Genomic DNA, 57,671 nt, shown 5'->3' with positions numbered 1-57,671 from the left:
GGGTGCGTCTTCGGCAGAGGAGCCTTCGCAGCCATAGCCCGCAGTGAACGAATCACCGATGAACTCGATGCGGCGATTGGACGGCTTGGGTGCTTCGCCAAATTCACCATCGACAGAAATGCCGTAGAACTTGATTTCGGGAACGCCGCTTTCGCTAATCTTGATGAAGCGATACTTGTGGAAGGAGCCGTCGTCCTCAACCTTGATGGAGCGTTCTTCCTTGGAATCAACTTCGAACTGTTCAATCTGCTTGCCGTCGCGGTCAAGGCGCCAGCGGGAATGGCCTTCGACCGTAAACGTAATCTTTGAAGCCTTGGCGTTGAACGTGATGGATGCGGCAGGCGCACTCGCGCGGCTTACACCGTTATCATGGGCCCAGCGGCCATTGAACAGAAGGTTTTCCATAGAAGAGGATGCTCCGAAAGAGTACGCGGCAAGCGCACCCAGGAAAAGGAATATGCGGACGAAATTCATTGGAGGAATGATAGAAAAAAGTCATCCCAGCACGGCGGCGGGGATGACAAAATATAACGCAAAATGTTGTAAAAACCGCTACGCTTGCGGGGCGGCGGCCTTCTTGCTCAAGACCTTGATTTCTTGAATAAACGAAAGGTCGAGCGAGAACTTTTCTTCCTTGCCGCTTTCCTGAATTTCGACCATCGACGGGGATTTTGCGAGGTGGAGCGCATGCACGTAGAACATTTTTTCTTCGAGCTTTGCGTTTCGCTTGGTCTTGTCCATGATCTTTGCAGCAAGCGGAGTGCCCACAGTCTTTGCGTAACGGAGTACCTTCACGAGGTCGAACGTGCTCAACTTCTGGTAAACACTACCGTACTTGGTAGAATCCATCGTCGCCTGGGCAGAGGCTTCGTCAGCCTCGTCGCGCAATTCGTAGTCAATCTTCTTTGCTTCGGGCCATGCAATCGAGAATTCGGCCTTCCATTCTTCTTGAGCGGCAGGCGTGCGGTTTTCGGTTGATTCGCCAGCATACGGGAAGAAGCCATAGTTCTCGAGAATTTCGAAAGCACGGGATTCCAGTTCCGGATTCAAAATGAAGCCGTAACCCGGGATGTATTCCTCGGTGCATTCCATGAACTGCGGGAAGCGGGAAAGTTCGCTAAGCACTTCCTTGCTTTCGACCTTGAGGAGTCGGGCGGTGCGAACCTTAGCGCCGTAGAACGAAGCGTTCCATTCAGCAAGTGTCGAAGAGACGTTCTCAGGCGGCTTAAGCCAGCTGCGGAGATTTTCAACTTCGGATTCCGGGAAACCGCTCTTGAGGCCCGCGACGTACGTTTCTTTTTCGAGCGTGAAGCAGAGGAACGTTTCGTCGTTCTTGACTTTCGCCAAGCATGCGAGGGAATAGAGCACACGCGGAGCCATGCCGGTCGAGACGACCAAGTCAAAGTTCGGGAGTGCAGTGAGGTTTGCTTCAGGAATCGAAGCGATAGAGGTTTCGAGCCAGTCCTTGCCGGACTTGCTCACGACAACGGCAGTCACCTTGCCTTGAGCCATGCGGAAATCGACAAGGCCCAAAATCCAAAGTTCGCAAAGCGGGCGCGGCAGGAATTCCCACGGCAACACCTTGTTTTTTTCTTGCAAGCGGTAGGACGGATCCATTACCCAGAAAAGCTGTGCGGCGTCAGCAGCGGAGAGGCCTTCGCCAATGCTAGTAAGCAAGCGGGCGCAAAGGTCGCGGTCGCCATGGAAACGCTCCTTGATCCACCAGGAAATCACGTCTTGATGAAGACGGAAACCGTTCTTGTGGATAAAGTCAATAGCGGATGCGGACGGGAGCAAGAAGGTGTTTTCGCGTTCAAGCCAGCCGTTCTGCACGAGGAAACTGAAAATGAGCGAGATTTCCTGTTCGCAGGCCTTTTCAGAAGCGTGGCGGGAAGCGGTAAACACTTCGGCGCAAATTTGGCGGCCACGGCGATGGAGCGTTCCGTTCGTGTTGATGCGAAGCTGCTTCTTCTTTGCGTTCGCGAGCACGACGCAAATATGCCAGTCCAAAAGGTTCTGGTATGAAATCAGCGGAGACGTTGTGTCGATTTCGCCTTCGGGCTTGATGTCAAAGCAACCGATAAAATCGCTAAAGCCCATGTAAATCGGGGTGCCACCCACAAAAGAGCGGTAAAGCACGTATTCACGGCACATCGTGAGGAGGAACGTCTGAAGTTCGCGGTTCTTGCTCACAGGAACCGTCAGTCGAAGTTCATTAAACGCAAGGCCTCTAGAGCCGCTATTATAAATCAAGTTCAGGCAGCGACGCTGCCACAATTCCATCTTGGAAACGAGTCCCGCAACGCGTTCCTTGTCGGAATAGTAAGAGAGCGTTTCGGACTGGATGAGAGCATTGTTTAAAAGGCCCTTTTTGCCGAACGCCTTCGCGTGGGCGTTACGAAGCAAGGGCTTGGACATTCCATCAAAAAAAGCACTTAAATCAAACATTATGCACCTTAAAATAGGAAGCCAAATATAATAAAAAATGGTCCGTTAGTTAAGGGGCTACACACGTGAACAGGTATGAGAAATGCCCGCCGGTGGCGGGCATAACTAAGTCCGGGGTGACAATGTCGCGGGTTACTTCACGAAGCGTTCGATGTCGGAGACGGAGCCTGCGATGCGGTTCTTGAAATTCCAGATGCGTGCGAAGGTCTTGCCGTAGCGTTCGAGGACAACGCGGTTGTCCAAGATGAGGACCTTGCCAGAGTCGGAATCGTTGCGCAAGAGGCGACCCATGCCCTGACGGAGTTCGATGTAAGCTTCCGGGATAAAGTAATCCTTGAAGAAGTTCTTGTTAGCAGCCTTCATCTCGTTCGTGAGTCCGGCGACAAGCGGATCGCTCGGGTTCGGGAACGGGAGCTTGGTGATAACGAGCAGCTTGAGTGCATCACCCGGGAAGTCCACGCCTTCCCAGAGACTCTGGCAGCCGAGCAGGCAAGCGCCGCGTTCCTTGCGGAACATCGCGACAAGGCCATCGAGCGAGCCATCGACATGCTGGCAGAGCAAGAGCTTGTTGCGTTCAGCAAATGCTGGGGCAAGCACAGCCTGAGCCTTCATCATCGTTGCAACACTCGTGAAGAGCACCATCGTGTTTTCTTCGACATTCGGGAGCACCTTCAAAAGCGTATCGTTCAAAGCATCGCCAAATTCCGGAGCCGAAGGCTTCGGGAGGAACTTCGCAACCATCACGGAACGGCGTTCGTTCACGTCGGACTGTTCGGTGTAAACACGCACGAACGGCTGTTTGCCCAAGCGCAAATTGTCCATGCCCATCTTCTGCAAGAAGTACGTGAGGTCCGCCTGCACAGAAAGCGTTGCCGACGTAAACGTTGCAGACTTGATCCACGGATAGAATTTTTCTCTCCAGACATTACCGGAGTGGAGCGGGAGCGCATGCAGCTTGATGGTATGCGGGTTGAACGGTTCTTCCATGTAGAAGACCCAGTCATTGCGGCCCGCTTTTGTAACAAATTCAAAGTCCGAAATGAAGTGGCCGATTTCAGTCATGCGGCTATCGAGATCGCTCACGATACCCTTGAGACCGTCCATGTTCGCTGTGGCAGCAACGAGCTTTTCAGCAAAGCCACGTGCATTATTGTACTGTTCGAGGAACGTTGCCGGGTCCGCTTCGTATTCGGCGAGGATGCTATTCGTGTACGTAAAGCCGCTGCGGCCATTCTTCTGCTTGGCAAGCTTCTTGCCGATTTTCATGAAGAAGCGGTGCAGAGCCTTTTCGGCCTCGCCCAGAGCTTCGGAAAGCTTGTCGCAGAGTTCGTGAAGTTCCGGCTGTTCTGCCGGAATACGGCTTGCAATTTCTGCAATGAGGCCATCGCCACCCGCCTTGGAAGGCTCAAGCGTCTTCGCGATATTTCTGAATCCGAAGAACGAAATAGAACGGCCAAACACCTGATTGCTGATTTCGGGCAAGCGGTGCGCTTCGTCAAAGACGATGTGTTCGTAAGATGGGAGCAATGCAAAATCGAGTTGCAAGTCCGAAAGGAAGAGCGAATGGTTCACAAGCACCATATTTGCATTCATGGCCTTGCGCTTGGCAATGAGCGCCGGGCAGTTTTCGTGATGCGAGTGATTTTCGCCGCTACAGCAAGAAGCGCTGCAAGAGAGCTTAGACCAAAGCACACGATTGCGGCTCTGGCTAAAGGAATTGCATTCGTTGATGTCGCCCGTTTCGGTCGTGAGGACCCACGGGATAAGCGCCATGAAGGAATCACGTTCTTCGGCGGAGAGGAGCGTTTGCGGGTGCATCAGCAGTTCTTCGAACTTGCGGAGGCAAAGGTAATTGTCGCGGCCCTTCAAAATAGCCGGGCGGAGTTCGCCATTGTAAATCTTTGCAATCTGCGGAATTGCTTCTGTCCAAAGCTGTTCCTGCAAGGTGCGCGTTGCCGTACTGATGAGCACGCGTTCACCCGTGATAGCCTTGTTTGCTGCGGTAATGAGGTAAGACAGAGTCTTTCCAGAACCGGTCGGAGCTTCGAGCACGCAGAGGCCACCCTTGTACATGTTACGTTCCATGACCGAGGCGAAATCCTGCTGGTTGTGGCGCGGCTTGTAATCATCGACGACAAACGAGATAAAACCACCTTCCTTGAAGAACTCGCTTACGCGCGGAGCCCTGGATTTGGGCAAAGCTTCCAAAGCAGGAGCAACGGGCAAATTGTACTTCGGAGGAGAAAGCTTTTCAACTTTCGAGGTGAAAAGCGTTTCGTAGCCAGAACCCTTAGCCACTTTAGAAAGGGCATCGTAAATCCACGGGTCCATCGTAGAAATCTTTTCGAGAGCCTTCACAAACAAGCGTCCGCAAGCATCGGCATCGGGCAAGGCGCGGTGGGCGCGGCTACGTTCAATGTTCAGTTCCTGCACGAGCGTATCGAGGCGATGGTTCGGCACATCCTGAAACGCAATGCGCGAAAGCGTGAGCGAATCCCAGAACACGTGAGAATCGTAAGAAATCCCGACCTTCGTAAAAGTCTGCTTCAAGAACTTGGAATCGAAAACGGCATTGTGCGCGACAATCGGGAGGTCACCAACGAAAGAGCAAATCTGACCTGCAATCGTTGCAAAGTCCGAAGCACTTTCCAAGTCGGCCTTGTTGATTCCAGTGAGCGTTTCGATAAAGGGGCGAAGCTCTGCAGAAGACGGCTTCACCAGAAAATCGAGATTTTCCTTCGGTTCGCCATTTTCAAAGCGAACAAGCGCGACCTCGATTATTTCGTCTTTTTCGAAATCGAGACCTGTCGTTTCCAAGTCAAGCGCTACAAATGCTGGAATCTTTACCATCTTAATCCATCCTTTAAGGCAATGCCGGAAGGTTCGGCATCAGTTGATCTAAATCGTTTGGTCCACTCTTGATCTTTAACGTATCAAGCGGAGCGCGCCATGCAGATCCGTATTTGAAAGGCTGCAAGGAACCGCCACTTGGCAAATCCGAGCCTTCCTCTGCATAATAATAGTCAATAATGTAATCGCCCTCAACGAGATCGTTAAAGGCAAACGCCCCATGAGCGGAGCACTTTGCATATTCAAACTTCCCTGTCTCTGCAGACTTGAGGCGAACTATGGCACCACTTTTTGCGCCAGGGATTCTCCCCACCATCGAACCAAATTTTAACTTGGAAATAGTTTCAAACACAAGCTTGCTCTGGTACTTTGTCTGGATCACTGTATCACGGACGCCATTGCTATCGGCTTTAGCAAGAGTCGTATCGGCATAGCCGCGCAATAAGCTGAACTTGGAATCGGTCGGCCAACGTTCACTACGCTGAACGACATAGCGGATCGGGTCCAGCTTTTTCACTTCCACTTGAGTCGTATCCTTGTTCTCGACAATAAAGAACAAGTCCTTCAAGGAATCGAGCACAGGCTTGTTGTAAATCACGATAAGCGAATCATCCGGGAAAGCCTTTTTCGCCTTGCCTGTAATCTTAACCGTCTGGATAGACGGAGCAAGCGTATCGCCTTCCATTTCTTTCCATTCAATTTCGGCGTAGTTACGGGCAGTATCCAAAGCGCGGTTCAAGGAATCCTTACCGCTACGGCAAAGGAACTTGTACAAAACCTCATCTTTCGGCTTCGGGTCAAAATAGAATCGCGGTGCACTTGAAGTTCCGAGATACACAAATCGCGGGTAAAGCGTGTCGCCATTTGCCGAAGTCATGTAACAGTTAGATGTGTCTGCAAAAGCGGAATCAAAATACACATGGCGCGTAAAGTTCGCTTCAAGAATATTGGCATTCGGCTGCGAGAGCGTACCCATTTCCAAAAGCGAAGTATCCTGGTCGGCAAGAGCTATCCACAGCGTGTCCGAAGTCGATTCCGTAAGAACCAAGTCCGAGACCCAGACGCCTGCAAGTTCCGACGACGGTTCAATTTTATGATTGCCGTTGCCATCGACAAAAGCGACAACGCGGTAGCGCCCCGCCTTGAGACCTGTAAACGTGAAGCTACCAATGCTATCCGCAGCCGTGAGGTAAAGCGGTTCTTCCTTCGTGAGCATCGGGAGGGAATCAAGCACCTTCGTAGTCGTATCGCGGTACTTTTCAAGATAGCGCTTAGATTCGCGTTCGGAGCCCATCAAATAAAGCCCGACGCTTGGGTAAGCTTTTTTGCGGACAAGGGAATCGCTCACCATCACGCGACCACTCAACGTGAGCGAGTCGATTATAGCCCCCGTCGAGAACACGACCTGGAAAGGCTTTGCAAGAGCGTTTCCGCGCAAGTCCTTGATGCCACTAGCAAATGTCACAGTATAAGTCGTACCGGTATCGAGTTCAGCACGCGAATAGACTTCGAGCGTCTTGCCATGAACTTCGTAGCGCAACTTCTTTTCGATCGGAGGCGATATGGTAATGGCACCGCGAGGAATCGATGCATTAATCCATTCATCAAATTCCAGTTTCACATAAAGTTCGTTCGGGTGGTTCGCCGTCTTTGGCGCAGGCAAAACCCCAGCCACACGCGGCGGGAGCTTATCTTCGGGGCCGCCTGTCGGAGCCACTTGCGTTGCACAAGCTGCGATCATCAGGCACGACGCCAAGAAATATGCCACACTCGAAAACTTCATTTGCTTCTTTACTTGATCAAGTCAATAATCTTGCCTATGCGAGTGAAACGGATGCGGAACGGGATGCGCCACCAAGTGAGCGGGTTACCGAGAGCAAACTTGGCGTCATCATTTTCGAACGAGAAGTAGATGACAAAAGCCTTTGCGCGGATGTTGCGGAGCGAGACTACACCCCAGTAGCGGCTATCGGCGGAATTGTCGCGGTTGTCGCCCATCATGAAGAACTGCGGGTACTTCACGACATAGCGGTCAATCTTTTCGGAACCGATATAGAGATTGCGCTGGATTTCGAAATGGTTGCTTTCGACAACTTCAGTAGAGTCCGTAGAATCCTGGGCAGGCGCCACCACATTCAAGCGTTTCACGTTGCCTTCGAGATCCTGGAGAATAGAGCCTTCAAACGACACATAGCTGACCGGGCGCGTAAAGCCGCTGTTCAAATTCGGATCGTGCGGGTCGATCATCGGCAAGAATCCAATCTTTGCGAGTTCCCTGAAATAGCTGAACGGCATCGCACCGGACAACGTATCGCCCAGCGTAAGGCGCTGCTGGATCATCGTCTGGTTTCTCGAAAGCATCGCATTCAGCAAGAGGCCGCGGTCATTTTCGACCGGGAATTTAAAGTCGTTGAAAACGTAATTGTTGTTTTCACGACCATTGCGCAAAAGCGAAAGTTCCAGACGCACGGAAGAATCCGGATTTTCCTGAGCCACGAGCGAACGCAGCCACCAGAGTTTCACCATCGAGAGGGAATCGACGTACAGCGTATCGCCCACGGACGGCACGACAAATTCTTCGACTTCATCACGCGGCGAAAGCGTGCGCATGCTGGCTGTCCACTTTCCGAATGCCGGGAGCGAATCCTGACGCTTGCCGTTCAAGAAGAGCTTACCGCCATGAACAGCAACCGTATCACCGCTTACAGCGACACAGCGCTTGATGTAATCCTTCGGACCATCGCCATAATGCACAATGTGCGGCTGATCCTTTTCAGGAGAATGGTCCCAATAGTAGTTGCCCAGCATGAGGGCATTGAACAAGTGCGTGTAGCGCTTGGGATTGTTATCGGGATATTCCGGTTCGCCCGGATAGCGGAAGATGACGACATCGCCATGTTTCGGTTCGGCGTATCCCGGGAACTTCTGGTTCGAGAATGGAATCGGGGAACCGTAAGTGAACTTGAGACCCAGCAAGAAGTCTCCCGTCTTGAGAGAATCTTCCATGGAGCCACTCGGAATCTGGAACGCCTGAATGACGTACTGGATAACGATCAACGCAAGGACAACAGGGACAATAACTTCACGTGTAAAAGATTTCAAAAAAACTTTTGCTGATTTTTTTTGAGGTGTCTGTTCCATCAAAACTCCAAATTACAAACTCTTAACGGTTTTTACGAAATTACGGCTTACGGTAATCTGCGTACGGTTCTTGTCGCGCAGCACAACGCACAGGCGGCCAGCATCGGTCTTGCGAATTTCAGCGATATAGTCGATTGCCACCAAGTGAGCACGATGAACGCGGACAAACTGACGCGGATCGAGTCGCTTTTCGAGTTCCACAAGCGTTTGGTCAATCACGTACTGCGCTGTCGTAGTGTAAGCGGTCGTGTATTTTTCTTCGCTCTGGAAACGGATGACTTCGTCCATGTTCACGAGCAAAATGCGGTCGGACTGCTTGACCTGCAAACGCTGCATGTAGAGCCCGCTCGAACTCATCAGTTCCTTGAATTTGTCCCACGAGAAATCCGCCGGGACACCTTGCCCATTTTCGTGCGGCATGCGCTTGCGGAGTTTGCCCATCGTCGCCTGCAGACGTTCAGGGTCAATCGGCTTCAAGAGGTAATCGACAACGTTCTCTTCGTAAGCGCGGAGTGCAAAATTGTCGTAAGCAGTCGTAAAGACAATAAGCGGGATATCATCTTCGTTAAGCGACTTCAGGACTTCGAACGCATCCATGTCGGGCATCTGGATATCCAAGAAAACGACATCCGGATCAAGTTCATGAATTTTCTGGATAGTCTGCGTGCCAGAAGAGGCTTCGCCTAAAATTTCGATTTCGCCCGAATACGCTTCGAGCAGGGAACGCATGCGTACACGAGCTAACGGTTCATCATCGGCAATTAATGCTGTAAACATATTCTCCCGCTCTCACTTAATCTTTTTATAGAATCGAACTAGCACCGCTTTCATGCCATCGGCATCGCGATAAACATCGCCCAATTTCATGAAGGCAAGGTTTCCGACCCTATCGCGCTTGAACGCCCATTGGATAGAATTATCCGAAAGACACACCTTTACAATGCTATCGGCAAAGACGAACGTTCCACGGAGCGTATCGACCTGTACAGAATCTTTCAAAGTCATTTGAACGGCCTGGACAGTGCCATCCTTGAACAAGTCCATATCGACACCGCGCTGGTTACAGTCATCGCACGGCATACGGCCTGAATAAAAGCCAAAAACATCCGCAGGGATTTCTACGGGAGGCAAATCAGGAAGCGGTTCCTTTTTTTCTTCGGAACATCCCACAAAAAGACCGCAAAGCATTGCGGCTAGCACATAGGCATACTTCATGCCAATAATCTAAAAAATTTCAGACAAGGCTAAAGGAACGTTACTTTAAAAACCGGTAGAATAGACCAGTCTAAAGCCAAGGGTAGCCTTGGAAAGAGCAGGGTCATGTTTTTCACGTTCCTTCGGAGCAAGTACGGTTACCTTGTCCGACCAGCCGCCACCACGCACAATGCGGTAATCGCCCGATTCCGGACCCGTATAATTGTCGCTTTGTTTTTTAGGATAAGCGTCATACCAGTCATTTACCCATTCGGCAACGTTACCTGCCATATCGTAGAGACCAAATTCATTCGGCAATTTTTTCGCCACTTCGTCAGGACCGGAAGTTTGTCCATAATAGGCGTACTTGGAGGCAACATCGACATCCCAATAATAAGTCGTAGTCGTGCCACCACGGGCTGCAATTTCCCATTCGTTTTCGGTCGGGAGCCTAACAGCAATTGCAGAGTAATCAATAGTCAAATCAACTAAGACTGAATCCCCGATAACGGACTTGTAAACGTAAGCCGTATCAAGCCCGGCAAGTTTCGAGAACGCATTGCAGAAAAGTGCTGCATGGAACCAGTTCACATTGGAAACCGCGCGCTTATCGCCTTCCTTGGACTGTTTGGGCAGTTCATCCATGACAAATTTATAGACCTTTTGGGTCACTTCGGTTGTCGCCATGCTAAAAGCATTGACGCCAAAGGAATTCACGCCACGGGTAATAGAAGATTTAGGGATTTTCACCCAATCAAACAATCCAAAGATATCGGAGTTAACGTCAGGTTCCACCGCACTTGACGAGGACTTGGAATCGGAACTAGACGCTTTACCGCCATCGTTTGGGAACTCGGCATTCCCTTCAACGGGGTCGCCGCTTGCTGTACACGCATGAAGCGTTAATAAAGCAAACGGCAGCAACAGATAAAGTTTACGATTCATAGTCACGCCCCCTTTCATCCACGACGTTTCCGCTAGCGGACAACACCTACGCGGTAAATTTTCTGCTTAGTCTTGCCACTTTCGAACTTGACTTTCAGGCGCGCCGTATAGACATCACTGCCGAGATTACGCAAGTCGAGATAGGCTTGATTCTTGCCCGCCACACCGTCCGGGATGTTCGTCTTGAACACGCACAAGCCCGTGATATCGTACAGTTCCAGCTTGATGGACTGCGGTTTTGCACCGAGTTCCAAACGCACCTTTGCATCACCGCCGCGAACTGGGTTCGGGAAAATGAAGAAATCTGTGATTTCGTCTTTTGCCTTTGAAGCACTGACATCGCCAAGCTTGGAAGCATCGAAGAATCCAGTACGTTCGTTGCCACCTGCCGGGAGCGCCCATGCAGCGGCAGCCTTTTCAGCACCGTTAGCAGCCTTATCCAGGCGGAACGCCGTCACGTTGTTTCTGTGGAATGCATAAAGCTCAGGTCCCTTGGAATCCTTCACGGCATCGGTCACATAAATGCTCATCGGAACAAGCTGCGAGAGCGAATCAATCGCTTCGTAACTGCCCGCTGCAATTGGGAAGCGTTCAGAAACGCGCTTGCCCTTGCCCGTGTAAGCGTACACAAGGCCATCGCTTGAAGGCACGAGAATTTCAGGAATCTTGTCACCCGTAACATCGACAAGAATCGGGTCGCTATGGAATCCGACGATAGGCGTACCGCGATTAATCGTTACCGGGAATCCGTCAATAGGGATGCCAAAGCGGTCAAGTGCGTAAACAAGGTTATCGCCGAGGAACACGATTTCCGGATAGCCGTCGCCATTGATGTCGCCAAGAGCGATACCAGACGTTTCGTCCTTGAGACCGCTTGTACCACGGGAACCACGCTTGTATTCACGAGCCCAGATTTCGTCCCCACCATCCAGAAGATTTGCTCGGACATGTCCACGGCTGCCGACAAAAATCGGTTCCAGTTTTCCGTCCCTATCCAAGTCTGTGCAAGCGACCTTGAAATGTTCACCTTCGCGCAATGACTTACCAACAACAGCTATGGACTTCGGTGATTTACCAGTCTGTTCCTTTATATTCGTCGAGAGCCAACGTCCATCTTCGCCAACAACAACAAGGTTGTCTTCCGACTCGTCCTTGTTCTTGCACACAGCCATATCCTGCGGCTTAAACCCGTTGTACAAATCAAAACTTCCGCCACTGCCAAACACGCCATCCTTGTTTTCGCGAGCATAAGCAAGCTTGGAATCCGTTACAAACCAGACATTACCATTATAAACCAACGGACCTGCCATCGCCTTGTCTGAAATCTTCAACACGTCTCTCTGCGGGATCATTCCCGTAAGGAACTTCGTGCGGACCAAAGCGTGTTCATGCAAGCTATACACATAATTACCATCGCTTGCAATCCCGACCAGCGGACCATCGCCAGAAGCTACGCGGTACAACGGAATTTCGCTCTTAGCCTCATTGCGGGTGAGCGACGTTTGCGTCATCACCGTATCAGCCATGAAGAGCGTATCGCCAAGGGCGTTCATCGCCTGGAGCGTTCCGTCTTCGGAAGCAAACACAATCGCCTTGCCCGTCTCATCATCTTCGTAATTGACGAACACCGCACCGCGCACAGCGTTTGCAAGACCAACATTCTTCGGGAACTTCGAATTTTCGATGCTGCCGTCATCGACGCTAATTGTCACACGAATCACCGGAGATGCAAAACTCTTGACGCTATCGCCCATAAACGCATTCGAAGTCTTTTCGATGCGGGCATTCTTCGGCACATCTACCGTAATCTTGATGCCCGTATGACCGCCCTGCGTCGTAGCCGTATTGGCATAGCCTGTCGGGAGAATCGTCTTGACAGTATCAAACTTCTTATCCTTTGCAAAACGCAAATGCGGGAGCAGGTCCGTGCCGCTACCGTAATCGTAAGAATCTTCGCCAATCGCATTCTTGAACGTCTTGCCGATGCTCAGAACGCCATCCGATTCTACAAGAGAAAGACCGTATTGGTGGTCGCGATATTGTTCACCACCCCAAAGATTAGCGGTCCCATATTGGAGAGACTGCCTCAAATACCAGTCATTGACTTTCCAAACGGCAATACCACTTGCCGGGAGCGCCGCATCAAAGCTGCTCACGCCAAGAATCAAGCCCTTCGCCTTCTTTGTATTGCGCTTGCATTTGCCTTTGGTGCAAACACTGTCCTCAAACACGAGATGCAAGCTATCGACAGAAACCAAAATTGAATCGACATCGTCGTTCTGCACAGCTTCGCCACGATAAACAGTGACCATACCGTCCTTATTCCAGGAACGCTGACGATTTTCAATCAGGATGTATTCGTTTGCGCTCAGAGCGACCTTCACGATTTCTGTACCGAGACCGCTACCCGCCGCCGCAATATCAACCGACACCGGATGACCCGCCGTCGGACGCACTTCCTTGACCTTAGACCAGCCCATGTAAACGCGTTCCCAAGCCGCAGGCAGCACCGGGAAGAATCCGTTACCCGCATTGTAGCCTGCAAAGTCCATCATATCGAAATAGCCCAAGCGGGAGATGCCCTTGATCACGTCGTACGTGTTCGGCATCCCGAGTTCGCGACCAATCTGGTTCACGACAATACCGTTAATGCCCCAGTTGAGTCCATCCTGCGAAGCCGTTTCACTGACCACCATCATCGACTTGAGCGTGTCAATCGCAGCGCCCTTCAACACAATGCCGTTGTTCAAGGAATCAACCTTGTCAATCACGACACCCGAAAGCGTATCGGGCAAATAAATCCAGTCCGATTGCGAGATATAAATGTCCAAGAAGTCGCCCGGCGTATTGGCGCCCTTTGTGCCCATGCTACCACCATCCACAAGGCGGCTAGCCCCTGCGTGTGCAATCATGAACGCGCGTTTTGTATTCGAGTTTTTCGAAAGCGGAATATTGAACGGGGAATCATCAGACTTGTGAGCTGCCATCACGGCATCGTAAACGAACTGCAAGTAGTCGCGACTGCGGGCTTCATCGTACTCCGCCGTCTTTTCGCCCTTCATCTTCTGAGTGCGATTGTAGTCAATCATCGGCTTGTCAAGCTTGTATGCCTTGCCGTCTTCGGGGAACACCCTCGACTTGATGACAAGCTCACCACCGCTTACCGCTTTGTAATAAGCGTTCGCAAAATCCAGATGCTTTTTCCAGTACGGGATTTTTCCGCGGCTCCCCGACGGATCCAAATCGAACGTCGCCGTATCGGAATCAAAAAGCCCCGTACCCGTCGTGAGCGAGTTGTTCGGAGACTCTTCCTTAAGCTGCACACGCAGCACAAAGACTTCGAGAGTGTCCGCCGCCTGCACGAGAGATGCAAACGAGAGGACCCCTAAAAACAATGCAAAAAACTTGGCATTTAACTTCATGATTATAATTTACAAAAAAAGCCAATCCTGGACGGGAGCGGTTTTCAAGAATTAGATAAACAAAAGCAACTGTTTTAAAATATATTAAACCAAGTTTATCAACACAAGCGCGCTCGCCTACATGACAAAAAGGCAATTATTTGGGCTACCCGCCGATGCGCTGGTAGCTTCGCGGGATATTCAGGCGCCATGTACCGGAGCCAAACGATTTGCCACGGGATACGCGCTTTACGCGGAGTTCGAGGAATTGTTCCGATTCACGGACAAAGGAAATTTTCGAAGGCGTTTTCACACCGGAGAATTCTTTATATTCTTCAATGTTTAACCGTTCTGTTTTGCCGTCACGGCCAAGCGTTTCGAGCCAGAGAATTTCGCCATCTTTTTCGGCGTAGATATAATGGCGAGTCATGGCATCTCGGGCTTCGTGAATTTTTATAACAGCGGAATCAGAGCTCGCGGAATCGCGCACGGAAATTTCTTCGAGACCTTCGGGAATCACGCGACCTTCAAAGAGTCCGGCCACCTGATGGATATGCACAAGCGGGAGCGACGGATCCGTCATGAGCCCGACCATGTAACCGGCGCCATTCATGTACATTTTTTCAGTCGGGAAAACCATCTGCCAGCCCGATTCGAGCCACAAAAGCGAGGCTACGCCAATGCCGAGGGAACCCGTGAGTTCCATGCGATAGCGCTTGTTCGGAACAGAAAAGAGCACAGCATCCAAATCCTGAGTCTTTCCGTCTGGTGCATAAATGGTGAGCGAAAAAATAGCCTTCAAGCTATCAACGGGAGCCTCGGCGCTCTCTGTAACTTTCGCCGCAGCCTGACGGCCGCCAGTACACCCCGTCAAAGACAAAGCAATCAACAAAAGGAAAAAGAGTCCCCGCAAAAAGGCGCCGAATCTAGCCAAGGTCATAAAAACCTACTTCTTTTTGCCAAAGAACTTCAGCACGGCAGGGTGTTTGGGATTGAGCTTCTGCAATCTCTTGTAAGACTTACGAGCTTCCTTTTTCAAGCCAAGAGCTTCCTGAATTCCAGCCATGTGTTCCCAGAAAACATCATCTCGGCTCATCTTCTTGCTATCGATCAGCTGCATCGTCTGATATGCTTCATCATAACGGCCCAGGCGGTACAGCCCCCAAGCCTTGGAATCCAAGTAAGCGTCCTTAGAATCACCGTCTTTTTCAAGAGCGAGCGCTTCGAGCACAAGCTTGTAGCCCTTTTCGACTTCAGCAGGCGTGCGGTTTATTTCAATAAGCGAATAACCGTAGTAGTTGAGCGTCGAAGCTCTTTCACGCGGGCTAAATTCATTAAGCTTGAGCAAGAATTCAAACTGGCGGAAAGATTCATCATAACGCTTGAGGCGTTCCAAGTTCATCGCCATCGAAAGACGAACACGGCTGTACGAAGAATCTTTTGCAAAGAACGTTTCGAGCATGGCTTCGGCACGTGTGCGATTATCCAAGGCATGAGCCTTTTTAGCGGAATCGGCTTTCAAGTCCTTTTCGAGGTCCAGAGCTTCACCGATAAGCGCTCTCGAATAGATGTCGAGCACCTGCAAATACTTGAGCTGAGCTTCGTTCTTCAGCTGCACGAGATTCGTGGAATCCACAACGCCGGGGAGCGGTTTCCAGTTTTCCCAGAATTTCTTGAGGGAATCGAGCAAAGGGAATGCCTTGTCAAACTTGTCCGCAAGCGCATACACAGAAGCAAGCAACATTCGCGTATCGCCGTTCGATACAGAATCGGACTTTTCGGCGTACTTGATAGCCTCGGCGTAATTCAGTTCGCTTGCAAAGATGTTCACAAGACCAAGGAACGCACGGTTTGCATATTTCGGCTGTCCTTGCAACTTATCGACGGAAGCAAGCAAGTGAACTTTTGCGCTATCCATCATGCCAACATCGTATTCATACTGACCGATAAAGCAAAGCACCGCAGGCGTCTTGACGCCATCGTCATAATATTTCTTCCGTGCAAAAGCATACGCGCTATCACCTGTCATGGAAGGGAGCACCATGATGGTCATTTCTTCGTCTTCGGGCTTTGCGCTCGTGAGCGTATCGACAACGGCGACAGCTTCCTTGAAGCGCTTCATCGCCATGAGACCGCGCACTTTCTGCAAAAGCATCTGCTTATCGCCAGTTGCCTCGTGAGCTTTACCGAAAAGTTCAACAACAGCAGAATCGCGACCCAAATCCAAAAGGAGCGAAAGCTGACGCTGGAACAATGTCGAAATGTAATTGACCTTCGGCAAGAGCAAATCATAAACGCGGACAAGTTCTTTCTCGTCACGGACCGCTTCGAGGAACAGGCTGTAGTCATAAAGGAGAGCCATGTCCTGATAGTGCGAGGAATCCAAGCCCATCACAAAATACTTGCGGCAAGAATCGGCTTCACCCGTTTTGACATAGAGTCGAGCGAGCAACGCATACTGTGCAGCAGTGCGCTTGCCCTTGAGCTGAGACGCTTTTTTAGCTTCGACAAGAGCTAAAGAATCTTCACCCGCAGCCACCAGGCGTTCTGCCACACCAAAGCCCAAATAACGGCTTGTCGGATCAGCCTTGTAAGCCTGCTTCCAGAAGAAATCCGCTTGGCGCTGGTCGCCACGCATTTCCATATTTTTGGCAAGGAAGAAAAATTCATGAGCCGCTTCAAGGTCCACTTCGACCTTGGGCTTTTCGGCTTTAGCCTCGACAGCCTTTTTAATAAGGGCAGAATCAGCAGGCGTAAGCGTAGTAGGGGCAGCAACATCGTTCTGTTTTTTTGCAGGTGCAGAGCTACAGGCGCACAAAGCCGCCATTCCCAAAGAAAGCACCCAAGACAAAAAAACATGACGCATCAAAGACTCCCAAAACTGCTCTAGTCAGCAATAATAAAGTTCACGCGCGAACCCGGCTTGAGATAGTCCCCATACTTCGGAGACGTTTCAAGAACAGAACCAGGACGTGCACCATCTTCACTCTTCTGACGCTTTACGGAACCCACCTTGAAACCAAGCCTATCCATTTGCGGATAAACCTCGTCCATCAAGATGCCTTCAAAATTGGGGAGCAAAACTCTACCGGTCGTAGCGCCAGCCGAAATCACGACCTTTACCGTATCGCCCACGCGAACCGTATCGCCAGCAAGCGGAATCGTGCGGATTACAGCACCACGCGGAATGCTCTGGTGAGCGCCCTGGATGGTACCGCCGTTGACAAGCCCTGCACGGGCAAGAGAAATGTCCGCCTGATTTTGGCTCTTGCCGCGTAAATCCGGGATAATCACCTTACGGAGCCCGAGGCTCTTTGTGAGTCTCACTGTACGGCCGATTTTTGCCGTGCGGCCAGCTTTGGGCATCTGCACAAGCACCATGCCCGCAGGCACCTGGGAACTGTAACGGCCTTCCTTGATCCATTCGACCTTAAAGCCCGCCTGAGTCAATGCGGATTCAGCCGCTTTTTCCGAGAGACCTTCAAGGTTCGGCACCGTGCCCGTACTGGCGAAAGCACCTGCAAATGCAGGCATCAAAAGCTTATCGACCATAAAGACAAGCGCGATGACAACAACAATCCAAATGACGAAAGCCTTGAAAATGGCGGTTTGTCTAACCTTGTTCCAAAGCGACTTTATTTTATTCATAACAAATTCTTGGGCTTAGCCCTTAGTAGCTTTTTCTTGAAGAGCATCTTCGTCAAAGATGACGATATCCTTGCCGGTCATGGCAATGGCGTTTGCCCTTACCAGCAAAGAACAAATACGGCTCACTGTTTCACGCGTCGTTCCGGACATGTCTGCAAGCTGCTGCTGCGTCGGACGATTGTGAATAACAGTCACCATGTTTCCGTTGTCTGTATGGATACGGACGCCGCGTTCTTGCATCAAGTTGAGGAGCGTTCCTGCCACACGGCCAGAAACAGACATGGTCGACAAGGAGCCAATCTGCTTATTCGCCTTACGAAGTCTCTTGCAAAGTTCGCTCATGAGCGCCATGGCGATTTCGGGAGTCTTGCGGATAAGGCTTAAGAAAGATTCACGGTGGATGACGAGCAGTTTAGCATCAGTCACCGTACGGACGGAGGCGGATCGGGGTTCGCCGTCAATCAGCGACATTTCCCCGAAAAAGTCCCCGCGTTCAAGGAAAGACAAAATGGTTTCACGTCCATCGATGCCAGTCATGTAGACTTGCACGGAGCCCATGGCGATAAGGTACAGAGCTTGTACCGAATCGTCACCCTCCAGGACCACAGTCTCATCACGATTGTAGTTCTTGACGATTACCAGATTGGCAATCATCCCTAACTGTTCTTCGTTCAATTCCGAGAAGAGCTCGACGCCCTTCAACAAATCAACTGTGGATGTATCCATTCTATTTTCCCCTTTTTATTTTAGTCGAGATCAACGACGATGCTCTGGTCGCGCTTAGCACCGATAGAGATCATACCGATCTTCACGCCAACGAGTTCAGCCATGCGGTCGAGATACTTGCGAGCGTTAGCCGGCAATTCTTCGAGCTTGCGGCACTTGGTCGTATCGCACTTCCAACCCGGCATTTCTTCGTAAACCGGCACGCAACGTCCGACCTTGGAAAGCTGGTTCGGGAAGTTTTCGATCTTTTCACCATCACATTCGTAGTGAGTGCAAATCTTGATAGTGTCGAACGTGTCGAGCACGTCGAGCTTGGTGATAGCGAGGTGCGTGAGGCCATTCACCATGGCAGCCTTACGGACCACCGGAGCGTCGAACCAACCGCAGCGGCGGTTACGACCGGTCGTTGCACCGTATTCGTTACCGATCTTGCGGAGCGTGTCGCCCGTTTCGTCCAAAAGTTCCGTCGGGAACGGACCGTTACCCACGCGGGTCGTGTAAGCCTTGACGACACCGACAACCTGATTGATAGCCGTGGGGCCAATGCCTGCGCCGCAGCTAGCGTAACCGGCAACCGTGTTGCTGGAGGTCACGAACGGGTAGGTACCCTGGTCAACGTCGAGGATAGTGCCCTGAGCACCTTCGAACACGAGGCGCTTGTTTTCCTTCAAAGCCTTGTAGAGCATTTCGCTCACGTCGGCAACGAACGGCTTGATCTTCTGACCGAGTTCGAGGTAGTCCTTGATGACCACTTCCGGATCGATTTCCGGAACATCGTACATCACCTTGAATTCTTCGTTGTGGACCTTGGCCATGGCTTCGACGCGCGGACGGAGTTCGCGTTCGTCCATGAGGTCGCCCACGCGGACACCAATGCGGTTCACCTTGTCGCTATAGCACGGACCGATACCGCGACCCGTAGTACCGATAGCGGCCTTGCCTGCCTTCTTTTCCTTAGCCTTGTCCAAGGTGGAGTGGTACGGGAGCACGACGTGTGCGTTGTTAGCGATGAATAGACGACCTTCCGGGTTGATGCCCTTCGTGTGGAGGTCTGCAATTTCGTTCAGAGTCTGGATCGGATCGAGCACGACGCCGTTACCGATGACGCAAATCTTGTCCGGGTGCATAATGCCCGAGGGAATAAGGTGGAAGACGAACTTCTTGTCGCCAACTTCCACAGTGTGACCGGCGTTAGCGCCGCCCTGGAAACGCACGATGATATCTGCATCGAGCGTTAAGAAATCTACAACCTTGGCTTTTCCTTCGTCGCCCCACTGGGAGCCGATAACAACACGATTTGCCATAAATCCTTCGTTTTATTTCTTTGACAACCGAAACGGTTTCCCCAAGGTACTTCCCTGGAGCCCTTTTTCGCCATAAAGATAGTAAGAGCAACCATAAAAAGCGAACTTTACGCCCAAAATTAGCCCACAATTTACCCCTAAAAACGAGGTCAAATCAAGGCGTTTTACTTTTGCGTGCTTCCGTAAAATACAAATTTCTTATCTTTAGGCCATGCCTGAAGATATCACATCGCAAATTAAGAGACTTGCGCCACTCCTCGAAGAAGATTCTGACGTTTTCCGCGAACTCACAACATTCTTTGGCAAGAATGCCAAAATCGAGATGCACCACGGCGACCTTTCCAAGTTCCTTCAGGACAACAGAACGTTCGAAGTCGTGCGCGTGAGCGGCAAGAGCTACAAGGACTGCGTTTACGAGCTTGTGGACAACTATCCCGAGATGATGGACAGCATTGGCATGTTGCGCTACTACAAGGCGCCAACCGGGAATATCAAGTGGGAAGAGGTCGAAGCCGCCGAAATTGCGATGGGCAACGAACTCACGATGAACGCCTACGGATGGGCACCCGACGCATGGACAATTTTTGAAAACAACGCATTCGACGAAGCTACCGCGCCAGAAGACAAAAAAGGCGACTACAGCCTTGTGGCCATCGTCGCGCTAGATTCGTTGCTTTAGTGCTGTATAAACTTGAAGAACGTGACGCCAGGAACTTTACGGGTCTGCAAGTATTCGGCGAGCGGGACTTCGACAACCAGCTTCCTTTGCGATGACGCATGGCGCAGTATCGGCTTTTGCCCCGGATTGAAAATTACAAATCCCGTGTGCGTAAGGTCAATCTTGTCCGACGTTCCGACAATTCCCACGCCAAGAACCTTCATTGCACCCTTGTACGTTTTCTTCGCCATTTCAATCGCCTTGTCCAAAGGCATGTAGCGCACAGTGACAGGCGTTTCCTTGCCCGTGTATTTCAGGTTATGGTTGCTGAAGAATTCCCTCTTGGGCATCGTGCGTTCGACAGAAACTTCATTTTCCATCGGGATGACCTTGGCATACTTGCCTTCGCCAATCCAGTCGTCGAGCAGGTAGTGTTTGCGATTGAGGTAACTCACCTTGCCACCTTTGTAGCGGAGGCGTTGCAACTGGCGATACAGAGACTTTTCGCTCTTGGCCATCGCAAGGGCAACAACATGTTCCAAGTACGTCACGCAATCGACAGAGTCCAGATAAACTAGCGGCTTATCTTCCACCGTGTCCAAATGGCCTTCGCCCATCGGGCCTAACTTATAAGGCGTCCCAATCAGTATTCTGGAGAAGTGGTCCAAACGCTTGTTGAGCCCGCTTATGCCTTGGGCATCGAGCCAAAGCGTTTTCATTTTCAAAAGCGAATTGTTATTATTATTCGTGTAATTGATAAGGCGCATCCAAAGTGTATCAAGAACATCCTTGCTCTTGTAATCAGGATTGGTATTCGTGCCGTTCAAGTACATCGTTGCGGCAAGCGTATCGCCATCCATCGTGTAGATGTAGCCGACCAACGCATGAACTTCTGCGATATAGCCCGTCTTGAATCGCGTGAGCCACGGGGCTTCAAAATCGATCATGCGCTTTGCACCGGAACCTACACCTGGACTTGCAAAACTATTGATGTAGTATTCGTGTTTCGGATGACGCGCCATCTTCGCCAGCAATCTCGCGACCGTCGAGGGCTTCACCTTATTTTCGGGGGAAAGTCCACTGCCATCCCAAACATCAAAATCAGACGGCTTAATGCCCATATCCTGGAGGAACCTGCGTTCCGCCTTGCGACCGCCTTCAACACTGCCCTCGCCTGCAATTTGCGCCCCGAGATTTCTCAATAGAGTTTCGGCATGGAAGTTCTGGCTGCGCTGATTGATTTCGTCAAGGATACTCAAGAGAGGCGCCGCCGAATACGAGAACTTTTTCAGTTCAGTATTGGAAGCAATCGTTGTATCTTCTTTAAAGACAACGCCACGGTTCTTAAGCGCGTACATGAACGCTGCTCTGAAATATCCAATCGGGTTGCGGATCGGGAGCACCATACTTGCAGAATCAATATCTTCGCCGATCGTCCCGCCGAGCGTAATGATAGACTTGTCCGGATCAATCGCATACACCCACTTTTTCTTGAGGCCTTTAACCGTCTTTAAGTTGTTTACAACCTTGACGTAGCCCACATCGGGCTGTATCGAAACTACCGCCGTATCGCCACGGAAGTATCCCGGCCAAAAACGAATCGTCACGCAGTTGTCGTTAAAACCTAGCGGACCAATTTCAGCCCCATACCAGGAATCATAAAAGTTTCTACGCCAATTTTCGGCTTTCCACGGACCAGTGTAATAACTCGTATCCAAGTCAATCCGCCCGACAATCGTGTCAATGCCCATCGCACGGATGGAATCCGCCATGTTATTCAAGACATAAAAAGGATCGTCGTAATATCTCGCCGAAATGTTCGGGTCGCCCTCGCCACGGATTTTTAGCGAGCCCGTCAGCGTGTGCCTTTTGGCATTGACATCGCCAAGCACAGTCATTTCAGTTTTCGGTTCGTAATCGAGAGGCAAAAAATGAATCGCGGCTGCCGTTGTCAAAGTCTTGAGCGTACTTGCCGGCGTGAAGAACTCATTGCCATTCACGTTGCCGATTTCCTTGCCCATTTTCACAGAGCGCAACGACATTCCAAAACGCGATCCCGGCAAAAGCGAATCAACGTAACTTTTATAGGAAGCCACGTTCACGTGAGCAAACAACGACGACGCCAAAAAAGGCAACAGCAAAGAAGTAACTTTAAACAACTTTTTCATTGGCTAGAATCACTTTTTTCTTCTTCTAAAGCAAGCGACAATTACGCAAACCACCAAAAAACCGGCACCAAGAGAGGCGAGCAAGTATTTGGAAGAAACAAGCCAGCTCTTAAATTCATCTGCCGACGGGAGCTCACTCCGACCAATGATATTGGCAGAGCTTTTCGGATAAATTTCCCTATAATCCTGCAAAAAGATGTGCTGAGCCCAGTGCATCCGTTCAGAGCCATTCAAGCTATCGGGATAATTCAAAATCTCATTGATTTTGGCATTAGCTTCATAGACCATCTGCGCAAGGGCGGCGCTGCGTTTTTTACGATGCTTCGTATTTTTAAACAATGCCCCCATGCCGTTCGAAAGATCGATCAGGATTTTCTCGACTTCGCCCCACTCCGGGATATTCGGGAAGCTACGGCTGTGCTCGAGTTCTGCGACAAGCTTGGAATAACGCGAATCGCGATTCCAGATGTGGAGAATGCTACGGTCTGCAGGCAAGAACCCGACCTGACGCGAGAACGCATCAATGTTGTCGGCGCGGAGCATGTAAGCAAGCAACTGTTCGGCAAGCGCATACTTGGATGTATCCTTCTTGTTGCCAAGCGCCAAGTGGCTACCGCCCATGAACGAGAATTTTCCATGCGGACCCGCCGGGAGTTCCAAGACCTTGATGCCATCCTTTGCAATCGCTGAATTGGCAAGACCGCCGACTTCTTCCGGATATTCCAGTTGCTTGATCAGTTCCGATGTTCCATAGTGGATTACGCGTTCCGAACGCACAAAGCCTTCGGCATTGTCCGATGAATTCTCGTACAAGCTATGAGGCGCCATTTGCGCATCGCCCATGATATTGGCATAAAGCGCAAGCCCGACAAGCGTGTTTGAATCCAGGAGTGCGCTGCGATAACCCTTGCCTGCGGGCACTACGAAATCTCCACCATGGCTCCAGACAAACGGCGCCATGCACTGCTGACCCGCCCAGTCATCTTTTCCGGGAAGCGTAAACGGAGTTACCTTGACGCCTACTTCTGTCGTCAAATCCGAACTTGCAATCGTCTTCAAGACACCAAGCACATGCGCATACGATTCAAAATCGGAATCCTCCAAACCGAGCTCGCGCCAAATGCGTTCGTTGACGAAAAAGCCGCGAACATCGATAAACCAAGGCACCGCATAAGTTTCAGGGCGGCCTGCAATATGCGAACTGCGGAGGCCTTCGCCCAAGAATCGCGCCGTATCAATGATCGAAATCATGTTGTCGATAGGGCGAATAGTGCCTGCCGCTGCAAAATGCGGAACCCACGTGGAACCGAGCTGAATCACATCAGGAGCGACATCGTTCGAATCAGCAAACGTGAACGTGATTTTTCTGAACGCTTCACCCCAGCTAAGCGATGTCAGCTTGACCGGGATTCCCGTCTCGCGATAGAACTTTTTCACAAGGCGCTTCATCGCATTCTTCGAGCCAAGGCCATTGTCCATGACCCAAATCGAAAGCGTGTCTGCCGAAGTCGCCGCCGTAGCGGGGGCAGCAAGAGCGCCAAACACGAGGCCAGCGCAGATCGCGAGCCGAGCATAACTTGTGGCAAGTATCTTCGAGACGAGGCTTATCATTGAGCGAGTCTTCCGAAATCTTCAAAGAAATGGGGATAAGTCTTGTTCACACACGCAGGGTCGAGAATCTTGATGGGCACGCCACCGAGCGAGACAAGGCTAAAGCACATCGCCATGCGGTGGTCATTGTAAGTTTCAATCGTCGCCGGTTGCAGTTCCTTCGGCGGCTCAATCGTAATCGAATCCATGTCAGAGGAGACGGTCGCACCGACCTTACGGAGTTCTGCAACCATAGCAGCAATGCGGTCAGTTTCCTTCACACGCCAGCTACCAATGCCGCGAATCGTCGTCGGAGCATCCGCAAACAGAGCAAGCACAGCAAGCGTCATGGCAGCATCCGGAATTTCGACAGCGCTAAAATCGCCAAGGCTACGCAAACGGCGATCTTTAGGTCCCTTGCAGATAATGCACTTTTCGCCACTGGGTTCCACGCTCGGAGTAACATCAACACCCATGCGCTTCAGGACATCGATAAAGGCTATATCGCCCTGGATACTGTCTTCACTGATTCCCAAGACCTTCACTTCACCGCCAGAAATAGCGGCAGCGGCAAGAGGATAAGTGGCAGAACTTGCATCGCTCTCTACATAGTAGTCACCAGGGCTCTGGTAAACGCCCTGCGGCACATAGAAGTCCGTCAGGTCATTGTGGCGCACATTCACGCCAAAGCACTTCATCACATCGAGCGTGAGTTCGATGTACGGTGCAGAAATCAGTTTGCCTTCCACATGGATGTGGAGCGGGGTTTTGCAGTACGGAGCGCAAATCAAAAGGGCCGTGAGGTACTGGCTCGAAATGTTACCACGAACGCTCACATCGCCGCCCTTGAGACCATCAGCCTTGATGCGGACCGGCGGGTAACCTTCGGATTCCAAATACTTGATGTCGGCACCAAGCGTACTGAGAGCCTCGACCAAGTCGCGGATCGGGCGTTCGCCCATGCGTTCTTCACCGCGCAAAATGAACTTGCCCCAGCCAAGCGAAAGTGCGGCCGTCAAGGAGCGCATCGCCGTACCGGCGTTCCCGAGATAAAGCTCAACCGGGAAATTGCCTGCATCAAACGGCTTGCCATGACCTTCAACAACAGCATCCGTATAATCGTCCGAAAAATCAACCTTCACGCCAAGACGTTTTAAAGCCTCGCCCATATAGCGGGTATCGTCGCTACGCAGCAGGTTGTGCAAGCGAGTTGTCCCGTTAGCAATGGCCGAAATCAAAAGCACACGATTGGTAATGCTTTTGGACCCCGGAACACGGATAGATCCACTAAAAGAATGATAAGCGTCAAGCTGTTTAAAACTAGGGCGAAATTGAGAATCGTTCATACAAGAAAAATTATACATTATTATCATACCGTGTTTTTTCGGGTACAGCGAAAGCATGTCGAAAATCACATAACCACGTGAGGAATATCATGGAACCGGAAGTCACTACCAAAAATTTTGAAGTGCGTTTCTCGGACTGCGACCACCACAGCCGACTCAAACTTTCAAATCTCTTCTTGTTCATGGAAGAAACCGCCATCGCCGATGCCGAACAGAACGGCTTTGGGATATGGAAGATGATGAAGGCAGGCTACACCACGGTCATCACGCGACTGAAGATTCGCCTGTTGCACCACCCGGTCTGGGGCGAAAAGCTCTCCATTTCCACATGGGCAAAGGACATCATCAAGGACAAAGTTTGTCTTAAAGATTATTCCATCCTCGATGCGCAGGGGCATTCCATCGCGCAGGCGACTTCTTCGTGGCTCTTGGTGAACATGAAGACCGGAAAAGCCGAAAACCCGGCCAACGCACCGTACCCGATTCCGCTCGTTCAGGGCAAGAACGCGCTCCCCGAAATGATGGATATTTTGGACCCGCAACTAGACCCGCAAATTGTAGCGACAGAAATTGCAAAGTATAGTGACTTGGACATGAATAAGCATGTGAACCACTGCCGCTATGTGGACTGGGTGACAAACTCGCTCGACCCGCAGGAACTCAAGAGCCGCAGGATCCGCTCAATACAGATAAACTACATTTCGCAGATTCCGCTCGGCAGCAAGGTGAACATCGTGCGTTTCAAGAACACGAACCATCACGCATATATTTTTGGGATGAACGCCGACGACAAGACGCAATGCCACTTCCAGGCGCGCATCGGTTTTGCGGATTAGAACATAGTCGGAAGTAGACCGTAGGAAGGAAACGCAATAGGAAACGTCCCGTGTCATCCTGAGCGGAATGCCGCTAGGCATGAAGTCGATATACGATACTTGGCAACTTGTTGCCTTAGTAGAGTTAGGTTCGTAGGAGCAGGATCCAGAACATTTACAACAGCGCGGTTTTCAGCAAGCGTTCTTCAATTTCGAAGGCGCTTGGTTTGTCTTTGGGCGTAAGGCGCTTGCCTGTGCCGTAGAGGTGCTGCATCATTTCTAGAAGCGTGTATTCGCGGTCGAAATAGCCGATATCCGGGTTCGGGCAAATGGTAACCGGTTCGCGAGTGCGAGCAGGCTGCGAGCCACGAGCGACGGCAACACATTCCGGCTGGTAATGGAGCGATGGGCTTTTCTCGCGGATTTCTTCGCGGCCGGCATTCCCAAGGAATCGGCAGATGCATTCACGCGAAAGCGTGACACGGCGAAGCTTGTCGTATTTTTTGCGAATTACCGCCATTGAATTTTCACAAGCATTAGCGGCACTAGATTCTCGCGACCTTTCATGATTTTCATCTGCATGGTGCGACTGCATTTTGCATGCCTCGATATCTTCTTGTTCAAGCTTGTCAATTTCAGCGAGACGGTGCATCACGTACTCGCGAGACGCCATGCAAATGGGATGGTCAAAGCCGGGGATATTTTGGCAAAGGTAATGCTGGCGACACGGGAATCCGGGCTTCAATTCTGGACTTCCGGACTTTTCAGATTCTGGAGCAAAGTATTCCTGAATTTTCTGCTCACAAATTCTTGCCGCCGTCGATGTTTGCAGATTCACGAACGGGATGCCAAGCGGTGACGCATGACTGATGCAAACATCTTCGGGCTTTGCGCTCATGAGCAATCTTCGCGTTTCCTTATCGACGCTGGTCGCCTGCGGTACAAGCAAAAACGGAGTCCCCACACCCACGCCATCAATCCCGAGCGACAAGACTTGAGCAATATCTTCAGGAGCGCAAAGCCCGCCCTGCGCGGTAATCCGCGCAGGCGACGGCGGCGGGAGAATTCCCTGCACTGGGACGTTTGCAGCAATCATCGAGCGCGTGGTTTCGAAAAGTTCTTTGCGCTTTTCGACAAATTCCCGGACAACATCGAGCAATAACTTCTTGGATTCAAAGAATGCATGACCGCCGCAGTTCACGCCCGATTCAATGCGGTATTCGTAAACTTCCAGGCCCTTCTTTGCCAAATAACGGCCCTGAATGAGCGCCGAGCGGTAATCCGAAACTTTCAGAATAATCTTCTTTTTCGGAGGTCTTGTACTCGTCCTGTAAAAGTCCTTGCACTTTGCAATCTCTTCGAAGACGGACAAGTTCACGCCCGCGCTGAGCACAAGCGCGCCCGACACCTTCGAAGCGGCAAAGCCGCGAACGGCATCAAACGCAGCCTCGTCATGATTCAAGCCGACCATGATATTCGCCTGGATTTCACCCGGTTCCATTTTCTCGGTGAGCGCCGCCTCGGCTGCAATGCGGGCAAGCCCCGTCTTTGCAAAAATGCCATCGTATTCCACGCGGAGCCTAGAATCTAGCGGAAGCATCAGAAAATAAAGGTCCTTGTCGCTACCGCCATCAAAGCGGCACGCACAAAGACGCGTAAACTTGCGTTCTACTTCGTCTGCAACAAAATCCAAATACGAACGGATGCGCCCAATGCGGGTTGTCTGCGGAGAACCCAAATCAAGGCCCAAGCGTTCTGCATAAGCCATACGGTATTCTTCGAGGAGGCCATCATCCACAAGCGAAATCACCGACGTGATTCCCAAATGCGCTACACGAATCGGCGTGTCCGCCGTATAGCAAATGCCCATCACCGGGATGTGAATTTTGTGAACCATAACCCTCGAAAACCTCGCGAATACCCAAAATGCGATGAAAACAATATAAAAAATAACAGGATCCTTCAGTCACTTCGTTCCTTCAGGATGACGAATGCGGAATGACATGCTCATTCAGGATGACGAGATGGCGATCCCGCCCCGGAACAAGTCCGGGGTGACATGGAGTCCGGGAGGACAAAGCGCAACAAACGAGATGGAGATTCCGCATCGGCGTGCGGAATGGCAGCGTTCTGCGGGAATGACATATTCCCCTACGGTACAAGCACGCCCATGCTCGGCGAGAGTTCGAAGCGGATGGATCCCTGCAAATCGGTGCGGTAAAGTTTCGTAGAATCCCCAAGCACCAAGTTCAGTTTACGTACAACAGATGGTGCGGGATGCCCATAACCATTCCCAGTCCCGACGCTCACGAACGCATACTTCGGCGACACCTGCGACAAGAAGCTTAACGTATTGCTCCCCGCCGAACCATGATGCGCCACCTGCAAAAGCTCTGCCGAAAGCGTCGGATTCATCTCAAGCACATGGCGCTCGCCCACCGAATCTAGGTCGCCCGTTAAAAGCATCTTGCTTGCGCCAAACTTCCCGAGCAGCACCACACTCGCGCGATTCTCGCCCATGCGCAAATAGCTCGCCGGCCACAGCACTTCAAAGCCATTAGCCCCACCCCCAAAGCTAACGTTCTCGCCTCGCAATAGCGTATCCACCGGCGTTCCAAGCGCTCTCGCCACCCGCAACACACTATCGCGAAAGAACGCGCCCGCTGTATCCGGACCCATGTACAGACGCCGCACAAAAACGCCCCGCCCCGCAAGCTCCAAAAATCCGCCAATATGATCCCGATGGTTATGGCTCAGCACCACCCACTCGAGCGTATCGACCCCGCGGGCCAAAAGCGAATCCACCACGCCGACCGAATCGGGTCCGAAATCGTACATTGCATAGCGCCCGTCATATTCGAGGAGCACCGCAAGCCCCTGCCCCACGTCAATCGCCGTCGCATGCATCGACGTTTCACCCTCCGCCGACCCGCTCACATACATGCAGCCGTTCATCACCGCCGCGACAATCAAAATCCCAAAAAGCTTCATAAGCGTCCTTTTTTTAACTATTCCTGCTTATATAACACGCTTTTTTCGCGATTTTGGTCCGAATTTTCTCTCGCAAAATTCAACTTTTTTACAAAAAGACCAATTTTTATTATCTTTACTACTAATTGAGGTCTCTATGCAATTACCTAAGTACAAAAAGAAGAAACGCATCAAGCTCAAAGTCTGCCAGGAACCCGGTTGCGGCCGTGAATTCTGGGGTCACCCGATCGCGAAGTACTGCGAACTGCACCGCGACATCAAACAGCGCCAAAAACAAAAGAAGGATATCGAGAACATCGAATCCAAGAACATCATTTTCCGCCACAACTACACGGAAGCCATGGACTTGGAATTCAAGTGCTGCCTCGAAGGCTGCAACAACACGTTCACGATCCGCATGTTCCCGAAACAGTACGTGTACCCGCGTTTCTGCATGGAACACAGAAACGACTTCAAGCGTGCAAATTTCCTCCGAATCATGCAGAAAAAGTAGTCGTAGCGCTCTAAAAACAAATTTTTTAGAAAAAAGTTGTTGCCATCCCTTGAAATTTGGGATGGCTTTTTTATATTTGGTCTCGCTACATGGTGGATGTAGCTCAATTGGTTAGAGTCCCAGATTGTGATTCTGGATGTTGCCGGTTCGAGTCCGGTCATCCACCCGAAAAAGGCCTTGCGAAAGCAAGGTCTTTTTTCATTTCACGCGCATATTTCGCGAGCTTTCGGGCATCCCGCACCCGCAGCAGCGTCAACCGCCCACGAACTTGAGTGCGAGCATGGTAATGTCGTCGAACTGCGGGGCGTCACCCACAAACGCATCGATCCTGGACTTCACGAACGGGCAAATTTCGGCAGGTTCCAGGTCGCCCGCATCACGGAGCGTCTGCAAGAGCCGCTCGTCGCCAAACAGATTCTCGTTCGCATCCGTCGCCTCGGTCACGCCATCCGTGTACAAGAAAATCGTATCGCCCGGATTCAGCTTGAGCGTCTGGCGCTTGTAGCGGGTCCCTTCCATCGCGGCAATCACAAGACCGGGCTTGCTCTTTGCAAACTCGACCGTACCGTCGGCACGGCGAATCGCCGGCGGGTTATGCCCCGCACATGCAAATTCCACTTCGCCCGTACGCAAATCAAGAACTCCCATCCAGACCGTGACGAACATGTTGAGGTAATTGCGGAACGCCAAGCGGTCATTCACAACGTTAAACGTATCCACCACCGAAGTACCCGCGAGCAAGACGCTCTTGAGCATCGAGCGTGCCGACATCATAAGCAGCGCCGCCGGGACACCCTTGCCCGACACGTCTGCGATCAAGAAGGCGAGCCTGTCTTTATCGACCTTGCAGAAGTCATAGAAGTCGCCACCCACCGCTTTTGCAGGTAAAATAAACGGAGAGAGCAAATGGCGGGCATCCTTCACGCCCTCGTCATCATCGCTACGCGCAAGCAACCCGAGCTGGATCTTGCGAGCCATTTCCAGTTCGCTCGCCACGCGTTCGGCACCCTTCTGCTTTTCAATATTTTCCTTGAGCGAATCACGCATGCGACCAAACGCATCGGCGAACTCCGCAATTTCGTCCTTGCCTTCAACCGGCGGAATCTCCACGTCAAAGTCGCCCTGTCCCAAACGCTTTGCCACCCCTGCAAGCGCCTTGAGCGGTCGCGTCACACGACTCGAAATCACAAGCACCAGCACAATCATCAAGATATAGCTTGCCAAGCCAAGGATGCCAAGCACCGACGCCATTTTACGTTGTTTTGCAAAGAATTCATCCGCAGGCCACACGACGCCGAAAATCCAGCCGTCCACCTTCATGTGCGAAAAATAAATGCAAGCCTTTTCGCCACTAAACGTCTTGCCGAGCAAAAGTCCGCTGCGCAAATCGCGGACCGCACTCTCAAAAGCAGACAAGCCCGCCTCATGACCCTTCGCCAGCGAATGGAGCGATTCCTTGAAAACCCATTCATCGCGCGGATGCGCTACAAACCTACTTTCCGCAGAAAGGATAAACGCATATCCCGAGTTTTCAATATTTATCGAGGAGACCGCATCACGCAAGAACGAGACAAAAATATCAAGCCCGACAACGCCCTTGAATTTCTTAGAACCGTCGGGAAGAGTCTGGTAAAAAGGCATCGCATAAAGCGCCACCGGCTGGTCCGCATAGACGCCAATAAACGGTTCGTACCACTGGCCCTTGCCCGTTTCGATGGACTGTTTGTACCAAGGCATTTCACGGTAGTCCTTCACCTCCATGAGCTTGCCCTCGAGACCGTGACCCGTGATGCGCATGAACTCGCGACCGTTCCGTTCGGGCTCATAGGCGATAAACAGCGCAGACGCAATCGGATTTTTTTCATGGGTGCGCACGTATTCCGCCGGCAAAAACTCCTCGATATCCTTCTTGCTCAAGTCGCCACGTTCAAGCATCGCCACAATGTTTTTTACAACCGCGGCGTTATCTTCAAAGATATTGTCGATGGAAGACACGTGCTTTTCACTGATTTCCTGACCACGTGCCATGATGAGTTCCGACATCCTCGAGCTGACCTGCTGCTGAAGCATAAAAATCATCGCGACAAAGATCACCGTGATGCCGAGCAATATCAAAACAGTCTGTTTAAACGCAAGACTGTGAAAATTCAATTTCATCAAAACCCCTCGAATACCCCAATGAGAACCTTTAAGCAAACATATATTTTTTGAGGGGAATATCAACCCATGATTTTAAACCATGGGAGCTATATCACACAAAAAGCAAAAACCGGCCACAAGGACCGGTATTCAAAATCACAAAAAAGAGATTGCACTTAAGCTTCCGCCAACTCCATATCCTTTTTAATCTCATGGACAAGATACAAAGGGATATCCGTCACTTCAGCGACTTCTTCAGGAGACATATTTCTAGCAAGCATTTTCCTTGCAATTTGTTCCTGCTTGGAAAACACTGCCATAGACTTGTCAAAATCGCTCATATCTACAGTCATAAGATACCTCGAACTAAAATTACTCAATTTGACCTCACTTTGCAATATCTTGAAAAAAAGACCCGCAGGTTATTTAACCCACGGGTCTATTGAATCGTCAATCAAAAATTAGCGAACTATTTTTTCAGGAGCATCACTTTTTCGGTCGCCTTGCCGTTCACTTGCAGCACGCCGATATAACGACCACGAGACAGGTTTTCGACGGAGCGAGTTTCAAAATGCGTACCGGCAGAATGTTGTCCAAGATCAAGCAATTTCACCACTCGACCTTGCATGTCGATGAGCGAGAATTTCACCGCAGCAGCCGCAGGGATTTCAAAACGCACGGCGATGTCACCGCCTTGGAACACAGCACCGAGGGAATGCATCACCACGACATTGCGAACGCGAGCACCCGTTGTTTTTTCAATATCGATTTCTACCTTGGCAATTCTGCTCCAGAGCGTATCGGAATCGAAAAGCACACCCACTCGGTAAGAGACGATATACGTTCCGTAAGGAGCTTTTTCGTTTTCCAGAGAATCGAGCAAGACCTCACTTGCAGAATCCAGCTTAAGCACCTTTTTCGCCGCAGAATCCATCACGAAGGCGTTTTTAAGCAGTTCGGCGCGGATATTCTCCGCAAGAGGCTTTTCGCTATAGAAAAGTTCCCCATTTGAAACAACCGGCGGATTCAGCATGTTACGAAGCAGCGGGTAGCTCACGCCCTCGGCGATGTACCAAACCGAGTCAAAGTTGAATGCTGCGAAAGACTTCTGCATTTTCATCTGTGCATCGGACAAACCCTTTCCTGTCATCAGCGAATCGCTGCAGGCTTCGGCTAAATAGTAATACTCATCCGAGGGATTCGTTCTTTTAGGCAAGCCATTGCAGAAATGGATTCCGTCTTTATACGCGCTTCCAGAAGCGTATCCTCTTACCTCTGCATCATTGCCGTTGATTTCGGCAAAGCCAAAACCATAGTACGGTTCTATAGAAAGCACATCACCCGTTGAATAGCAGTCTTCTATTACAGACTGGTTGTTATCGACAAAGCCGCCCGTGCCTTCGACATTTCCTGTAGAATAAGATTGCCGGATGGTTCCATCGTTTCCGCCGACAAAGCTGGCGGCTCTATACGCATTTCCGGTCGCAAACGAGCGCAAAACCAAGCCCTTGTTCTGGCCAACAAAAGCTCCAGAATAGCTGAATGTTCCCGTTCCCTCAGCGTTTCCGGTGGCATAGCATTCCGAAATAGTTGTTTCGTTCAAGCCGACCAAGCCGCCGACATAATGATCTCCAACAACATCAACGGATGCATGCAGTCCCTTCAGTCCCTTGCCGTAAGCCTTAGCAATCAGGCCACCTACGTAGAGGACTCCTTTTGCATTGATAACGCCCGACGCCGTAGAATTATTGACCGTTCCGCTATCGACTGCGACAAGGCCTGCAACGCCTTGCACGTTATAATATACCGAGATTTCCCCACCATCTTCGTAATAAATGGAGAAACCTTCTGAAGATGATTTCTGTCCAGATACATCGACATTCACAGAGCTCTTATCAATCGTTCCACCAGGAGCATTTAACCCGGCAATGCCACCTACGAAGCCAGAGTTTTCCTTTACGTTCGCCTTAACAGAAACATTCTTGATGGTTCCCCAGTTCAGCGCGGCAACACCGGCGGCACTTGCACCCCCAATCCACTGCGCATCGATTTTGGCATTGGCAATGGTTCCGTAATTCAAGTGTGCAAAGCCAGATACGAGTCTGCCACCATTGATTTTTCCTTTAACCGATACATTCTCGATGGAACCATAGTTCCTGAACACGAACCCCGCACTTTGATAAACACTGTCCATCACAATGTCGACATCTACATTCCGGATAGCACCATGGTTCACCGTAGCAACGCCACCTATTTTCATTCCAAAGTCTTCGCGACCGACAGAATAGCCCTTGAACGTCAAGCTGTCTACAACCGCAGATTTGGCAACCGTATCGATAAATCCTACAGTCTTGTATTCTTTATCCCAAAATCCTGTGTACAGGCTATCGATGCTATGGCCGCCACCATGGAATTCGCCGGTAAAAGCACCGGTATCCTGTTTTGCGTAACCGCCAAGGACAACACCGTAACAGTTGCAGAATTCATCCAACACATCGTACTTACCAATAGGCTTGAATCCTGTTCCACCGACAGCAAAACGTTCATCCGTCCTGGAAGCAGTGGCATCGATATCGTTGGCCAAGCGATAAACGGCCGACAACTTGTATTTTCCGAATCCGATTGATTTCAAGTCTCCGTAGGTCTTGATCAAGAACGGGTCTTTTTCCGTACCGGAACCGGCCATTTTCATCATGGTCTGATCCACAGCCTGATTCGGATAAATCTTTTCCTTCATTGTCTTGGATATATAGTAAGGCTTAGTCAGCCACGACAAATAGGGATAAGTCGAATCTGCTGCGATCTTCCAGGTTGAATCGAAATCCCAGCCTTCGTAGTTTTCCTTCTTGACCATCTCTGTTGTATTGCGGAGATCCCCCGCAGCCGTCGTATTAACATACCAGAGTGTCGTATCATAATAGACCGAGGTGTAGGTCGACTTGTTGTCAGAGCCCGCAAGGCCACCCCATTTAGAATCGCCTACGACTTGACCTGCGGCAAACGAGTTCTTCACAGTCGCATTGTCCGAATAGCCCGCCAAGCCGCCGACATTCTTTGTTCCCACGACATTTGCAATCGAATAGCAGTCCGCGACACTCGCCTCGCCCAAAAAGCCCACGAGACCGCCCACGTTTTCCTTGCCCGAGACCAGGAATCTAGAAGCGCTCCTCACGACAGAGCCTGCAGATTTCTTACCGGCAAGAGAGCCAACGTAATTTTCGCCAGAAACATCATACTTGATAAAGATGTTTTCGACCGTAGCACCATTATCGACACCGGCCAGGACGCCGACATAGTTCTTACCACGGATGGCACCCCTAGTACGCGCAGGTCCATACGAATAGCTTTCTCCAAGATACGAAGCCGTATCAAAGACAACGTTGCTTACCTTGGCACCCTTCGCCAGAGCCCGGAAAAGTCCCACCGAATCTTCGTCGGGGCGGTTGATATTCAAGCCTGCAATAATCTTGTTGTTACCGATAAAGACACCGCTGAATTTTCCAATCGGTTCAAAGCCCTTGCAAACAGTGCTATCGGCATTGCAATTTTCCTTGAACGAGACCGTGGCATTGATATTGCCCATTAGTTTGTAGTACGCATCAAGACCGTATTCGTATTTGCCAATATACTTGAGATCATCGTATTTATAAATTCTATAGGGATTCAGCTCGGTGCCTGCACCCGCCAAAACATTTTCTAAACCGTCGTCCTTCAACGTTCCCGGCAAAATCGGGTCCATGCCCTTGAAATACGGATAAGATTTGCCTTCTTGGATTGCCCATACAGAATTGAAGTCGAAGCCTTCGTAAGTAGATTGTTTCAACATCAATTCGGTAGAATAGCCGTCTATTCTGCCAAGCGCAGCAACCGTGCTATCGTAATAGCAAGATTTCATATCCTCACCCGAACCGAAGAAGTTTCCGCCAATAATGCCCTTTGCAACTTTTCGGCCATATTCATCGTACGGACTCTTGAGCATACTTGCAGAATAAATATTTTGTTGCAAATACTCGCCGTCAAATTGATCCGAAAGTCCAATCACGCCGCCCACATTTTCAAAGCCCCTAACCACATTCACCGAAAACGCATTTACGATAACCGAAGCCGACGCTCCGATAAGTCCGCCAACTTCATCGCCACCCTTGACAGCACCTGTAGATCCAACTTTTTCCATTTTAGCCGAACGAGTCGCACCAATCAAGCCGCCCACATAAGAAGTCCCCAAAACATTTCCGTCGATAGAGACTACGTTGACGACTTCGGACAAATCCAACTCGCCTGCCAAAACACCGACATTCCATGAACCCGTCACTTTCGCATTCACGAATTTCAAATCCTTGATGGCCGCTCCTTCAGCCACACCGAAAAATCCAACAAAGTCACGGTTGGGTTCATCTATTTCCAGATTCTTGATGGTATGATTTTTACCGTCAAACGATCCTGTAAACATGTGAATGCTATCGCCAATCGGCGTAAACTTCGAAGAAGATGCATCGATATCCTTTGTCAGCTCGTAATAGGCGACCAGCGGGTAGGCGATATCGTTTCCGATTTTCTTGAGTTCATCGTATGACGAAATTTCAATCTTGTTCGGAACAGCCATGTAGCTAGACGTTCCCCAGACCGTATCAGTACCAACTGCATAGCCGATTCGATACCAATGATAAATAGAATCTTTCGTTTCGTTTATCTGAGCAAAATTCAGCCACTTACCAAACAATTCCTCGTCAACATCAAGCTTCGCGGCCACTTTCGGCTGATCCTGCCACTTAGCAGCAGACGTAGGAGCTGCAAGCGGAATCTTGGACGCAGGCAAGACAGAAAACGCACCAAGATATGGGAAAGACTTACCTTCGTCTATTTTCCAAGTATGAATAAAATTTCCGGTAGGGCTATAGCATGCCCCCACATCTTCATAATAGCTACAAGTATCCGTACCATCAACAACATATTCCTCATAACCCAAAGCGTCCCAGCCCGCAAACGAAGCCATTTTCATCATCTTTGCAGAGGTAAGCCCCGTGCCGCCAGCACTCGTATCGAGTCCCGAAATTTCGGTATTCCAGTAAGAGCGTTCCACCTTTTCGCTATTATACCCGACAAGGCCGCCAACATCCAATTCGCCCTTGACCACATTGGCGGCATAGCTGTTGAGAATAGACCCATGGCTATCATCGTAGGCATGATACGCGTTTCCACCGACAAGGCCGCCGACAGATTCTACGCCCTTGACACTGCCTAAGGCAAAAGTGTTCTGAATACTGCCATAACTCACCCCAGCAATTCCGCCAACATCCTCCGTACCTTCTACAGTTCCCTTGGCATACGACTCACTCACAGAGCCATGATTGGTTCCGACAATTCCGCCCACGCCTTCATCAAGGCGGTAAACCGTCGATGAACGGGTGACATTCAGCAAATCTATTTCCGAAATACACAGCGAAATAGCCGCCCATCGGTCAGAATAACCAGCGATGCCACCGACATCATCCACCTCTTCGTAAGCAGGCGTTATAGAACCGCTAGCACGGCTATTCATTATCTTACCAAAATTGTACCCGACAATGCCGCCGACGTATGCATTCGTGGCAATGATATCCACATTCGCAACAGCATCGCTTATCACAAGATCTGATTCGCCAACAATGCCGCCGACGCAAGTTTTACCTTTTATTTCACCCTGGAACGAAATATTTTTCACGCTAGAAGAAACATCGGAATATCCAATCAGCTTCATTGTCGCACCAGCGATGCCGCCGACGCGTTCTTCGCCTTGGACAAAGCCGTTTCTCACGTGCACATTTTCGAGAACGCCAGCCACTTTCGCAACGACACCGCCCACATGCCGCGAATCCGTTGTTCCGCCCGTCACGCTCAAGCGGTCAAAATTCAAGTTGCGCAGAGAACCGATCAAGTACGAAATAAAGCCGAGATCGCCTTTGCAAGGCAACCAAATCATCAAATCGCTGATGGTATGGTTTTGTCCGTCGATATTTCCCCAAAACACAGTACTGTCGGCAGCGTCCTTGTACTTGCCGATAGGAATAAAGCCATTGCAGCCGTCCTCGTTGCACATTTCGTTCTTGGAGGCCGAAGCGTCGATATCTTTTGTCAGAACGTAATCCGAAGAGTACAGATAAGCGCCCTTGCCTATCGCCTTGAGGTCTTCGTAGTCTTCGATTTGGAACGGTTTACTTGCGGAACCGTCGCCTTTCATGGTGCCGTTAGCCGCAAAAGAGTGAATCGCAAATAGCGATAAAACAACAGTAAAAATGAATTGCGGTTTCATGGTTTTCCTCGTAGGTTCAAATAACATAAAAGCTCCTAGTTTTTAAGGCAACGGACCGAGAATCCGTTATTCTTCGGGAATTTTTTCACAGAAACGGTACCGTCGTTTCCAAAATAAATGGCGTATGCAGCATTCTCGCTAGCCTCTGAATATTCAGCGGAACTCCAGATATAAGCTTTAAGCCCCTCGGAATCGAAGGAGCCGCTACGATACCATTCGCCATCGGCGACAGCTGAAAAACCGTAATCGTTCGTGCCTCCCAAAGCATCCCAGCCAAATTGCGACTTGAGCACGGCAGCGGCCTTGGCCACTCCGCCAGCCACAGCAATCAAGGTATTCCACGATGTCGTATCCGGCAAGCGGTAGCCATCAGGACAAAGCGAATCTTTTGCCACATTCCAAGTGTAAAGACGGCCCATCAGGCTGCACTTTTCGGGATTGTTGTCATAGCACCACATATTCCCTTTCAATTCCGGCATTTTTACGTCGTCAGCATAGTTCAAGTTCTGGGCCATCCAAACTTGTTCGCCGATTTTTACGGTTTTATAAACTTGTCCATCGCGGTTATCGACAATGGAATCGTACTGCACTTGCGGATTTAGAAAAGATTCCCGTGTCAAGCTTTCGCCAAAGCTTTCCACATACGTTTCGAACGCAGGAATCTCGCTTGCATAATTCAAGCCTTCGAGGTTTTGGCGAATTTTTTCAATTTGACCGTTTTCTTTTGCGGTGGCTACCCATTCCGCGACTTCCGATTTCGTTTCGTCATCGTCCCACAAACCGTTTTTCGCAATGGCAGTACTGACTTCGTTTGTACGTTCTTCAAGCTTTGCCACATCGGCATCGGCTTGCATCAGTACGCTCACCGCAAGGAGTGCCGCGTTTCCGTCGCCTTTTTCGAAGATGTTCAAGTCTTCAAATTCATCAACGTTATTCGCGATATCAAACGACGTGAGCACTTCGCGTTCCGCTTGGGCTTTCGCCGCCGCAAAGTCCATTTTCTCAACCGTCACAAGGTGCTTTAGGCGCTCGTATTCCAAGTGCGTGAGCAAGTTGACGTTCACAGTCTTTCGAACGCTAAGGTCGGTCAGAGCCTTGAGCGAGAGCTTTTCCGAAGACTCTTTCCCGGTCACTTCGTTGAGGTAATAACCCGTCACTTCGAACAACGCACACGAAGATTTGAGATTGACGCCATCTATAGCAAAGTCGCCCTTGTCGCTTTTAACGTTGCCTGTAAATTTTTCGCCCGTCAGTTCTAGCGTCTTGCAATCCACGCCCTGCACGCTCACAATAGAACCCGTCACAAACGGTCCCTTCTGCGAAACGCCCGCCACATCCAAATCCTTGACGGCGTAAATGCCGGCATCGTCCGAAGAACCGCCTGCAACCTCGGAATTCGAACATGCGACAAAGACGCACGAAATCAACGCAAGCATAAAAGCAAACAATTTATTCAAATTCATAAAAATTCCTTTAGTCTTTGTCACCTAGACTTTTCTACTCAATTCTTGAGCCCACTGATTCCGGAACAAGTCCGGGATGACATCCAGACTCATCGACTTTTTCGTCTCCATCACATTGATCAAGCCGTTCGCTTATCGGGAACAGCTGCATATTCAAACGGTACACGCGCTGCGTTTCGCTACTTTCCGTAGCAATCGCAATAATGCGGCGGCGGCATTCCAAAAGTTCCTTCTTGATCCGTTCGTAGGCATCCTGCGTCAGTCCCAAGACAACACCCGACATGGAACGTTCCGCAAGCGGCAAGTCCAAAGCCTTTACGGCAAGCTCACCCATCTGGCGCTGTAAATCTTTCGCGGCAATCGGCACCGCATCCACGGAGCCCATCGATATGGACTTATCCGTCTGCACATAATTCCCATTACGGTCTTTTTTCAGGAGGTTCGCATCTTCCAAAAATTCAAGCGTTTCAACAGCTTCCGCTGTAGAAATTTTCGGTTTGCACGCACGGGCCATTTCGGCAGGTCTTGCACCAGGCATATGCGGGGCAAGCTCACGGAGCAACGGATTTTTCCAGGACTTGTAGTAATCGAATTCTTCGCCACCGAGCACACGAACCTTATGCGACCTCGCCAATGCACAGCGTTTTTCGAAAGCCTCCATTTTCGCTTCGTCCCCTTTTGCATGGGCGTATGTAACCATCAGAACAAAATACGTCTTCTCGAAACCGGCAAGCCCCATGGCATTTGCGACCGATCCTGCGGCACTGATGCTCAGATTCTTTTTCCCTTCACAAACGTACTTCAAAAAAACTGCCGACGAAAAACCGGCATTTCGTGCAAACTCACGCCAAGTAAAAGCGGAGTCGCGTTTACGTTCATCATAGTAATCCTGAATGAACTTGCGATAATCTGTATATTCAAGAATCGCCTTCATGATTACAAATATAGTTTTTAAACATTATTGGAATACAAAAATTGCCGTTTTTAGTTTAAATTTTACGTTTTTAGCCATTTTTAAACGATTTTGCAAAATTTTAGAACACAAGTTGTATCCCTGGGATACAAAAAAGCCCCGCAGAAATGCGAGGTTTTTGCGATTAGCACCACACAAATTCAAAAGAACTTCATTTAGAGGTGAAAGTATTCAAAATTTAAATTGTTTTTAAAGACTTTCACCCTTATACCATCAACCAACCCAAAATTTAGGGTTTATTTCACAGTCACCCTTTGCATTTGCATGCCGACGCGAAGCAAATAGGTTCCCGCCCTCGGCACAGCAATTTGCCAAGAACCATTTTCAACAGAACCTGATAAAAGAATCTTCCCTTGCAAATCGAACAACGTATAATTTGCATCAGACTGTACTCCGTCAATTTGGATGTAGCGGCCAATAACATCTATTTTCACGTTAGAGCTAACGACATAATCAATGGCATCTGTTTTGCTAGACGAAGACGATTTCTTGACGCTGCTAGAGCTGGATTTTGCTTTCGACGAGCTAGACTTTGCGACGTTGGATGACGAAGATGCTTTAGTCGAGGACGACGATTTTGCAACACTGCTGCTGGACAGATTTTCAATCAGTGTCGAGGATGACGACGATGTTTGAATCGAGGACGACGATGATTCCAAGCATTCCGAAGCATTCTCTTTCCACTTGGGCCAGAATTTTCTGTCGCCATAAGCGCCTTTGCTTATGTTTTTAACGGGGGAGCCTTCCAGGTTTTCATTGTCGTACCATCCCTCAAATTCATAGCATTGCTTTGATGGAATCGGCAATGTAACAGCATCTTCCAAGGTGCGTGTATTGGTGGCGTCTGGCAACGATACATCTTCATCTACGTAATACCAGATTTTATAAACGCCCTTGCCAATGTGAACATTGTAGGATTCATTCTTTGTAACTTTGTCTATAGTATATACCCCAAATTCATCGAATGGAGTATAAATGTAACTAGACGAAAGTCCGCATCCTGAATCGGGAACCACTCTCAACGAGGTCTTTGTTCCGTAGTCGTAATAACCGGTTCCTTCTACATATCCACTACATCCTTCCTCTGTATAAATATTTACGGATATAACGAATTTCTTAATTTGGAGCTTTGCATAAAGTTCCAAATCTCCAGTAGTTTTGGAATCAATGAACAGGAGGGAATCTTCTAAGAATTGGGGTTCTGTAAACCAACCATGGAAAATGTGTCCTTCTCGTGCAACAGTGGGCAACGAAGTGACTTGACCTTCTGTGTAATGGTTGATGTAGTTGTTGGAATCGCCTTCAAATGTATGCAAAACCAAGTTTGAAACTTTCTTGTCTGTTTGGTAGCCATCTACTTTGGAGGTGAACACGGGGTAGGGATCTACTCCAACCTTTTGTCCCCAAATAGCGCCTGTCATGCTTCCGTTATCGTAATTGTGCAAGTTATGTGCAACAGAGCCATTCGCAAACATCGCAGAATCTGCTGCGTTTGCAGGGAATTCCGAATATAACGACGACGGGTAGAATACGTTATCAATATGCACTTCGTCGGAATGATTGACGCCAATGACGCCATCTATACTACGGTAGTCGTTTACTGCAGTAACATCGCCCATGTGGTACGAATTTACAAGGTGAATATTTGCATACGATTCGTTGACGCCGACAATACCACCTACGACAACGCCACGAACATTTCCTGCGCCATCAAAGTTAGAAATATTGCTAGAGACTTTACCGATATGGTAGGAATTTTCTATGCGAACATCACCACCGGCACTACCGAGAATGCCTCCCGCATAGCTCTCCGCTTCAATGTCACTTTCCGCATAGAACTGGCTAATGTAAGTATCTGCATCATCGATGCCAACAGCGGCACCGATCCCGCAATTCCAAGCTAACAGTTTACCCTTGACATAGTTATTGACAATGCGCACATGCGAATGGTTCGTGATGGTGCTGATAAGGCCACCGATATTGTATGTACCATACAAACTTTTTTCGACGCTTGGCTCATCGCCAGGATAATATGCCGGTATCATTTTTGCATTGCTAAAAATCTTGCGGGAATTGGTCAAAGAGACCGTCGATGATGAGATAACACCTACGATTCCGCCAACTTTAATGTAGCCAGAAACATAAAGGTCTGCGGTAATGCTATCCAAGATAACATTGGATTCGTTAATGAGACCGGCGATGGATCCAGTGTTCCATCCACCATCGATGTAGCCTTCGTAGAGTGTCAGATTCTTGATGACAACCGGTTTTTCAGCCGTACCGCCAGAAATTGTTCCGAACAGGCCTGCTCCTTCAGTATCTTCCGGATAATAGTTGCTGGGATTATTGATGAAAATGTTCTTGATGGAAAATCCGTTTCCGTCAAAGGATCCCGCAAAATTCCACATCGGAACCCAAACCAAGAGGCTGTCCGTCCAGAGTTCTCCGATCTCTTTAAATTCGATATCCGCAACAAGTTTTCCGCAAGCCGTGGAATCTTTTTTCGCACCGATATTGCCGTTCACAATTGCCGCAAAGCCGAACAAGTCGTCAACAGAACCGATTTCGTAACAGCCTGCTTTCTGTTTCGGGAGCGGCCACCATTTACCATAGAACTTTACGTCACCGGAATCTATCGTGCTGATTTTCTTGATGGCATGGCCCAAATAGTTGGGGTTATTGAACCAACCGCCAAAAGCGTATCCCTTCTTTGGAGACGGATTCTGTAGCGTCAGGCCAATTCCCTTGGCGTAGATTTTTTTGTACTGAGTCGTGTCTTCGCTATGAGTGACCATTTCTATAGAATAAAGTCCCGTCGTAGAATCATTTGCTCCAGTAATTTTCTTGCTGAAATTCGGGCTTAAATCGACACCAACATTTTGCCCCCAAATGGATCCATCATAGTCATAATCATAACGCAATTTTACAGCGATTGTTCCATTCGCGAATTCTTCTGCAGTGGCCCGTGTACCGCCAAAACGAGATTTAAGGGTATCCAGATAATAAGAATTGATAATCGAAACTTTTTTCGAATACTTTGTGGAATCAATAAATCCGACTTTTTGATTTTTGGATAAACTATAGGAATTTTCAATTTTTACACTATCGTTGGCTATCCCCACAATACCATTGGAACTTCCAACATCATAGAAATTTAGGAAAGAAACTTGTCCCCAAACATAATCAATGAAATAACCGTTTTTCCCAGAGAAGCTTCCGGTGTTATAGGAGTTGGATATGGTTAAATGAGAATTTTCGCCAGTGGAACCTATGAATCTTGCGTTTTCATTAAAATTAATGCCGTTATGGATGGAGTCTATTATGACGTAAGAACCACCCCTTATGTAATCTATCAAATCTGCTCCAAATAAACCATCAGCGGATGCGTTCTTCCAATCTATATTTTTTATGATTATAGGCTTGTCTTTTGAGCCTCCGCTAATAGAACTGATAAACGACTTATTGCCATCGCTCTTTTGGAGCTTTGTCCACGTGAACGAAATTGAATGTCCCTGACCGTCTAATGAACCCGCAAATTCTTCAAGTGGAGTCCACTGCAAGAACAAGCTCGAATCAAGAACGATGTCTGCTGTCAAGATGCCACAAGCCATAGAATCTTTTTTTACGCCGAGGCCTCCGTTCACAATGGCGGCAAACCCAAGCATTTCTTCTGCCGAATTGATTTTATAGCACTTGCCATCACGTGTTGGTAATGGCCACCACCTTGTATAGTAAGTCAGCTCTTCTTCAGCAAAAGATATGTTTATACGATTGCCGATAGATACAGAACTCGTGGTATCATCGAACCAACCGGCAAAAGCGTAACCCGTTCGAGGTGTTGGATCTGGCAATGTTAATACCGTTTGGGATACATAGTATCGCGGATAATTCGTTTTATCGCCACTATAAGAAACAACATTTAGCGAAACAACCTTTGAATAGGGTTTTACATCTCCCGTGATAACTCCGCTAAAGTTAGGGTTTGCATCTACACCGATGTTCTGCCCCCATTCCATTCCGTCATAACCGTAACCATTGAAATGGTAATGCAATCTCATGGCTACATAACCGTCAGCAAATTCGTCTTTATGCACGTTTGAGGAACGGCGGCGGCAGAAATCTGTTGACGCTTGCATGATATATGAATTTTCTATGATAACGTCGTTCTTATTTTCTTCGCAAAAGCCAAGTAGCAATGAATAGCTGAAGTTTTTCGGGTTGTTATAAGAATTGATAATTGTAACGCTATCACGAGCAGTTCCAATGAGGCTTTCTCCGGTACCTGTATTATACACATTCTTTAATGTTACTTTGCCATTTGCAACGTTAACAATGCAGCCAAAATAAGAGGAGGAATTGTTTTTGATATTCCCGGTATTGTAGGAATACGAAATATTCAAGTCAGAATTTTCTTCTGTAGTTGCTATAAACGCAGCGACACGCCCGCTATCTATTGTAAAGTCCATTCCATTATGGACATGATCTATTTCGACATAGGAGCCGCTTTTCACGGTGTTGATTATCGCAGCTCTGGTCTTGGCCGAAATCGTTGCGTTTTCCCATGTAATGTTCTTGAGGGCCACAGGATTTTTCTTTGTTCCGCCGTTAATGGAACCGATAAACGAAGCATTGTCTCCGTATCGATTGACATCTATCGCCATGTTAGAAATCGTATGGCCCTGACCGTCTAGGGAACCTGCAAAATTTTCGATAGGTTCCCAAGCGCCGTATTTGTTCACGTCAAGAGCGATGTCTGATGTCAAGATGCCGCAAGCTGCGGAATTCTTTTTTGCCCCATGTGTTCCGTTTACAATGGTTGCAAAGCCATGCAATTCTTGAGCTGTTGATACCTGATAGCATCCGTCAACCACTTTGGGCAAAACAAAAGAATATTCAACACTAATGCTACTGCTAGATTCTACGCTCGACGAAGAACTTGAAATGGCCATTGACGAACTAGAAGGCATAACGATATCACCTTCGTTTGCCTTTTCTGCAACGCCAACCAATTTTCCTTTGAATACCGGCAAAGAATCTTTGCCGACTTCTTGACCCCAAATTTCACCATTAATGCCACCTTTGACAACATTGCCATCAGCGTCTTTTTGCACGTAATCGTGAAGAAGTTTTGCAACATAGCCGTTCTTGAACACGGCAGGCGATGTCTGTATGCTCAACTGCGTATGATCCTCAAGTCCCATGAGCGAAAATACATTGTACATATAAACGGCGTATTTGTCATCGTGAACAAGTTTGTCGTATTCGTGGGTCTTGCTGTTCCAGCTATTATAAACTTCTGCCATTCCGACAATACCATAGTTGTGTTCGGAATATGCATCCTTTACCGGGCCTGCATTGTAAGAGTTTATGATAGTCAATGTGTCTGTCCAATGAGCCCCGACAAGGCCGCCGACAACGGCATATCCATAAACCGGTGCTGCATTAAAGCAGTTGATAATAGTCGTTTTGCCTTTGCTGTATCCCACTAAACCGGCTGTAGATTTCTCCCGTAACGTTTCATCACTGATTGAGCCGACGTTATAGGAATTGCTAATAATTGCGGTTCCCAAATTGGTGCCAATGATACCTGCACCACGTTGTACAGAGCCAGAATTATAGACGTTGTCGATGACGGCTTTTTTGTTATTGGTTCCAATCATGCTGGCACCAACACGAATTAACCCAGTATTGTAGGAGTCCGATATATAAACTTCGCCACTATTTGTTCCGACAAAGCCATTGCTGATTGCTGTACTATAGCTATGGGTTATATTAAGAACACCGTTGTTTTGCTCGACAAAAACAGGTGCATTCTTAAAGGCTGAATTTACGATACCTAAATTCTTGATAGTGAGCGTATCGCCTTTATTGACTTCCGAGAAAAAGACTTTATTGTACAACCCGGATATCTTATGCCCTTGTCCATCAAAGACTCCATTAAAGCCTTTGATTCCATCCCACGATCTTTGGGGATTAGGATCGCCTGTATACAAACCATCAAGAATCATGTTTTCCATATTCTGATTGACAACTATGTCATTCACGAGCTTTACGCATTTTTTATCTGGTGCAATTCCAATCCCGTAAAGATCACTGATGGTTGAAATCAGATAGCAACCATCTTTATCTTTTGGCGGCACCTTTGCATCACCATCCCACCTGTTGAAAAGTTCAATATCGCCATAAGAATCTTTGCTAATCGACGTGATAACGGAATCAGGCTTGTCCGCAAAAGCCCAGCCCAAAAAGACATAGCCATACCTTGTATAAACCGGCAATTGAGCGATACCATTCTTATAAGTGTAAGATTTCATTGTAGAATCTGGGTGGCAACTATTCCCGTTTATATTCAAATCGAAATAATAATCCGTAGTACAAAGATTTAACTTAAACGAAAAAGGTCCAAAAGCCACATTTTGCTTGGGCCAGTAGTTTCTATTGGCTATGTCTTGCCCCCAAACTTCGCCACCCTTGTAATTGTGCAACATAATCGTCAGCACGCCATTTGAAAATTCATTATCAGGTATGGCTTTTGCTCCGTATTTTTTAGCGCATGAATATGTTTGAGCGTTATTTTTATAGAAAGTATTCTTGAGCGAAACATTGCCAACGCGGCATTCGCCAACAACCGGGTCCTTTGTTTTAAGATCACTAAGGCAATCGCTGTAAGAGTTGGTTACAGAAAGCGAATCCTGGTTAAGTCCGACAAAGCAGCCCGAAGAAATTCCGGACAAGGGGCCTTTCACGTAGGAGTTCGTTATATCCACCGTTCCTCGATTTATACCCACAAAACCGCCAATATAAGGCCGATTCTCTCCGCCAAGAGTAGAAATTTTCAGCATAGATGACGCTGAAATGGTAATTGTAGCGTTTTTATCGTTTAAACCAACAAAACCTCCCAATACAGAATCGGCATCTACGAAAGCGTCCTCTACAATGTAGGAGTCGGCAATACCTGTCGTGACGTTCTTTATGTTTACTTTTGCTGATTTTTCATTGACGCCGAGAATCAGGCCTACGTGACTGACTCCTATTAAATCGGTTCTATAAACTATTGGATAGGCACTTCCTTCAACATTAAACTTATGAATGAAAGATAAACTGTCGATGTCAATTGTCCCGGAATTGGAACCGACCGCGCTACCAATAAACTTTTGACCAGTGACGTTTGTGGCAACCCCTTTTTTGATGGTAAGTTGATTTTCGTTTCGGCCAACAAGGGATGCAACTTGTCTACAACCCTTTACCTGAGACAGATACATCACGTTATCTAATAGGAGGTTGCCGCTATTCTTGGCGACAATACCACCCACGGTATCGTGTCCATAGAACTTGGTATGCCTGATGGTTAAATCCTTGATGACAACAGGGCTAGCTTCTGTCCCGCCAGAGACCAAGGCGATAAAGCCCAGGTTGTTTTGGGTGGAATCTTTAATATTTTCAAGTTTCCAAATCGTATGGCCTTGGCCGTCAAATCGTCCGGAGAAATTCTTGAGCGGAGTCCACTGGGTGTGGGGTACGATTGTCGCGGGGTCGATATCAATTCTTTTGGAATCATTCTCGTAATCAATCTTATAGCAAGTGTAAACGGAATCTTTGCTATTGGTTTCTTTTTTATAATAGCATTCGATTGTCGTTGTATCGTTTGCCAAAATGTCTTGGGTAAGCATACCGCAGGCAGAACTTTCTGCAGCGCGTCCTGCTTCGAGTGTTCCGTTCACGATGGCGGCGAAACCATACAGTTCATCCGCAGTCGAAATGGAATAGCAACCATCCTTTACGGTGGGCGCAGTCGGGGTCACTTTCGCACCGACAATTGCACAAGCCATAGAAATAAGCAAAACTATTCTTTTCATTTACAAGCTCCTTTTTGCGTAAGATACAATCTTTTAGTTCTCTACGCAACGAATAAAATATTTGACTTTCATATCATACCTCATCCAACTTTAAATTTAATCCTTGATACAACGAATGGAGTATCCGTTATCCTTATAGCCATCGACAAATGAATTTATCCTATTATTTCCTATGTGAATGCTATAAACTTGAGTCGTATTTTCCGATGTTTTTTCAGTAGCAGCCCAAAAATAAGTGCTACCATCAATCGATTCAAAATCCTTATTATGATGTCTTATACCTCCAGCAAGCGCCGAGAAACCGTAATCATCAGAACCTTTAAAATAAGGCCAGCCTACTCGCGACTTTAGAACCTTACCCGCATTATTCCAGCCTCCAACAGTCGTCACCAAAGTACTCCACTCGGTCGTATCAGGCAAATGGTAACCTTCAGGACAAATTCCCTGTACACGCCCCCAAAGGAAGCATCGTTTCGCATATCCACAATCAAGCGGATCATCTGGATCTTGTGAAAGTTTCACAGAATCTATTGCTGCAGTCCATGAGTAAAGTCGTCCATAAGTCTTGCAATTCTCCGGATTATCGCCATAGCACCAGTTTCGATTTAAAAGGCTCGGCGTTTGAGCACTATCCGCATAATTCAAATTTTCCGCCATCCAAGTTTGGTCTCCAATTTTCACAGTCCTGTAAGTTTTTCCGTCACGAGCATCCATCAATGAACCGTATTCACAACTATCTTCTGTTGCAGTCTTGCAAGCAGGCAAAGACGATTGAGTTTGAGGAACAATTTCATTCTTGACGCAACGAATATACTTACCGCAATCCTTGAACGAACTTGTAATATCCACCATGTTATACGTATGGGCCAGGGCTCCATCATTCCCTTGATATTGATCAGCAGTCCAAAAATCAGACGACATACGGCTATAAGAATAAGTTCCATCTCTGTATCTATCACCAGCATAAATCACAGAAAAGCCATATTCATCAGCATACTCTCCATAATCCCATCCAATCTGCGATTTAAGCAAATCACCATAATGATTTTTCTCACCAATCGAAGCAAGCAAAATACTCCACTCCGTTGTATCCGGTAAATGATACCCATCAGGACAAATCCCCTGCAATTGATAAGGAAGCGTACACTGTTTAAATATGCCACATTCTTGCGGTGCATCAGCATCAGTATCGTTCGATGCAAGCTTTACAGAATCAATCGCGGCCGTCCACGAATACAAACGCCCCACAACTTTGCACTTTTGGGGATCATCTTCATAGCACCAATTGTTATTCAAAAGACTCGGCGTTTGTGTACTATCCGCATAGTTCAAATTCTCCGCCATCCATGTCTGGTTTCCAATTTTCACAGTTTTGTAAACATTTCCATCGCGAGCATCAACAATAGAATCATACTCTACACTTTGATTCAAATAAGTTTCTTTGGGAATACTCCAGTCAAAGCCGCTGCTACTACTGGATTTAGAATCACTGGACGCATTCGCTTTCACGGAGCTGCTGCTAGACCCTTCGACACCGCCGCTCTCCGTAAATTCTTTCACGAATGTTTCGAATTCGGCAACTTTTTCGCCGTCGTTCATACTTTCGATGTTCTTGCGGATAGCATCGAGTTTGCCATTGGCCTTAGCGGTTGTAGCCCATTGCGCAATTTCATTTTTCATTTTTTCATCGTCCCATTTGCCGTCTTCTGCAAAATCGTCAGCAAAGTTTTCCAAACGTTTTGCAAGCGTATCCACATTTTCATCGCCTTGCATCATTACGCTCACAGCCAAGAGCGCCGCATTGCCATCGCCTTTTTCAAAAATGTTCAAGTTTTCGAATTCCGAGACACCACTAGCAACATCATCAACATTAAATGCCGAAAGGATTTCTTTCTCTGCCTGATTTTTTGCATCATCAAAATCAACCACCTTATTATCCACCAGTTTCTTCACACGTTCGTATTCCAAGTTCGTAAGAATGTTGACGTTCACTTTTTTTCGATTCTTGAGATTGGTTGCCACACGAAGTATCAATTCGCCTTTAGTCTTTTCGCCTGTAACTTCGTTGAAGTAATAGCCCGAAACTTCAAACACGGCACATGGCGAAGACAAGTTTATACCTGAAACATCATAGTCGCCCTTATCGCTCTTGACGCTACCCGTAAATTTTTCGCCAGTCAGCTCCATCGTCTTGCAGTCAATCCCCTGCACAGTCACGGCAGAACCTTTAACAAACGGTCCTTTTTGTGTAACGCCCGCTACGTTCAAATCCGCGATAATTCCCGCATCTTCTGTAGTGCCGCCTGCAGTTTTATCGCCATCGGAACAAGCCCAGAACAGGGAGACGAATATAAGAGTAAACAGTTTATTCCATTTCATACGCATTTCCATCTAATGACCATTGACCAACCACTACTTACTAATTCTTTATGCAACGGATTGAAAACCCGCTATCCTTGAAGTCACCCGTGTAACCGGTACCACCATAAAAAATTCTGAACGAATAACCCAACTGTTTGTCACGCGTATTCTCAGTAATGCTCCAGAAAAAGGCAGTCCGATTATCAGGAGCAAATTCTGAAAAATCATAATCACGATACTTATCCCCAACAGGATACGCTGAAAATCCATAATCATCGGTGCCGTTAGCTTCTTCAAACCAACCGACACGAGAAGCGAGCTTATAGCCCGCCACACTTGCATCATCCGAAACTTGGAAAATCAACGTACGCCATTCCGTCGTATCGGGCAAATGCCAACCTTCAGGGCAAATGCCTTGATACTTCGCGGGGAAACTACAATTCGTCCGATATCCACAGAATTGCGGATTTTCGGCATCGTTCGCGAGCTTTATAGAATCAACCGCAGCAGCCCAAGTATAAAGTCGTCCACCAAATTCACAATTTTCAGGTTTATCGCCGTAGCACCAGTTTCGCTTCAAAAGGCTTGGGGTATTTACACTATCAGCATAATTCAAGTTCTGCGCCATCCAAACCTGAGTGCCGATTTTGATGGTCTTGTAAACTTGTCCATCTCGTTTATCCACAATTGAATCGTATTTAATACTCGGATTCAAGTGATCTTCTTTAGGAATGCTCTAGTCAATTTCATACGGAGACACAAACGCTTCACCGCTGCTACTACTCAAATCAGCATTGCTAGAAGAACTTGATAACGACACCGCAGCCGGTTCATCCCTAACGCAACGAACAGAATGGCCATTGTCCTTAAAGCCACATGAAAACCAAACAGAAGCATAAAAGAAGTCTGCGGAACAAGAAGAACGATCATCTTTCGATTCTTCAGAAGCTGTCCAAAAATGAACATCTCGGCTATCTTCAAAGAAAGATTGATCTCGATACTTTTCGCCAGCAGGGAACGCCGAGAAACCAAAATCATCAGTACCAGAATCTTCATACATTCCAATATGCGATTCCAGTCTTTCTCCGGCAATATCATCACCACCAGCAAAAGAAATCAGGGTTTTCCACTCGGTCGTATCCGGCAAATGCCAACCTTCAGGACAAATGCCACGCATCTTTTCCGTAAACACACAAGATTCCCCAAAGCCACATTTCTGAGGCTTTTCGGAATCTGTTACAAGTTTCACAGAATCAATAATAGCAGCCCATGTGTACAAACGTCCTGCGACATCACAGTTTTCGGATTTGTATGCAAAGCACCAGCTACGTTTCAAAAGACTCGGAGTTTTCACACTATCGGCATAATTCAGATTTTGAGCCATCCATACTTGAGAGCCAATCGTCACCGTCTTGTAAACTTGTCCGTCACGGCTATCCACAATGGAGTCATACTTTATTTCAGGATTTAAGTACGCCTCCTTAGGAATACTCCAGTCAATATAGAAACCACTATAATCTACTGAAGGATACTTAACAAGCGCCGTTTCACCGAAGTTCTTTACGTATGTTTCAAATGAAGGTATTTCACTTGCAAAGCCCCAACTTTCAATATTCTTTCGAATCGAATCGAGTTTACCATCGGCAGCGGCTTTTTGAGCCCATTTCGCAATTTCAAGTTTTGCATAGGAATCGTACCATACACCATTCTTTGCAAAAAATTCATTGAATCTTTCAAAATGTTCTTCAAGAGTCGTGTCTTCAAATTCCGCCTGCATCATCACACTTATAGCCAACAAAGCCGCATTGCCATCACCCGCTTCAAAGATGTTCAAGTCTTCGGGTTCGGCAAAATCACCCTTGATATTGAACACAGCAAATATTTCTTTTTCAGCCTGTTTTTTCGCGTCAGCCAAAGACATCTTGTTCACGATAACCAAGTACTTCACGCGTTCGTATTCCAAATGAGTGAGCACGTTGATATTCACGCGATCTCGATTCTTGAGATTCGTCACCGCACGGAGAGTCAGCTTTTCGGAAGATTCCGTGCCAGAAAGCTCACTCAAATAATAACCAGAGACCTCGAACACGGCACATACCGAGGACAAGTTAATATTATCGATTTCATAGTCGCCACCATTACTCTTGACAGTGGTTTCATAAGATTCGCCCGTAAGCTCGAATGTTCTGCAATTAATACCTTGCACACTCACTACAGAACCCTTGACAAACGGCCCTTTCTGGGCAACGCCTGCCACGTTCAACTCGGCGATGATTCCAGCATCTTCCGTAGTGCCGCCAGCGACGCCCTTGTCATCAGAACATGCCCAAAACATAGCCCCGACAATCAGGGTTTCTGCAATTTGGAACCATTTCTTAACCAACCACCTATTCATATTAAACCTTCTCCTCATTCCTAACATTTTTATTTGATTCCGAAACCACTTCCGCATTTTCGTTGCGGTCAGAGCGATTATCAATTCGTTCGCTCAGCGGGAACAACTGCAAATTCAGGCGGTACACCTGTTCTGTCTCATCGTCCTCACTCGCAATCGCCACAATACGACGGCGAAAATCCGCGATTTCTTTCCTGATTTTTTCGTATGCACGGCGCGTAAGCCCCATGGTAAGCCCCGACATGTCACGTTCCGAAAGCGGCAAGTCCAAAGCCTTCACCGCAAATTCCCCCATTTCACGTTGCATATCGCGAGCCGCCACAGGCACTGCATCGACCGACCCCATCGATAACGACTTGTCCGTCTGTTCGTAGTTTCCGCTCTTGTCCTTCTTCAAGAGCTTCGCGCGAACCAAAAAGTCAAGCGTCTCGGAGACCTCCGCCGCAGAAATCTGCGGCTTGCACTTACGAGCCATTTCAAGAGGCTTTGCACCAGGCATGTGCGGTGCAATCTCGCGCAATACCGGATTTTTCCACGACTTGAAATAATCAAATTCCTCGTTCCCGAGCACACGTACCTTGTGGGCATGCGCGAGCGCACAGCGTTCTTCGAACGCGGCACGTCTCGCCTTGTCATCTTTCGCATGCGCATACGAAACCATCAAAACAAAGTACGTCTGTTCGAACCCGGCAAGCCCCATCGCCGCAGCAACGGACCCTGCCGACCCTACACTCAGATTCTTTTTGCCCTCGCAAACGTACTTCAAATACACAGCCGACGAAAATCCCGCATCGCGGGCAAACTCGCGCCACGTAAAGGCCGAGCTGCGCTTGCGTTCATCGTAGTAATCCTGGATGAACTTGCGGTAGTCTGTGTATTCTACAATCTCCTTCATGTGTACAAATATAGACATTTATACACTTTTCGGAATACAAAAATGGCGTTTTTAGCCAAATTTTACCATATTTGCAGAAATCACTCAATTTTCAGCAATTTAGAACACAAAGTCCGTATTCCAGGAATACAATATTCAACCTATTGACTTTCAAATTAACTTTTGGTATATTACTAAAAGTAACTTACTAAAAGTTAATTGAGGTTATTATGGAAAACCCATTCTCTCTAGAGCCTTACACAACAAAAGAGAATTTCTGCGATCGAGAACAAGAACTCAAGGACATTATCTCCTTTTTAACCAATGGTTCAAACGTCACATTAATTTCTCCAAGACGCTACGGCAAGACGGGTCTCATTTTCAGAACATTCGAGGATCTCAAGGAAAAACATTACACTTGCATTTACGCCGACATTTTTTCGGCGCAAAGTCTAGACGATTTTATCAAAATCTTGTCTGAAGCCATCGTCAGCTCCATAACAAACGAGTCACTGATAAAAAAATTCTTCATTGCGCTCAAGAACGTTCGACCGCTTCTTAGTTATGACTCCATGTCAGGCAGCCCTCAAGTTACATTCACCTTCCAACTAGATGAACAAAAAAAGCTGACTTTAAAATCAATTTTCGACTTTCTCGAAAAACAAGAAAAACAAATTATCCTCGCCATCGACGAATTTCAACAAATCAGAGAATTCAAAGAAAAAAATACCGAAGCCTTACTACGAACATACACTCAGCAAATGCATCATGTAAAATTCATTTTCTGCGGTAGCAAAAAGCATTTGATGGCAGACATGTTTACCAACGCAAAGAAGCCCTTTTACGAAAGCTCCAGAACAATTCACATCGACCGTATCGATTCTGAGAAGTATAAGGAGTTTATTACACATCTATTTCAAAGAGCAGAAAAAAACATTGACGAAGATGCAGTTGATTTTATATTAGATTGGACAAAGCGGCATACCTATTACACTCAGTTTGTATGCAATAGAGTATTTGCAGAATCTTCAAAAAATATATCACTAGAAGATGTCAAAAAAACTATATCCAGCATTTTACGATTTGAAGTCCCAAACTTCATTGAACGCCGCAACCTGATTACCGACAAACAGTGGAAATACCTTATCGCCGTCGCCAAGGAAGGCTCCGTAAAGCAACCAACAGCAAGCGCCTTCTTGATGAAATATGGCATAGGAAGCAGTGCCACCGCTAAAAAGATTCTTTCAACCCTTGTCGAAAAAGAACTATTGCTAGAACAAAGCGATTTAAGCGGCAAATCCTACAGCGTCTATAATGTATTTATGTCCCGCTGGATGGAAACACTATAAAAAGAAGAAATGCCTCCGCCATTCTAGGCGGAGGCTGCTCTCTCTTCTAACAGTTATTTATTCAGGCTTGCTCTTGTAGTAGATGTGGATCTCGAATTCGAGCACGCAGATATACCAAACGGTAAAATCTCCCCTAGCACTAACCGCCCCGTAAGTATACACGCTATACTTGGCCTTCTCCGTTTCTTTCTCATAAATAGTCCGGTGGTACAAACCATCAGCCGATTGCGTACCCCAAATACCACGATAATTATGATACACTGGCACGATATCCTCCCCCACAAGGGCAAAGCCGTTATCCGCAAAGACCAGCCTAATAGAATCCGCACGCGCTTCCACTTCAGCCCTTCCCAAGGAATCGCAGCCAACAACATCTTTACACGATGGCGACATATCATGCCCTATGGTCCAAACCGACGTCAGGGAATCATCGTTCCAAGCCCCATGCTGCATATTGCTTCCATATCCGTCAAGGAAGCGAACCTCTTCGGGTAATTCCGTTTCAAACCGGAGCGAGCTACGGTTTACGCTCGGAATTTCTTCAGCACCATCTTCAAAGATAACGATTTTTAAATCGTACAAATGAGTGCCCAAAAACATGTTGCGTTCCCACCATTTTGTAATGGACACCTTATATACCAGGCCATTCAACTTTCTCTCATAAACATACGCCGAATCCTCATAGACAGTGTCTACAGTATTTACAGAATCACACGCCACTTTGCCCTTATACGCAAACCCTCTTAAAGCAAGGGTATCCGCCAAGACTGCAAGCAGGGAATCTTGATTACTAGAGTAAACCCCGGTATTTTTCTTTACCACAAACCAATCCTTCTGGCTACTGCCCTCGAATTCCAGGTATCCCCTGTATTCGTCAAAGAACCGTTCCAAGAAAGAAACCTCTTTCGGCAATTCCGGGATGGAATCGTACGTGACCGGGCAGGAAGAAGAACTGAACGGATTCACGTAGGAACTCGAGGACTTCGCCTCAGAAGAACTCGACGAAGCAATGCTGGAGGAAGATTTTTCCTTGCCGCTAGACCCTTCGACAGGCTCAGGGCCCTTCGAAGAACTACTCGACTGCGGCGTGACGCTGGAAGAGGACACGCCCTTTTTGCTAGATGACGATTTGGCAGTTTCTTCTTCCGGAATCAGCCAGCGGCCGTTTTCACAGACAAAGTACTCGTTGTAGAGCTTGCTCAACTTGTTCACGTTGCGCTTGGTTTCGTTTTTGCGTTTTTCATTGCAAACACCGAGACCGTAATTATCCCACCAGAAATTCGTCACGAACTTTTCGAAAGCGGGTACGGAATCCGTGTACTTCCAGCCTTCGATATTCTTGCGCACATTCGCAAGCGTCCCCTTGAGATCCGCATCGCAGACCCAGTCGGCAATTGCAGCCTTCGTATCTACATCATCCCAAGTACCGCCTTCAGCAATCGCGATACTGAACTCACCCATGCGTTCAGTAAGTCCCGCCACATCGGCATCTGCCTGCATCAACACGCTCAAAGCAAGGAGCGCCGCATTTCCATCGCCCGACTCAAGAATGTTCAAGTCTTCGGATTCTGCAAAATCACCCGCAATGTTGAACGCCGCCAGAATTTCGCTTTCCGCCTGCGATTTCGCTTCGGCAATCGGCATTTTCTTTTCTGTCACGAGATACGACACACGTTCATACTCCAGATGCGTAAGCAAGTTGATATTTACCGTTTTGCGATTGCTCAAATCCGTGAGCGCACGGAGCGTGACCGTACCCGAAGATTTCTTGCCGGTGATTTCATCGCGGTAATAACCCGACGCTTCAAGAATGGCATACTGCGATTCAAGATTGATATCCTTGATGGCAAAATCACCCTTATCGCTCTTGATAGAGCCCTTGAAGCTCTTGCCCGTCTGCTTGAGCGTAATGCCATCCAGTTCCTGCACGGTCACCGCAGAACCCGTCACGAACGGTCCCTTCTGCGACACGCCGGCCACTTCCCAATCCTTCACGGCAACAACGCCCTCATCGCCCGAAGAGCCACCCGCGACATTATCGCCAGTACAGCCCCAGAACAATACTCCAAGCGTAAAAATTGGCAAAATTCGATTCAACATCATATTCACTTATCCTTATTCAAAAATTAACTTATTTGTTCAACCCTAGTCCTTGACGCAACGGACTGCATAAGCATATCTTTTATTAAAAGTCGTACTCAAAGCAGCATCGTCATCCATATAAAACAAATGTATATGGGCAGCGTATCTTTCA

At 48.4% G+C, this 57,671-nt stretch carries 35 protein-coding genes and 1 tRNA gene (2 of these 36 cut by a window edge); 5 read left to right on the top strand and 31 right to left on the bottom strand.

Annotation, left to right across the window (positions count from 1 at the left end; translation table 11 throughout):
• The 14 genes from BUC30_RS13275 to BUC30_RS13210 all read right to left on the bottom strand — a co-directional run.
• A protein-coding gene (locus BUC30_RS13275; RefSeq protein ID WP_244536650.1) for an SGNH/GDSL hydrolase family protein crosses the window boundary here: on the bottom strand, positions 1–405 show its start. 576 nt of this gene lie to the left of the window's left edge; the window shows 405 of its 981 coding nt (coding positions 1–405); its start codon is at positions 403–405; the stop codon falls past the left edge of the window.
• A gap of 147 nt (positions 406–552) precedes the next feature.
• Positions 553–2,448 (bottom strand): hypothetical protein, encoded by a 1,896-nt coding sequence (locus BUC30_RS13270; RefSeq protein ID WP_073425396.1) that lies wholly within the window; start codon positions 2,446–2,448, stop codon positions 553–555.
• Between the two features lie 132 nt (positions 2,449–2,580).
• On the bottom strand, positions 2,581–5,298 hold the full coding sequence (locus BUC30_RS13265) for a helicase C-terminal domain-containing protein (protein ID WP_073425394.1): 2,718 nt from the start codon (positions 5,296–5,298) through the stop codon (positions 2,581–2,583).
• A gap of 13 nt (positions 5,299–5,311) precedes the next feature.
• Entirely contained in the window at positions 5,312–7,081 is a 1,770-nt protein-coding gene (locus tag BUC30_RS13260) for an Ig-like domain-containing domain (protein WP_073425393.1), read from the bottom strand.
• Positions 7,082–7,089: 8 nt separating this feature from the next.
• On the bottom strand, positions 7,090–8,400 hold the full coding sequence (gene lepB, locus BUC30_RS13255; RefSeq protein ID WP_244536649.1) for a signal peptidase I: 1,311 nt from the start codon (positions 8,398–8,400) through the stop codon (positions 7,090–7,092).
• Between the two features lie 51 nt (positions 8,401–8,451).
• The gene (locus BUC30_RS13250; RefSeq protein WP_073425390.1) at positions 8,452–9,216 is read right to left on the bottom strand and encodes a LytR/AlgR family response regulator transcription factor; all 765 of its coding nucleotides are present in this window, start codon (positions 9,214–9,216) and stop codon (positions 8,452–8,454) included.
• A 12-nt stretch (positions 9,217–9,228) separates the two neighbouring features.
• Positions 9,229–9,654 (bottom strand): copper resistance protein NlpE N-terminal domain-containing protein, encoded by a 426-nt coding sequence (locus tag BUC30_RS13245; RefSeq protein WP_073425388.1) that lies wholly within the window; start codon positions 9,652–9,654, stop codon positions 9,229–9,231.
• Between the two features lie 45 nt (positions 9,655–9,699).
• Complete coding sequence (locus tag BUC30_RS13240; RefSeq protein WP_073425387.1) at positions 9,700–10,578, bottom strand: formylglycine-generating enzyme family protein; 879 nt, start codon at positions 10,576–10,578, stop codon at positions 9,700–9,702.
• 32 nt (positions 10,579–10,610) lie between these two features.
• Complete coding sequence (locus tag BUC30_RS13235) at positions 10,611–14,000, bottom strand: hypothetical protein (RefSeq protein ID WP_073425385.1); 3,390 nt, start codon at positions 13,998–14,000, stop codon at positions 10,611–10,613.
• A gap of 145 nt (positions 14,001–14,145) precedes the next feature.
• A complete protein-coding gene (locus BUC30_RS13230) occupies positions 14,146–14,919 on the bottom strand; it encodes a hypothetical protein (protein WP_073425384.1) in 774 nt (257 codons plus the stop codon).
• 6 nt (positions 14,920–14,925) lie between these two features.
• The gene (locus BUC30_RS13225) at positions 14,926–16,845 is read right to left on the bottom strand and encodes a tetratricopeptide repeat protein (protein WP_073425382.1); all 1,920 of its coding nucleotides are present in this window, start codon (positions 16,843–16,845) and stop codon (positions 14,926–14,928) included.
• Positions 16,846–16,865: 20 nt separating this feature from the next.
• On the bottom strand, positions 16,866–17,627 hold the full coding sequence (locus BUC30_RS13220; RefSeq protein WP_073425380.1) for a PASTA domain-containing protein: 762 nt from the start codon (positions 17,625–17,627) through the stop codon (positions 16,866–16,868).
• A gap of 15 nt (positions 17,628–17,642) precedes the next feature.
• Entirely contained in the window at positions 17,643–18,353 is a 711-nt protein-coding gene (locus tag BUC30_RS13215; RefSeq protein ID WP_073425379.1) for a Crp/Fnr family transcriptional regulator, read from the bottom strand.
• Positions 18,354–18,373: 20 nt separating this feature from the next.
• Positions 18,374–19,657 (bottom strand): adenylosuccinate synthase, encoded by a 1,284-nt coding sequence (locus BUC30_RS13210; RefSeq protein WP_072829615.1) that lies wholly within the window; start codon positions 19,655–19,657, stop codon positions 18,374–18,376.
• Between the two features lie 211 nt (positions 19,658–19,868).
• Between BUC30_RS13210 and BUC30_RS13205 the strand changes: the two genes are divergently transcribed.
• A complete protein-coding gene (locus tag BUC30_RS13205; protein ID WP_073425377.1) occupies positions 19,869–20,336 on the top strand; it encodes a hypothetical protein in 468 nt (155 codons plus the stop codon).
• Here BUC30_RS13205 and dacB read toward each other — a convergent pair.
• The 3 genes from dacB to aroA are packed head-to-tail and all read right to left on the bottom strand — an operon-like array spanning position 20,333 to position 25,419.
• Positions 20,333–22,483 carry a D-alanyl-D-alanine carboxypeptidase/D-alanyl-D-alanine endopeptidase gene (gene dacB / locus BUC30_RS13200; protein WP_073425376.1) on the bottom strand — a complete coding sequence of 717 codons (2,151 nt, stop codon included), beginning with the start codon at positions 22,481–22,483 and terminating at the stop codon, positions 20,333–20,335. The genes BUC30_RS13205 and dacB overlap by 4 nt on opposite strands.
• A 9-nt stretch (positions 22,484–22,492) precedes the next feature.
• A complete protein-coding gene (locus BUC30_RS13195) occupies positions 22,493–24,094 on the bottom strand; it encodes an extracellular solute-binding protein (RefSeq protein ID WP_073425374.1) in 1,602 nt (533 codons plus the stop codon).
• Positions 24,091–25,419, bottom strand: coding sequence for a 3-phosphoshikimate 1-carboxyvinyltransferase (gene aroA / locus BUC30_RS13190; RefSeq protein ID WP_073425372.1), 1,329 nt, complete (start codon positions 25,417–25,419; stop codon positions 24,091–24,093). The genes BUC30_RS13195 and aroA overlap by 4 nt, the downstream gene beginning before the upstream one ends.
• 89 nt (positions 25,420–25,508) lie before the next feature.
• Between aroA and BUC30_RS13185 the strand changes: the two genes are divergently transcribed.
• The gene (locus BUC30_RS13185) at positions 25,509–26,255 is read left to right on the top strand and encodes an acyl-[acyl-carrier-protein] thioesterase (protein ID WP_073425370.1); all 747 of its coding nucleotides are present in this window, start codon (positions 25,509–25,511) and stop codon (positions 26,253–26,255) included.
• Between the two features lie 154 nt (positions 26,256–26,409).
• On the opposite strand, the gene BUC30_RS13180 is transcribed toward BUC30_RS13185, so the two are convergent.
• Positions 26,410–28,131 (bottom strand): beta/alpha barrel domain-containing protein, encoded by a 1,722-nt coding sequence (locus tag BUC30_RS13180; protein WP_073425369.1) that lies wholly within the window; start codon positions 28,129–28,131, stop codon positions 26,410–26,412.
• A 254-nt stretch (positions 28,132–28,385) separates the two neighbouring features.
• On the bottom strand, positions 28,386–29,141 hold the full coding sequence (locus BUC30_RS13175; RefSeq protein WP_280168849.1) for a ComEC/Rec2 family competence protein: 756 nt from the start codon (positions 29,139–29,141) through the stop codon (positions 28,386–28,388).
• 220 nt (positions 29,142–29,361) lie between these two features.
• Here BUC30_RS13175 and BUC30_RS13170 point away from each other — a divergent pair, with 220 nt between their 5' ends.
• Together BUC30_RS13170 and BUC30_RS13165 are read left to right on the top strand one after the other, a co-directional pair.
• Complete coding sequence (locus tag BUC30_RS13170) at positions 29,362–29,718, top strand: hypothetical protein (protein WP_014546294.1); 357 nt, start codon at positions 29,362–29,364, stop codon at positions 29,716–29,718.
• Positions 29,719–29,810: 92 nt separating this feature from the next.
• A tRNA-His gene (locus tag BUC30_RS13165) sits at positions 29,811–29,884 on the top strand.
• An 86-nt stretch (positions 29,885–29,970) separates the two neighbouring features.
• Here BUC30_RS13165 and BUC30_RS13160 read toward each other — a convergent pair.
• The 10 genes from BUC30_RS13160 to BUC30_RS13125 form a co-directional block, all read right to left on the bottom strand.
• Positions 29,971–31,875: a SpoIIE family protein phosphatase gene (locus BUC30_RS13160; RefSeq protein ID WP_073425365.1), complete on the bottom strand. Its 1,905-nt coding sequence runs from the start codon at positions 31,873–31,875 to the stop codon at positions 29,971–29,973.
• A gap of 158 nt (positions 31,876–32,033) precedes the next feature.
• Positions 32,034–32,210: a hypothetical protein gene (locus BUC30_RS16155; RefSeq protein ID WP_170861547.1), complete on the bottom strand. Its 177-nt coding sequence runs from the start codon at positions 32,208–32,210 to the stop codon at positions 32,034–32,036.
• Positions 32,211–32,326: 116 nt separating this feature from the next.
• Positions 32,327–38,146 carry a GLUG motif-containing protein gene (locus BUC30_RS13155; RefSeq protein WP_073425363.1) on the bottom strand — a complete coding sequence of 1,940 codons (5,820 nt, stop codon included), beginning with the start codon at positions 38,144–38,146 and terminating at the stop codon, positions 32,327–32,329.
• A 35-nt stretch (positions 38,147–38,181) separates the two neighbouring features.
• A complete protein-coding gene (locus BUC30_RS13150) occupies positions 38,182–39,609 on the bottom strand; it encodes a fibrobacter succinogenes major paralogous domain-containing protein (RefSeq protein ID WP_073425361.1) in 1,428 nt (475 codons plus the stop codon).
• 34 nt (positions 39,610–39,643) lie between these two features.
• Positions 39,644–40,543: a TIGR02147 family protein gene (locus BUC30_RS13145; protein ID WP_073425360.1), complete on the bottom strand. Its 900-nt coding sequence runs from the start codon at positions 40,541–40,543 to the stop codon at positions 39,644–39,646.
• A 275-nt stretch (positions 40,544–40,818) separates the two neighbouring features.
• Positions 40,819–48,438 (bottom strand): InlB B-repeat-containing protein, encoded by a 7,620-nt coding sequence (locus tag BUC30_RS13140; protein WP_073425358.1) that lies wholly within the window; start codon positions 48,436–48,438, stop codon positions 40,819–40,821.
• 96 nt (positions 48,439–48,534) lie between these two features.
• On the bottom strand, positions 48,535–50,817 hold the full coding sequence (locus BUC30_RS13135) for a fibrobacter succinogenes major paralogous domain-containing protein (protein ID WP_170861546.1): 2,283 nt from the start codon (positions 50,815–50,817) through the stop codon (positions 48,535–48,537).
• A gap of 40 nt (positions 50,818–50,857) precedes the next feature.
• Positions 50,858–51,484: a fibrobacter succinogenes major paralogous domain-containing protein gene (locus BUC30_RS15825; RefSeq protein WP_170861545.1), complete on the bottom strand. Its 627-nt coding sequence runs from the start codon at positions 51,482–51,484 to the stop codon at positions 50,858–50,860.
• Between the two features lie 51 nt (positions 51,485–51,535).
• Positions 51,536–53,194, bottom strand: coding sequence for a fibrobacter succinogenes major paralogous domain-containing protein (locus BUC30_RS13130; protein ID WP_083555870.1), 1,659 nt, complete (start codon positions 53,192–53,194; stop codon positions 51,536–51,538).
• 1 nt (position 53,195) lies between these two features.
• On the bottom strand, positions 53,196–54,107 hold the full coding sequence (locus BUC30_RS13125) for a TIGR02147 family protein (protein ID WP_073425356.1): 912 nt from the start codon (positions 54,105–54,107) through the stop codon (positions 53,196–53,198).
• Between the two features lie 191 nt (positions 54,108–54,298).
• Between BUC30_RS13125 and BUC30_RS13120 the strand changes: the two genes are divergently transcribed.
• A complete protein-coding gene (locus BUC30_RS13120) occupies positions 54,299–55,417 on the top strand; it encodes an AAA family ATPase (RefSeq protein ID WP_073425355.1) in 1,119 nt (372 codons plus the stop codon).
• Positions 55,418–55,474: 57 nt separating this feature from the next.
• Here the strand turns inward: BUC30_RS13120 and BUC30_RS13115 are convergent, their stop codons facing one another.
• Together BUC30_RS13115 and BUC30_RS13110 are read right to left on the bottom strand one after the other, a co-directional pair.
• Positions 55,475–57,520 carry a hypothetical protein gene (locus BUC30_RS13115; protein WP_139260850.1) on the bottom strand — a complete coding sequence of 682 codons (2,046 nt, stop codon included), beginning with the start codon at positions 57,518–57,520 and terminating at the stop codon, positions 55,475–55,477.
• A gap of 42 nt (positions 57,521–57,562) precedes the next feature.
• On the bottom strand, positions 57,563–57,671 hold the end of the coding sequence (locus tag BUC30_RS13110; protein WP_073425352.1) for a fibrobacter succinogenes major paralogous domain-containing protein. 1,865 nt of this gene lie beyond the right edge of the window; the window shows 109 of its 1,974 coding nt (coding positions 1,866–1,974); its start codon lies off the right edge, out of view — the gene reads right to left on this strand; it ends in the stop codon at positions 57,563–57,565.

This window comes from Fibrobacter sp. UWB7 (assembly GCF_900142945.1).
Taxonomy (GTDB): domain Bacteria; phylum Fibrobacterota; class Fibrobacteria; order Fibrobacterales; family Fibrobacteraceae; genus Fibrobacter.
The sequence above is the reverse complement of the archived record's forward strand: the minus strand, read 5'-3'. Positions and strand labels throughout refer to the sequence as shown.

Coding starts and splice junctions, on each gene's coding strand:
- BUC30_RS13270 (WP_073425396.1), bottom strand. CDS start 2,448: ATGTTTGATTTAAGTGCTTTTTTTGATGGAATGTCCAAGCCCTTGCTT.
- BUC30_RS13265 (WP_073425394.1), bottom strand. CDS start 5,298: ATGGTAAAGATTCCAGCATTTGTAGCGCTTGACTTGGAAACGACAGGT.
- BUC30_RS13260 (WP_073425393.1), bottom strand. CDS start 7,081: ATGAAGTTTTCGAGTGTGGCATATTTCTTGGCGTCGTGCCTGATGATC.
- BUC30_RS13250 (WP_073425390.1), bottom strand. CDS start 9,216: ATGTTTACAGCATTAATTGCCGATGATGAACCGTTAGCTCGTGTACGC.
- BUC30_RS13245 (WP_073425388.1), bottom strand. CDS start 9,654: ATGAAGTATGCCTATGTGCTAGCCGCAATGCTTTGCGGTCTTTTTGTG.
- BUC30_RS13240 (WP_073425387.1), bottom strand. CDS start 10,578: ATGAATCGTAAACTTTATCTGTTGCTGCCGTTTGCTTTATTAACGCTT.
- BUC30_RS13235 (WP_073425385.1), bottom strand. CDS start 14,000: ATGAAGTTAAATGCCAAGTTTTTTGCATTGTTTTTAGGGGTCCTCTCG.
- BUC30_RS13230 (WP_073425384.1), bottom strand. CDS start 14,919: ATGACCTTGGCTAGATTCGGCGCCTTTTTGCGGGGACTCTTTTTCCTT.
- BUC30_RS13225 (WP_073425382.1), bottom strand. CDS start 16,845: ATGCGTCATGTTTTTTTGTCTTGGGTGCTTTCTTTGGGAATGGCGGCT.
- BUC30_RS13220 (WP_073425380.1), bottom strand. CDS start 17,627: ATGAATAAAATAAAGTCGCTTTGGAACAAGGTTAGACAAACCGCCATT.
- BUC30_RS13215 (WP_073425379.1), bottom strand. CDS start 18,353: ATGGATACATCCACAGTTGATTTGTTGAAGGGCGTCGAGCTCTTCTCG.
- BUC30_RS13210 (WP_072829615.1), bottom strand. CDS start 19,657: ATGGCAAATCGTGTTGTTATCGGCTCCCAGTGGGGCGACGAAGGAAAA.
- BUC30_RS13205 (WP_073425377.1), top strand. CDS start 19,869: ATGCCTGAAGATATCACATCGCAAATTAAGAGACTTGCGCCACTCCTC.
- dacB (WP_073425376.1), bottom strand. CDS start 22,483: ATGAAAAAGTTGTTTAAAGTTACTTCTTTGCTGTTGCCTTTTTTGGCG.
- BUC30_RS13195 (WP_073425374.1), bottom strand. CDS start 24,094: ATGATAAGCCTCGTCTCGAAGATACTTGCCACAAGTTATGCTCGGCTC.
- aroA (WP_073425372.1), bottom strand. CDS start 25,419: ATGAACGATTCTCAATTTCGCCCTAGTTTTAAACAGCTTGACGCTTAT.
- BUC30_RS13185 (WP_073425370.1), top strand. CDS start 25,509: ATGGAACCGGAAGTCACTACCAAAAATTTTGAAGTGCGTTTCTCGGAC.
- BUC30_RS13180 (WP_073425369.1), bottom strand. CDS start 28,131: ATGGTTCACAAAATTCACATCCCGGTGATGGGCATTTGCTATACGGCG.
- BUC30_RS13175 (WP_280168849.1), bottom strand. CDS start 29,141: ATGCATGCGACGGCGATTGACGTGGGGCAGGGGCTTGCGGTGCTCCTC.
- BUC30_RS13170 (WP_014546294.1), top strand. CDS start 29,362: ATGCAATTACCTAAGTACAAAAAGAAGAAACGCATCAAGCTCAAAGTC.
- BUC30_RS13160 (WP_073425365.1), bottom strand. CDS start 31,875: ATGAAATTGAATTTTCACAGTCTTGCGTTTAAACAGACTGTTTTGATA.
- BUC30_RS16155 (WP_170861547.1), bottom strand. CDS start 32,210: ATGACTGTAGATATGAGCGATTTTGACAAGTCTATGGCAGTGTTTTCC.
- BUC30_RS13155 (WP_073425363.1), bottom strand. CDS start 38,146: ATGAAACCGCAATTCATTTTTACTGTTGTTTTATCGCTATTTGCGATT.
- BUC30_RS13150 (WP_073425361.1), bottom strand. CDS start 39,609: ATGAATTTGAATAAATTGTTTGCTTTTATGCTTGCGTTGATTTCGTGC.
- BUC30_RS13145 (WP_073425360.1), bottom strand. CDS start 40,543: ATGAAGGCGATTCTTGAATATACAGATTATCGCAAGTTCATTCAGGAT.
- BUC30_RS13140 (WP_073425358.1), bottom strand. CDS start 48,438: ATGAAAAGAATAGTTTTGCTTATTTCTATGGCTTGTGCAATTGTCGGT.
- BUC30_RS13135 (WP_170861546.1), bottom strand. CDS start 50,817: ATGAAATGGAATAAACTGTTTACTCTTATATTCGTCTCCCTGTTCTGG.
- BUC30_RS13130 (WP_083555870.1), bottom strand. CDS start 53,194: ATGAATAGGTGGTTGGTTAAGAAATGGTTCCAAATTGCAGAAACCCTG.
- BUC30_RS13125 (WP_073425356.1), bottom strand. CDS start 54,107: ATGTCTATATTTGTACACATGAAGGAGATTGTAGAATACACAGACTAC.
- BUC30_RS13120 (WP_073425355.1), top strand. CDS start 54,299: ATGGAAAACCCATTCTCTCTAGAGCCTTACACAACAAAAGAGAATTTC.
- BUC30_RS13115 (WP_139260850.1), bottom strand. CDS start 57,520: ATGATGTTGAATCGAATTTTGCCAATTTTTACGCTTGGAGTATTGTTC.